A 57,157-nucleotide genomic window follows, 5' to 3' on the forward strand; every position below is an offset into this window, starting at 1 on the left:
GGCCTACCGGGAGACCATCCGCCGCAAGGTGGAGAAGGTCGACTACGTCCACAAGAAGCAGACCGGTGGTTCCGGCCAGTTCGCCAAGGTCATCATCGACATTGAGCCGCTGGGCGAGGGCAACGACGGTTACGAGTTCTCGAACAAGGTCTCCGGTGGCCGCATCCCGAGGGAGTACATCCCCTCGGTCGACGCGGGCGCCCAGGAGGCGGCCGAGTTCGGTGTTCTCGCCGGATACCCCATGGTCGGGGTCAAGGTCACCCTGCAGGACGGTGCCTACCACGAGGTGGACTCGTCCGAAATGGCCTTCAAGATCGCTGGCTCGATGGCCTTCAAGGAGGCCGCGCGCAAGGCGGACGCCGTAATCCTGGAGCCGATGATGGCCGTTGAGGTCACCACGCCCGAGGACTACATGGGTGATGTCATCGGTGACCTCAACGGTCGCCGCGGGCAGATCCAGGCGATGGACGAGCGCTCCGGCGCCCGGATCATCAAGGCGCTCGTGCCGCTCTCTGAGATGTTCGGCTACGTGGGAGACCTCCGTAGCAAGACGCAGGGGCGTGCGAGCTACAGCATGCAATTCGACTCCTACGCCGAAGTGCCCGCGCACATCGCCAAGGAGATCGTCGCGAAGGTGCGGGGCGAGTAAGTCCAGCACCATTCCGGGTGTGGGAGGCGAGGAGATCGTCACCCCGCTACCGGAGGGGTGCGGGGCGAGTAAGTCCAGCACCATTCCGGGTGTGGGAGGCGAGGAGATCGTCACCCCGCTACCGGAGGGGTGCGGGGCGAGCAGGCCCCAGCACCATTCCGGGTGTGGGAGGCGAGGAGATCGTCACCCCGCTACCGGAGGGGTGCGGGGCGAGCAGGCCCCAGCGCTGTTCCGGGTGTGGGAGGCGAGGAGATCGTCGCCCCGCCACCGGAGGGGTGCGGGGCGAGAGCTTTCTCGCCGGCCGGTTCCGAGAGGGACCGGCCTCCCCAATCCCGAATATGAAGACGCAAGTCACGTCAGAATCTCTAAGGAGAGAGCAGTGGCCAAGGCCAAGTTCGAGCGGACCAAGCCGCACGTAAACATCGGCACCATTGGGCACATCGACCACGGCAAGACCACTCTGACCGCGGCGATCACCAAGGTGCTCCACGAGCGTTTCCCGAACCTCAACGAGGCGACCCCGTTCGACAAGATCGACAAGGCGCCCGAGGAGAAGGCTCGTGGTATCACGATCTCCATCGCGCACGTCGAGTACCAGACCGAGAAGCGCCACTACGCCCACGTGGACTGCCCCGGTCACGCCGACTACGTGAAGAACATGATCACCGGTGCGGCTCAGATGGACGGCGCGATCCTCGTGGTCGCCGCCACCGACGGCCCGATGCCGCAGACGAAGGAGCACGTCCTCCTGGCCCGCCAGGTCGGCGTCCCCTACATCGTCGTCGCCCTCAACAAGTCCGACATGGTGGACGACGAGGAGATCCTGGAGCTCGTCGAGCTCGAGGTCCGCGAGCTTCTCTCGGCCCAGGAGTTCCCCGGCGACGACCTGCCGGTCGTCCGCGTCTCGGCGCTGAAGGCGCTTGAGGGCGACACCAAGTGGGGCGACTCGATCATCGAGCTCATGACCGCCGTGGACGAGAACGTCCCCGAGCCGACCCGTGAGACCGAGAAGCCGTTCCTCATGCCGATCGAGGACGTCTTCTCGATCACCGGTCGCGGTACGGTCGTCACCGGCCGTATCGAGCGCGGTATCGTCAAGGTCAACGAGACCGTCGACATCATCGGCATCAAGGAGACCAAGACCACCACCACGGTCACCGGTGTCGAGATGTTCCGCAAGCTCCTCGACGAGGGTCAGGCGGGTGACAACGTCGGTCTGCTCCTGCGCGGCATCAAGCGCGAGGACGTCGAGCGCGGCCAGTGCATCATCAAGCCGGGCACGACCACCCCGCACACCGAGTTCGAGGCCCAGGTCTACATCCTGAGCAAGGACGAGGGCGGCCGCCACACCCCGTTCTTCAACAACTACCGCCCGCAGTTCTACTTCCGTACGACCGACGTGACCGGCGTGGTGAACCTCCCCGAGGGCACCGAGATGGTCATGCCCGGCGACAACACGGAGATGAACGTCGCGCTGATCCAGCCCATCGCGATGGAGGACGGTCTCAAGTTCGCCATCCGTGAGGGTGGCCGCACCGTCGGTGCGGGTCGAGTGACCAAGATCATCAAGTAGTACGATCGCGGAGTGGCGGTCGGCCCCCGAAACAGGGCCGACCGCCTCACCACGAGGGGGCCGTGCCGCAGGGCGCGAACCCCGGCAGGACCCCACGAACCGTGATCTCGCAGTTGGTTCGGCCGAAGGATGACCGAACTCACTGCCAGATCACGGAAGAAAGCGCGGACTCACAGCGTCTGCTACGTGGGGCATGTGCGGAGACGCCGCCCCAGGGCGAGACGTGCTCCGGCACGACGTGGCGGGACCGTCCAGATGGGCCGGCCACGACATAGCGGCAACAGGCCGCACGTAACTTTTTCAGACGACAGTGAAGGACACCGAGGCCATTATGGCGGGACAGAAGATCCGCATTCGGCTCAAGGCCTATGACCACGAGGTCATCGACGTCTCGGCCAAGAAGATCGTCGAGACGGTGACAAGGACTGGCGCCAAGGTCGCGGGCCCGGTGCCGCTGCCGACCGAGAAGAACGTGTACTGCGTCATCCGCTCGCCGCACAAGTACAAGGACAGCCGCGAGCACTTTGAGATGCGCACGCACAAGCGGCTGATTGACATCATCGACCCGACGCCGAAGACGGTCGACTCGCTCATGCGACTCGACCTTCCCGCCGGCGTTGACATCTCGATCAAGCTCTGAGGGAACGCACTGACATGGCTAACAAGATCAAGGGCGTCCTGGGCAAGAAGCTCGGCATGACCCAGGTCTTCGACGCGGACAACCGGATGGTCCCGGTGACCGTCGTCGAGGCTGGCCCGTGCGTCGTGACCCGCGTCCGCACCGCCGAGAAGGACGGCTACACCGCCGTTCAGCTGGGCTTCGGCCAGGTCGACCCGCGGAAGGTCAACAAGCCGCTCGGCGACTACCTGCGCAAGCACGACATCACCCCGCGCCGTTACTTCGCGGAGATCCGCACCGACGACGCGAGCGACTACACCCTGGGCCAGGAGCTCCTCGCCGACACCTTCGAGGCCGGCCAGTTCGTCGACGTGACGGGCAAGAGCAAGGGCAAGGGCTTCGCGGGTGTCATGAAGCGCCACGGCTTCAAGGGTCTGGGCGCCTCGCACGGTACGCAGCGCAAGCACCGCTCGCCCGGTTCCATCGGTGGCTGCGCCACCCCCGGCCGCGTCTTCAAGGGCGTGCGCATGGCGGGCCGGATGGGCAACGTCCGCACGACCGTCCAGAGCCTCAAGGTTCACGCCGTGGACGCCGAGAAGGGCCTCATCCTGATCAAGGGTGCGATCCCCGGCGCCAACGGCAGCCTGGTCCTGGTCCGCACCGCCGCCAAGAAGGGGGCTGCCAAGTGAGCACCATTGACGTCCTCGACGTACGCGGTGAGAAGGCCGGCACCGTCGACCTGCCGGAGGACATCTTCGGCACGAAGGTCAACATCCCGCTGATCCACCAGGTCGTCGTGGCCCAGCTCGCCGCTCGCCGGCAGGGCACCCACAAGGCGAAGACCCGCGGTGAGGTCCGAGGCGGCGGCAAGAAGCCGTACCGCCAGAAGGGCACCGGCCGCGCCCGCCAGGGTTCGACCCGCGCCCCGCAGTTCACCGGTGGTGGCACCGTCCACGGCCCGGTTCCGCGGGACTACTCGCAGAAGACTCCCAAGAAGATGAAGGCCGCCGCCCTGCGCGCGGCCCTGTCCGACCGGGCGACCGGCGGCCGCGTTCACGTGGTCAGCGGTCTGGTCGAGGGGGAGACCCCGAAGACCAAGGCGGCTCTTGAGTCGCTTCGCAGGCTCACCAAGGCCCGCAGCGTCCTGGTCGTCGTCGACGAGGGTGACGAGCTCAGCTGGCTGAGCCTGCGCAACGCTCCCGAGGTCCACCTCCTGGACGCCGGGCAGCTCAACACCTACGACGTGCTCTGCTACGACGACGTCGTCTTCACTCAGGACGCGTACGACCAGACCGTGGCGCGTCTGAGCAAGAGCGGGAAGGAAGACGCCTGATGGAGAAGATCGCCGACCCGCGCGACATCATCATCAAGCCGGTTGTCTCCGAGAAGAGCTACGGCCTGATCGACGAGCACAACAAGTACACGTTCCTGGTGCGGAAGACGGCCAACAAGACGCAGGTCAAGATCGCCGTTGAGAAGATCTTCGGTGTCAAGGTCGCCAGCGTCAACACCATCAACCGCCAGGGCAAGCGCAAGCGGACCAGGTTCGGCTACGGCCAGCGCCCGGCCACCAAGCGAGCCATCGTCAGCCTGGTCGAGGGTGACCGGATTGACATCTTCGGCCAGATCGGCTGACGCGCTCGCTCAGTAAGTACAGGGAGAAAGCCCCTCGCCGTCTGGCGAGGGGCATTCGACCGGATTAACCGACGAAGGATGAACGAAAAAGATGGGCATCCGTAAACTCAAGCCGACGACCCCGGGTCGCCGCGGCGCCAGCGTCTCGGACTTCGCCGAGATCACGCGCAGCACGCCCGAGAAGTCGCTGCTTGCACCCCTGCACAGCAAGGGTGGCCGTAACGTCCACGGCCGAGTCACCACCCGTCACCAGGGTGGTGGCCACAAGCGCGCCTACCGGATCATCGATTTCCGGCGTCACGACAAGGACGGGATCCCGGCCAAGGTCGCTCACATCGAGTACGACCCGAACCGCACGTCCCGCATCGCGCTGCTGCACTACGCCGACGGGGAGAAGCGCTACATCCTCTGCCCGACCGGCCTCAAGCAGGGCGACCACATCGAGAACGGCCCCACGGCCGACATCAAGCCGGGCAACTGCCTCCCGCTGCGCAACATCCCGACCGGTACCTTCATCCACGCGGTGGAGCTCCGTCCGGGCGGTGGCGCCAAGCTGGGCCGGTCCGCCGGCGCGCAGATCCAGCTCCTCGCCAAGGAGGGCCAGTACGCCACGCTGCGTATGCCCTCCGGTGAGATGCGCCAGGTCGATGTCCGCTGCCGGGCCTCGATCGGCCAGGTCGGCAACGCCGAGCAGGCCAACATCAACTGGGGCAAGGCCGGACGCATGCGGTGGAAGGGCAAGCGCCCCACCGTCCGCGGTGTCGCGATGAACCCGGTCGACCACCCGCACGGTGGTGGTGAGGGTAAGACCTCCGGCGGTCGTCACCCCGTCAACCCCAAGGGCAAGCCCGAGGGACGTACCCGTGCGGCGAACAAGGCCAGCGACCGGCTGATCATCCGCCGTCGTACCAAGCGGAAGAAGCGGTAGGAGCAGCCAAAATGCCACGTAGCCTTAAGAAGGGTCCCTTCGTGGACGACCACCTTCAGAAGAAGGTGGATGTCCAGAACGAGAAGGGCACCAAGAACGTCATCAAGACGTGGTCGCGGCGCTCCATGATCGTGCCCGACATGCTTGGTCACACGATCGCCGTTCACGACGGCCGCAAGCACGTCCCGGTGTTCGTCACCGAGTCGATGATCGGCCACAAGCTGGGTGAGTTCGCTCCCACGCGAACCTTCCGCAGCCACGTCAAGGAAGACCGCCGCAGCCGGCGATAAGCGCCTCAGGAAGAGGACGTCGAGCCGAGAACGATCGGAAGCGATCGTCACGGGTGAGACGGACTCGACCAAAACGAAGGGTAAGAGGAGTAAGCGATGGAAGCCAGGGCTCAGGCGCGGTTCGCGCGCCACACGCCCATGAAGGCCCGCCGTGTGGTGGACCTCATTCGCGGGCTGCCCGCTTCGGAGGCGCAGGCCGTGCTGCAGTTCGCTCCCCAGTCGGCGAGCGAGACCGTGTACAAGGTGCTTTCGAGCGCCATTGCCAACGCGGAGCACAATTTCAAGCTCGACCGTGACACGCTCTTCGTGAGCCGTGCCTGGGTCGACGAGGGCCCGACGCTGAAGCGGTTTCGTCCCCGTGCTCAGGGTCGTGCCTATCGGATCAACAAGCGGACCAGCCACATCACCGTGATCGTGGAGTCCCGCGAGCCGAAGGGGAGGACCCGCTAGTGGGTCAGAAGGTTAACCCGCACGGGTTCCGCCTCGGCATCACGACCGACTTCAAGAGCCGGTGGTATGCCGACAAGCTCTACAAGTCGTACGTTGCCGAGGATGTGGCGATCCGCCGCATGCTCAAGAAGGGCATGGAGCGGGCCGGCATCTCCAAGGTGGAGATCGAGCGGACCACCGACCGGGTACAGGTCGACATTCACACCGCCCGTCCGGGCATCGTCATCGGCCGCCGCGGCGCCGAGGCGGACCGGATCCGCGGTGACCTCGAGAAGCTGACCAAGAAGCAGGTCCAGCTGAACATCCTCGAGGTCAAGAACCCTGAGATCGACGCTCAGCTCGTCGCCCAGGGTGTGGCCGAGCAGCTGTCCAGCCGTGTCTCGTTCCGCCGTGCCATGCGCAAGGCGATGCAGTCGGCGATGAAGAGCGGTGCCAAGGGCATCCGGGTGCAGTGCTCCGGCCGTCTCGGTGGCGCCGAGATGTCCCGTTCGGAGTTCTACCGCGAGGGCCGCGTGCCCCTGCACACCCTCCGCGCGGACATCGACTACGGCCTGTACGAGGCCCGCACCACCTTCGGTCGCATCGGCGTGAAGGTGTGGATCTACAAGGGTGAGGCTCCGACCAGCCGCGCCGAGCGCGAGGCGGCCGCCGCCGGTGCTCGCGCGGGCCAGCGCCGTGACCGCGACGACCGTCGTGGCCCCGGTGCCGGTGGCGGCGACCGTCCCCGTCGTGGCGCCGGTGGCGCCCGTCGTGGTGCCGGTGCCGGCCGCGGTGACCGCGCTTCGGGTGGCTCCGCCGCCCCCAGGACCGAGGCGGCCTCGCAGGCCGCCCCCGAGACCGGCCCGGCTGCGCAGCCGGGTGCTGAAGGGAGCTGACCATGCTGATCCCGCGCAGGGTCAAGCACCGCAAGCAGCACCGGCCCGACCGTCACGGCGCCGCCAAGGGTGGCACCAGGGTCGTGTTCGGCGAGTTCGGCATTCAGGCGATTGAGCACTCCTACGTGACCAACCGTCAGATCGAGTCGGCTCGTATCGCGATGACCCGTCACATCAAGCGTGGCGGAAAGGTCTGGATCAACATCTATCCGGACCGCCCCCTCACCAAGAAGCCCGCCGAGACCCGCATGGGTTCCGGTAAGGGTTCGCCGGAGTGGTGGGTCGCGAACGTCAAGCCCGGTCGCATCATGTTCGAGCTGTCGGGTGTCGCCGAGCCGGTGGCTCGCGAAGCCCTGCGTCGTGCGATGCACAAGCTGCCGATGAAGTGCCGGTTCGTCAAGCGTGAAGTGGGTGAGGCGTGATGGCTAAGGGCCTGACCGCCGGTGAGCTGCGGGTGGAAGACCAGGACACCCTGGTCACGAAGCTGAAGGAAGCCAAGGAGGAGCTGTTCAACCTCCGCTTCCAGGCAGCGACCGGCCAGTTGGAGAGCCACGGGCGGCTGCGCGCCGTCCGCCGCGAGATCGCCCGTATCTACACGGTGATGCGCGAGCGGGAGCTCGGAATCGTCACGGTAGAGAAGGAGTCGATCGATGGCTGAGGCCACGGAAACCACGACCGAGGCGCGGAACTACCGCAAGACCCGTGAGGGTCTGGTCGTCAGTGACAAGATGGACAAGACTGTCGTGGTCGCTGTCGAGGACCGCGTGAAGCACCCCCTGTACGGCAAGGTCATCCGCAGGACGACCAAGTACAAGGCGCACGACGAGGCCAACACCTGCGGTGTCGGCGACCGCGTTCTCCTGATGGAGACCCGGCCGCTGTCCGCCAGCAAGCGCTGGCGCGTCATCGAGATCCTCGAGAAGGCCAAGTAGACAACGCGCCTCGTGGGGGGTGACACCGTCACCCCCCATGATGGCGTCCAAGGGGGCGAAGCGATCTTCGCCCCGCCTGCGACGGCGGTCCGCGAGGGCTGTCGCCGGAGGAAAAAGACCAGCAGGTTCCGCAAGGCTCACCCGAAACCACGGGTGAGAACCGGCGAGACAAACAGGAGTTCAAGTGATCCAGCAGGAGTCGCGGCTCAAGGTCGCCGACAACACCGGTGCGAAGGAAGTCCTTTGCATCCGTGTTCTCGGTGGCTCGGGCCGACGTTACGCGGGAATCGGCGACATCATCGTCGCCACGGTCAAGGACGCCATCCCGGGCGGCACCGTGAAGAAGGGCGATGTGGTCAAGGCCGTCATCGTCCGCACTGTCAAGGAGCGCCGCCGGCCCGACGGCTCCTACATCCGCTTCGACGAGAACGCCGCCGTCATCATCAAGGACAGTGGCGACCCCCGGGGCACCCGCATCTTCGGTCCCGTCGGACGTGAGCTGCGTGACAAGAAGTTCATGCGGATCATCTCGCTCGCGCCGGAGGTGTTGTAATGCCGAAGCTTCATGTGAAGAAGGGTGACCTCGTCCTGGTCATCGCCGGCAAGGACAAGGGTGCCAAGGGTCGTGTGATCGCCGCCCACCCGCGTGACGAGCGCGTGGTGGTCGAGGGCGTCAACATGGTCAAGAAGCACAGCAAGGAGACCAACCAGGGTCCGCGCGGTGCCAAGGCCGGTGGCGTGCAGACCATGGAGGCTCCCATCCACGTGAGCAACGTCAAGAAGCTCAAGGATGAGAAGCCTTCCAAGGACGACAAGCCCGCCAAGAAGGAGTCGGCCAAGGCCGCTTCCGAGGAGACGGGTGAGGACAACTGATGACCGCGAACACCACCGAGACCGAACAGCGGGCCCTCCCGCGCCTCAAGCAGCGCTACCGCGAAGAGATCATCGCGAAGCTGAACGAGCAGTTCGAGTTCGAGAACATCATGCTGGTGCCCACCATCACCAAGATCAAGGTGAACATGGGTGTCGGCGAGGCCGCGCGCGACTCGAAGCTCATCGAAGGCGCCGTCCGCGACCTCACCGTGATCACCGGTCAGAAGCCGGCGGTCGTCCGCGCCCGCAAGTCCATCGCCCAGTTCAAGCTGCGCGAGGGCATGCCGATCGGTGCGCACGTCACGCTGCGCGGTGACCGGATGTGGGAGTTCCTCGACCGGCTGCTCTCGCTGGCGCTGCCCCGTATCCGTGACTTCCGCGGTCTGTCGCCCAAGCAGTTCGACGGCAACGGCAACTACACCTTCGGTCTCACCGAGCAGGTCATGTTCCACGAGATCGACCAGGACAAGGTCGACCGCCAGCGTGGTATGGACATCACCGTCGTGACCACCGCTAAGACCGACGACCAGGGCCGGGCACTGCTGAAGCAGCTCGGCTTCCCCTTCAAGGAGGCCTGATCATGGCGAAGACGTCGCTCAAGGTCAAGGCTGCTCGCAAGGCCAAGTTCGAGGTCCGGGCGTACACTCGGTGCTCGCGCTGTGGTCGTCCCCGCGCCGTCTACAGGAAGTTCGGCCTGTGCCGCATCTGCTTCCGCGAGATGGCGCACCGGGGCGAGCTGCCCGGCATCACCAAGTCGAGCTGGTAGCCCTCCGCGCGGCCCCGTGAGCGATCACGGGCCCGCGCGAGGCACCGGCCGCACATAGAAGTCGTATTCACCGGGCGCCGCCTACAGGCGCCCACGACCGCACCGTAGGTCCCCTGTGGAAACCGCGGTGAGGAAGGCCACCGGCCATGACGATGACCGACCCGATCGCAGACATGCTGACGCGTCTGCGAAACGCGAACTCGGCGTACCACGACAGCGTGGCGATGCCGTACTCGAAGATCAAGGCGCACATCGCCGAGATCCTCCAGCAGGAGGGTTACATCCAGTCCTGGAGCGTCGAAGACGCCAAGGTCGGAAAGAACCTCGTGGTGGAGCTGAAGTTCGGGCCGACCCGTGAGCGTTCCCTCTCGGGTCTGCGCCGGGTCTCCAAGCCCGGCCTGCGGGTCTATGCAAAGAAGGACAACCTGCCCCGAGTCCTGGGTGGACTGGGCGTCGCGATCATCTCGACGTCCGGCGGCCTCATGACGGACAAGCAGGCCGGCAAGCGTGGAGTGGGCGGGGAAGTCCTCGCCTTCGTTTGGTAGAGGGGAGAACGAACAGCATGTCAAGAATCGGACGGCTGCCCATCCCCGTACCGAACGGAGTGGACGTCGCCATCGACGGCCGGGACGTCACGGTCAAGGGCCCCAAGGGCACGCTTTCACACACGGTCGCGGAACCCATCGCGATCGCCAAGGGTGACGACGGCAATCTGTCCGTCACCCGTCCCAACGACGAGAACAAGGTCCGTGCGCTGCACGGCCTGTCTCGCACCCTGGTCGCCAACATGGTGACCGGTGTCACCCAGGGTTACTCGAAGACCCTGGAGATCGTGGGCGTCGGTTACCGCGTGCAGGCCAAGAGCCCGACTCAGCTCGAGTTCGCTCTCGGCTTCAGCCACCCGGTGATCGTCGACGCCCCCGAGGGTGTCACCTTCCGCGTCGAGAAGCCGACGCTGTTCCACGTGGACGGCATCGACAAGCAGAAGGTCGGCGAGATCGCCGCGAACATCCGCAAGTTGCGCAAGCCCGACCCTTACAAGGGCAAGGGCGTGCGCTACCAGGGTGAAGTTATCCGCCGCAAGGTCGGAAAGGCTGGTAAGTAGGCATGGCTGGCAAGACTGCGTTCGGCAAGCACACGGCCGCCCGCGCCGTCTCGCGGGCCCGCCGCCACGGCCGAGTCCGCAAGAAGGTGGCCGGTACGGCCACACGTCCGCGCCTGGTCGTCAACCGGTCCACGAAGCACCTCTTCGTGCAGATCGTCGACGACACCCAGGGCCACACGCTGGTGAGCGCGTCCACCATGGACGCCTCCCTGCGCTCGGCGGAGGGCGCCAAGACCGACAAGGCCAAGCAGGTCGGCGAGCTTCTCGCTCAGCGGGCCAAGGCAGCCGGGATCACCGCGGTCGTGTTCGACCGGGGTGGCAATCGCTACGCGGGCCGCATCGCGGCGCTGGCAGACAGCGCTCGCGAAGGCGGACTGGAGTTCTGATGACTCCGTCCCAGGATCGCAATCCAGGATCGCACCCGATGGCCCGTCTTACGAATGAGAAGAGGAACCACTAATGGCCGGAGCTCCGCGTCGCGGTGGCGCCGCCGGTGGCGAGCGGCGTGACGGTCGTCGTGACGATCGCCGCGGTGGAAACGCTGACAAGGGCGTCTCGTACATCGAGCGCGTTGTGAAGATCAACCGAGTGGCCAAGGTCGTGAAGGGTGGTCGTCGCTTCAGCTTCACCGCCCTCGTCATCGTCGGTGACGGCAACGGCATGGTCGGTGTCGGCTACGGCAAGGCCAAGGAGGTGCCCGCGGCGATCGCCAAGGGTGTCGAAGAGGCCAAGAAGCACTTCTTCAAGGTGCCCCGTATCCAGGGCACCATCCCGCACATCGTGCAGGGTGAGGAGGCGGCGGGCGTCGTCTTCCTCCGCCCGGCCTCGCCCGGTACCGGCGTCATCGCCGGTGGTCCGGTGCGCGCCGTGCTGGAGTGCGCCGGCATTCACGACGTGCTGTCCAAGTCGCTCGGCTCGGACAACCCGATCAACATCGTGCACGCCACCGTGGCGGCCCTGAAGGGCCTCAGCCGCCCCGAGGAGATCGCGGCCCGCCGCGGCCTCCCGATCGAGGACGTCGCCCCCAAGAGGATGCTCAAGGCTCGCGCCGAGGGCCTCGCGGAGGCCGCGGCCGCGAAGGCGGTGAGCTAGTCCATGGCACGCCTGAAGATTACCCAGGTCCGTTCCAAGATCGGTGGCAAGCAGAACCAGCGTGACTCGCTGCGCTCGCTCGGTCTGAAGCGAATCGGCGATGTCGTCGTCAAGGAGGACCGCCCGGAGATCCGCGGCATGGTCACCGTGGTGACGCACCTCGTCACCGTGGAAGAGGTCGACTAGACATGGCAGAGAACACTCCGCTCCGCATCCACCACCTGCGTCCGGCTCCCGGCGCCAACAAGTCGAAGGTCCGCAAGGGCCGCGGCGAGGCGTCCAAGGGCAAGACCGCGGGTCGTGGCACCAAGGGCACGAGGGCCAGGAACACGGTCCCCCTCGGTTTCGAGGGTGGCCAGGTTCCGCTGCAGCGGCGCCTGCCCAAGTTCAAGGGCTTCTCCAACGCCCTGTTCAAGACGACCTACCAGGTCGTCAACCTTGACAAGCTCGGCGAGCTGTTCCCCGAGGGTGGCGACGTCACCGTCGACACGCTCGTCGCGAAGGGCGCGGTTCGCAAGAACCAACTCGTCAAGGTTCTGGGAACCGGTGACATCTCCGTGGCGTTGAACGTGGAGGCGCATGCCTTCTCGGCCAGCGCCAAGGATAAGATCGCCGCGGCCGGGGGCTCCGTCTCCGAGCTGTAGGCGTTATCATCACGCGGCGCGGGGGCTCGTAATGGGCTCCCGCGCCCGTAGTGCGTTAGAGTTCGCTGGACAGTGGGCCTCGACTCATTTCCTTGGGCTCATTGACTGGATATGGCAAAGATGGAACACCCCCGCACCATCGCTGACCGACCTCGCCTTTCAGGCGCGCAGGAGGGACCGTGCTGACCGCATTTACCCGAGCGTTCCGTACGCCGGACCTGCGTAAGAAGCTGCTCTTCACTTTGGGCATCATCGCGCTGTTCCGACTTGGGTCGGTCCTGCCGACTCCGGGTGTGCATACCGAGAACATCAGCCGTTGTCTCACCCAGGCGCAAGCGGGGGACGCGGGCAACATCTACGGAATGGTGCAGCTGTTCAGCGGCGGCGCCCTTCTGAAACTTTCAGTTTTCGCCCTCGGCATCATGCCGTACATCACCGCGAGCATCATTCTTCAGCTGCTCGTCGTGGTCATTCCGCGACTGGAAGCCCTCAAGAAGGAGGGACAGTCCGGGCAGACCAAGATCACGCAGTACACCCGCTACCTCACGGTCGGCCTGGCGGTCCTGCAGTCGACCGCCTTCGTGGCGCTCGCCCGCAGCGGCCAGCTCTTCCCGCAGTGCCGCGAGGAGATCCTTCTCGACAAGGACAACGTCTTCGCCATCGTCACGATGGTGCTGACCATGACCGCCGGCACCGCCGTCGTCATGTGGCTGGGCGAGCTCATCACCGATCGCGGTATCGGCAACGGCATGTCCATCCTGATCTTCACGCAGGTCATCGCGGTCTTCCCGTCCGAGCTGCTGAACATCGCCCGCCAGAAGGGTGGCTTCGTCTTCGGCGTGGTCATCGTGGTCGGTATCGCGATGATCGCCCTGGTCGTGATGGTGGAGCAGGCACAGCGCCGGATCCCGGTGCAGTACGCCAAGCGCATGGTCGGCCGCAGAATGTACGGCGGGACGTCGACCTACATCCCGCTCAAGGTCAACCAGGCCGGCATCATCCCGGTCATCTTCGCCTCCTCGCTGCTCTACCTCCCGCAGCTGATCACCACGCTCTTCTCGAACACCCAGGAAGAGCCGCACCCGATCATCCAGTGGATCTCGCAGGAGTTCGGCGGTGGCGGGACCACCCCGACGTACATGATCACCTTCTTCCTGCTCATCGTCTTCTTCACGTACTTCTACGTGTCGATTACCTTCAACCCCGTTGAAGTCGCCGACAACATGAAGAAGTACGGTGGGTTCATCCCGGGTATCCGCCCGGGTCGCCCGACGGCCGAGTACTTGAACTACGTGCTCACGCGACTCACCGCTCCAGGCGCGCTGTATCTGGGCCTGATCTCCATGGTGCCGATCGTCGCGCTGGCGCTCGTCGGCGCGAGTCAGAACTTCCCGTTCGGAGGAACGAGCATTCTGATCATGGTTGGTGTCGGCCTCGACACCGTGAAGCAGATCGAGAGCCAGTTGCAGCAGCGTAATTATGAAGGCTTCCTGAAGTAGTGCGCCTCGTCCTGGTCGGGCCCCCCGGAGCGGGTAAGGGGACACAGGCCCAGTTCGTCGCATCGAACCTGTCGATCCCGAAGATTTCGACAGGTGACATCTTCCGCGCCAACGTCTCGGGCGGCACGGAGCTCGGCAAGCTTGCCAAGGAATACATGGACCGCGGTGACCTCGTGCCCGACGAGGTCACCATCGCGATGGTCCGCGACCGCCTCGCCGAGAACGACGCGCAGGACGGCTTCCTGCTCGACGGCTTCCCCAGGAACGTGCCCCAGGCCGAGATCCTGAAGAAGATGCTCGCCGAGTTCCAGGTCGGTCTGGACATCGTCCTGGAGCTCGTGGTCGACGACGAGGAGGTCGTCCGCAGGCTCGCGGGCCGCCGGACCTGCAGCCAGTGCGGCCGCATCTGGCACGTCGACTTCGATGACAAGAAGGACGACATCTGCGACGCCTGTGAGGGCCGGCTGTACCAGCGGGACGACGACAAGGAGGAGACCGTCAGGCACCGCCTGGAGGTCTACCAGGAGCAGACGGCGCCCCTGGTCTCCTTCTACGCCGACGAGGGCATCCTGGTCGGGGTCGACGCCACGGGGCCGGTGGAAGAGGTCACCCAGCGCGCGATGGAGGCCCTGAGGCCCTTCATCGGCTAGCGACCCCTTCGCTGGCCGGCCGAACGACGGCACGGTGCACACCACCCATGGGTTTCCCATGGGTGGTGTGCTGTCATTTAGGGCAGAATCGGGGGAATTGGGATCCCGGACCGCCCGTTGAACCACCCCAGGGGGTGCGCAGGTGTTCAAGAAGAACAAGCACGGAATCCAGCTGAAGACGCCCGAGCAGGTGGACAAGATGCGGGCGGCAGGCCTCGTGGTCGGCCGTACCCTGCAGTTGCTCAGGGAGAGCGTCCGACCGGGTATGACACCCCTGGACCTCGACGCGATCGCGGAGAAGGCGATCAGGGACGAGGGGGCGATTCCCTCCTTCAAGGGCTACCAGGGGTTTCCCGCGACGATCTGCGCCTCGGTCAACCACGAGGTCGTCCACGGCATCCCGAGTGACCGCCGTCCGCTGCGGGAGGGCGACATCATCTCGATCGACTGCGGAGCCATCCTGGACGGCTGGCACGGCGACTCGGCCGTCACGGTCCCGGTCGGCGAGGTCGATCCCAAGCTGACCGAGCTGATGAGGGTCACCGAGGAGGCCATGTGGCGCGGGATCGCCGCGCTCACCGTGGGCCGTCACCTGTCCGACATCGGGCACGAGGTGGAGAAGTACATCCGCTCCCAGGGGCGCTACGGCATCCCGCAGGAGTACGGCGGTCACGGCATCGGCACCGAGATGCACATGGACCCGTGGGTGGCCAACCACGGCAAGCCGGGCCGGGGACCGAAGTTCGAGCCCGGCATGTGCTTCGCCGTCGAGCCGATGGTGAACCTCGGGACGGACAGGACCAAGGTGCTCGCCGACGACTGGACCGTGGTCACGATCGACGGGAAGGTCTCCGCGCACTTCGAACACAGCGTCGCCGTGACACATAATGGTCCTTGGGTATTGACCGCCCTTGACGGGGGGAAAGAGCGGCTTGCCGACCTGTTGGGAAACGCGGGCTAGTTTCGGCCCGCCGGCGAGCGGATGGGGTTGAGATGGCGGCTGGTCCGGAGATGCGAGCCTCCGACGGAGACCGTGACAAGGTCGCCTCGGTCCTGAGGGAGCACTACGCGCAGGGCCGTCTGACCACGGAGGAGTTCGACGAGCGCCTTGAGCAGCTCTACACGAGCAAGACGTACGGCGAGCTCGCCGTCCTCACCTCCGACCTTCCCGACGTCGACCTGCGTCGGCTCCCCGAGGTCCCCTCACGCGCCCCTGAGCGCTCCAAGGCGGCCGAGGGGAAGAACAAGCAGGGCAAGGGGATGGCGGAGGCATGGGCCGTCTGGGCGACGGCGAGCGGCGTCAACTGGGTGATCTGGCTCATCATCGGGCTGACCGGAGACTTCCCCTACCCGTGGCCCCTGTGGGTGATGGGCCCGTGGGGTGTGGTGTTGCTGGTGGCCACGATCGCCGGCGGCCAGGGGCGGGACAGGAAGCGGTAATAGTGCACTCTGGGCGTTGAGTGTGCATTCCTCCACAGATGATGGCGTTGAATCTTCCTAACGTGAGCGGTGTCCGAACGACAGGACCCCGGTTCGCAGGAGGAAGATCCAATGAGCAAGATCCGTACAGCCCTGGTCGGAGCGGCGCTGGCAGGTTCGCTGGCCGCGGGTGTGGTCGCCGCCCCGTCCGCGACGGCCGCCACGCAGGCCTCCGCGGGGTCCGCCGTCGCGGCCCAGGAGACCCAGGCGTCGAGCAAGCACTTCTTCGGTCCGTACTACTCGGGCTTCGGCGGTGGCGAGAGCTTCGGCAGGCGCTCGTACTTCAAGGGCTACTGGACCAGCAGCGGCGGCCGCTACTGGTTCTACGGCGACCTGTTCGACCGTGACCGTGATCGTGAGCGCAGCTACGTGTGGTTCAAGTGGCACGACAGGTTCGGCTCGCACACCAAGGTGTTCAGCACCTTCGGCCGCTCCGGCTTCACCAAGTTCGGCGGGTTCAAGAAGAGCAGCGGCTTCGACGACTTCAAGATCAGGGTCTGCGAGGGCCGCGACAAGTTCGACGACTGCGGCCGCTGGGGGGACGCCTTCTGAGGCGTCTTCCGACGCCTTCCGCGGAGGTGGCCCTCGGGGGCCTTCCGCGGGGGCGGTCCTCGGGGGCGCCCGGTGAGGGCGGGGGGCCTTTCAGCGGGACGTGATCGAGGAGCGTCGACCGAGAAGCCTTGATCAAGGAGAACCGGTCGGGGAACGTTGATCGACAGGGTCGGCCGAACGGGCCCCCGGCGCGGCGTCGCCGGGGGCCTTCCCGTGTCGCCCGCACGGTCCGGCCGACGGGATACCGACCGGGCTCACCCGGCTCGGCCGCCGGGACGCCGACCGGGCCAACCCGGCTCGGTCGGCGGATGTCGGGCCGCTCGGCTCGGTCCGGTCGCCGGGATGCTGGCCTGACCTGGTCGGACGTGCCACAATGAGGGCGAGAGTGTTCGCGTGCCGAGTCGTGTCGTCCAGCCCGCTCAGGATCTGCGGTATCCTTCGTAGCAGTTGTGTCAAGGCACCGGCCGTGTGTTTCGCATTTCCTCGCCCGGTGCCGTACACTCCTTTTTCGGTTCACTATGACCATTGCGCATCGGCGGTGTCGCAACCGCCGCTCTCATCGAAGCGCTGGGTCGCGGCTGCTTAGTGTTCCGAAGCCTCAGACGACCGATCAGTGAAACGCGAGGGACATGGCCAAGAAAGACGGCGCCATCGAGATCGAGGGCACTGTGGTTGAGTCGCTCCCGAACGCGATGTTCCGGGTGCAGCTCGATAACGGCCATAAGGTCCTGGCCCACATCAGCGGGCGGATGCGGATGCACTACATCCGAATCCTTCCTGACGACAGGGTTGTCGTCGAACTGAGCCCCTACGACCTCAGTCGTGGGCGGATCGTCTACCGATACAAGTAAGCGCGTCTGAGGGACGAATAGGACTATGAAGGTCAAGCCGAGCGTCAAGAAGATCTGTGACAAGTGCAAGGTGATTCGCCGGCACGGTCGCGTCATGGTGATCTGCGACAACCTGCGCCACAAGCAGCGTCAGGGCTAGTCGCTCCAAAAAAGGCCCCGTGAGAGTCCGCTCCAAGAGGCGGACTCGATTCATGTGGGGCTTTCACGTAATCGCGTCTCACACCTGCGCAGGCGGCTCACGCCGTACCCCGCAGGAGACCCCCGGTCGGAGGCCGGGGCCCTCACCCCGGGCATGGGGAGGGGAAGTGAGGCGCAGGACCTCCGCCATAACGAAGGAGAATGCCCGACCATGGCTCGCCTGGTTGGTGTAGACCTCCCCCGCGACAAGCGGCTGGAGATCGCTCTCACCTACATTTTCGGAATCGGACGCACTCGTGCGCTCGAAACCCTCAAGGCCACCGGCGTCAACGGCGACCTGCGGGTTCACCAGCTGACCGACGAAGAGCTGGTGCCGCTGCGCGACTACATCGAGGCCAACTTCAAGATCGAGGGTGACCTCCGTCGCGAAGTTCAGGCCGACATCCGTCGCAAGATCGAGATTCAGTGCTACCAGGGCATTCGGCACCGCCGTGGCCTTCCCGTGCACGGTCAGCGTACGCAGACCAACGCGCGCACCCGTAAGGGCAAGAAGAAGACCGTGGCCGGCAAGAAGAAGCCCGGTAAGAAGTAGTCCGCGTAGCCGCAGGACCGAAGACCTCAGGAGTGAAGGCAAAGAATGCCTCCTAAGAGCCGCCAGGGTGCACCCAAGAAGGTGCGCCGCAAGGAAAAGAAGAACGTCGCTCACGGGCACGCCCACATCAAGAGCACGTTCAACAACACGATCGTTTCGATCACCGACCCGAGTGGGAACGTGATCTCCTGGGCCAGCGCCGGCCACGTCGGGTTCAAGGGCTCCCGTAAGTCCACCCCGTTCGCGGCGCAGATGGCCGCGGAGAACGCCGCCCGCCGCGCCATGGAGCACGGCATGCGCAAGGTCGACGTCTTCGTCAAGGGCCCCGGCTCCGGCCGTGAGACCGCGATCCGCTCGCTTCAGGCGACCGGACTCGAGGTCGGGTCCATCCAGGACGTCACCCCCGTGCCGCACAACGGCTGCCGCCCGCCCAAGCGCCGCCGCGTCTGACGCCCAGGAGAAGATAGAAAATGGCTCGTTACACGGGTGCGGACTGCAAGCTCTGCCGCAGGGAGAAGACCAAGCTCTTCCTCAAGGGCAAGAAGTGCGAGTCCGCGAAGTGCCCCATCGAGATCCGTCCTTACCCGCCGGGTGAGCACGGCCGCGGCCGTCCCAAGGAGTCTGAGTACCAGCTCCAGCTTCGTGAGAAGCAGAAGACCCGCCGCATTTACGGCGTCCTCGAGAAGCAGTTCCACAACTACTACGAGGAAGCCAACCGCAAGACCGGCAAGACCGGCGAGAACCTCCTCCAGATCCTGGAGAGCCGTCTCGACAACGTGGTCTACCGCGCCGGTTTCGCGGAGTCGCGCGACGCCGCCCGCCAGCAGGTCCGTCACGGGCACATCCTGGTGAACGGCAAGAAGGTCGACATCCCGTCGTACCGGGTGCGCGAGCACGACATCGTCGAGGTCCGCGAGAAGTCGCGCAACCTCCTGCCCTACGAGGTGGCCCGCGCCACCGCCGGTGACAAGACGTACCCGGCGTGGCTCGGCGTCATCCCGGACGCGCTGCGCGTCCTGGTCCACCAGCTCCCGGTCCGTCAGCAGATCGACACCCAGGTCCAGGAGCAGTTGATCGTCGAGCTCTACTCCAAGTAGCGCTCCTGCCGGTGCCGTACGGCGATTCGCCGTACGGCACCTATGCTGTTGTTCGAGCGGCGTCAAATAGCGGGCGCCGCCATGCAAGGGAGATTTCACATGCTGATCGCTCAGCGTCCCTCCCTCCTTGAGGAATCCCTTGAGGAGACCCGGTCCAAGTTCATCATCGAGCCGCTGGAGCCGGGTTTCGGCTACACCATCGGAAACTCGCTGCGCCGCACGCTGCTGTCGTCCATCCCGGGCGCGGCCGTGACGAGCATCCGCATCGAGGGCGTGCTGCACGAGTTCACCACCGTGCCGGGCGTCAAGGAGGATGTCACCGACATCATCCTGAACCTCAAGGACCTGGTCGTCTCCTCCGAGCACGACGAGCCCGTGGTGATGTACCTGCGCAAGCAGGGCCCCGGCGACGTCACCGCCGCCGACATCGCGCCTCCGGCCGGTGTCGAGGTGCACAACCCCGAGCTGCGCATCGCCACCCTGAACGGCAAGGCGAAGCTGGAGATGGAGCTGACCGTCGAGCGCGGTCGCGGCTACGTCTCCGCCGCGCAGAACAAGCAGCCGGGCCAGGAGATCGGTCGCATCCCGATCGACTCCATCTACTCCCCGGTGCTCAAGGTCACCTACAAGGTCGAGGCGACCCGAGTCGAGCAGCGCACCGACTTCGACCGTCTGATCCTGGACGTCGAGACCAAGCCGTGCATGAAGCCCCGCGACGCGGTGGCCTCCGCCGGTAAGACCCTCGTCGAGCTGTTCGGTCTCGCCCGCGAGCTGAACGTCGAGGCCGAGGGCATCGACATCGGCCCGTCGCCGACGGACGCGGCCCTCGCCGCCGACCTCGCGCTGCCGATCGAGGAGCTGAACCTCACGGTCCGCTCCTACAACTGCCTCAAGCGCGAGGGCATCCACACCGTGGGTGAGCTCGTGGCCCGCAGCGAGCAGGACCTTCTCGATATAAGGAATTTCGGCGCCAAGTCCATCGAAGAGGTCAAGCAGAAGCTGCACGAGATGACGCTGGCGCTCAAGGACTCCCCGCCCGGGTTCGACCCGAGCGCGGTGGCCGGCGGCGGCTACGACGACGACGACAGCGCCTACGTCGAGACCGAGCAGTACTGAGTCCAGGGGCGCCTCACGGCGCTCCGCGACACCGGGTGGCCTCCCGTCACCTCGGGTGTCACCGCGTTTCACGATGACGAGGGCCTCGCGGCCCTCGGCCCGACCCCGGTACCTCGTACGGCCGGGGCGGGTTTACTCCCAAGGAGAACGTTATGCCTAGGCCCACCAAGGGTGCCCGTCTCGGCGGCAGCCCGGCCCACGAGCGGCTCATCCTGGCGAACCTCGCCACCCAGCTGTTCCAGCACGGCCGGATCAAGACCACCGAGGCCAAGGCGAAGCGTCTGCGTCCGGTGGCGGAGAAGCTGATCACCAAGGCGAAGAAGGGCGACATGCACAACCGTCGCCAGGTGCTGACGATCGTCAGGGACAAGGGTGTCGTCCACCACCTCTTCACCGAGATCGCCCCGACCTTCGCCGAGCGTCCCGGTGGCTACACCCGGATCACCAAGATCGGCCTCCGCAAGGGCGACGCCGCCCCCATGGCCGTGATCGAGCTGGTGTCCGAGCCGCTGAACAAGGTCACGACCAGCCGGACCCCGGCCGCCGCCAAGGCCGCCGAGCCCAAGGCGGAAGAGGCCAAGGTCGAGGAGACCAAGGCCGAGACCACCGAGGAGACGAAGGCCACCGAGGAGACGAAGGCCTCCGAGGAGACGAAGGCCTCCGAGGAGACGACCGAGGCTCCCGCCGAGGAGACCGAGGCCAAGAAGGACAACGCCTGATCTCTCAGGCCCCGTGAAAGGGCCCGGCACTCCCTCCACAGGGAGCGCCGGGCCCTTTTCCGTCCGTCGCGAGCGCCGCCACCGCGAAGGATCGCGGTGGCGGTGAGCGCCGGGCCTTTTCCGTCCGTCGCGGCGGTGGCGAGGGCGGGGACGGAACGCTCGGTGTTCACGGCTCCGCCGCCCGTTTCGGCTACGGGTCCCGCGCCCTGATCGTCCGATGCCGGACAACCGCCGGCCCGCGGCGAGCCGAAGAGCACGTCAACACTTCCCGAGTCCGCCGGATGGCGGCTCGCCAAGTCTCATGGGGAACCATCGTGGTACGGCTGAGGCTGGATCTCGCCTACGAGGGCACCGACTTCTCCGGCTGGGCCAAGCAGCCCGGACGGCGTACGGTCCAGGGGGAGATCGAGGGGGCACTCGGCAGGATCCTGCGGCTTCCCGAGCCTCCGGCGCTGACCGTGGCCGGGCGGACCGACGCCGGTGTGCACGCCCGAGGTCAGGTGGCCCATGTCGACCTGGATCCCGGCGCGTTCGGCGCGCTGGACGGCCGTGGGCGCCGAAGGGGGGCCGCGGGCGAGGACCCCGAGCCGGGATCCGAGGGGGAGCTCGGCGAGAGGCTCTCTGCCATGCGCAGGAGACTCGCCGGAGTCCTGCCCCCCGATGTCCGTGTCCATCACGTCACGGTGGCTCCTGAGGGCTTCGACGCGCGGTTCTCGGCGCTGTCGAGGCGCTACGCCTACCGGGTGTCCGACGCCCCCGGAGGTGTCGACCCGCTCCGCCGCCGCGAGGTCGTCTGGTACAACAGGCCCCTCGACGTGGACAGGTTGAACGCGGCCGCCGCCGCTCTCCTCGGTGAGCACGACTTCGCCGCGTTCTGCAGGAGACGCGAGGGCGCGACCACGATCCGGGAGCTCAAGCGGCTCGACTGGGTTCGTGAGGGCGACCTCGTCGTGGCGACGGTGATGGCCGACGCGTTCTGCCACTCCATGGTCCGGGCGCTCGTCGGATCGCTGCTGCCCGTCGGTGAGGGCCGGCTCCCGGTCGGCTGGCCGGGAGAGGTGCTGTCGCGGGCCGTACGGGACTCGGGGGTGCACGTCGCGCCCGCGCACGGGCTCTGCCTGGAGGAGGTGCGCTACCCCGCGCCGGGCGAGCTCGCCCGGCGGGCCGCGGAGACCCGCCGGGTGCGGACGATCAGTTCGTGACGCGGCGCTCCACGACCTTCGCGGTCTGGTCGCGGAAGGCGCCGCTCACCTTGCCCAGGGACTTCTCCTTGGCGGTCGGCGTGTGGCCGTCGCTGAAGGTGGCGTAGCTGAACACGATGTAGCGGCCCCACACCATCCCGGCCGCGTAGCCGCCCGCGATGTGCACCCGCTCGCCTCCCGTACCGGCGGCGGAGGGAAGGCCGCGGAACCAGAGGTTGCTGTCCAGATCCTTGGCCTTGTCGGCCGCCACCGCGGACTCGCGGGTGGGCAGCACGGCGATCCCCGTGGTCACGGCGTACTTCCGCTTGCTGTCCACGTACGTCGCCCGTAGCACGCGGCGGCAGTCCTGGCTGCGCAGGGTGCCGCCGAACCTGCCGGACGCGGCCTTCTGACACTGCTCGGTGACGTCGGTCTTGACCCGCTTGAACGTCGTCCCGGCCACGGACACCTTCTGGCCGAAGGCGTCGGCCACGGTCATCGTGCCGGGGTCGGTCTTCTCGGAGTTGAGCATCGTGGTGTTGATCGGCTCCGGCTCGCCGGTGATGTCCAGGTCGTCGGTGGGGTCGAGGGTCCCCGACCTGGGAATCGGATCCGTCGCGTTCGCCGACTGCTTGGCGCTGAACGACTGGTAGGCGAAGAAGGCCCCGGTGCCGATGCCGACCACCACGACCGCGACGACGGCGGCGAGCAGGGTCGTACTCGCCCTGCTGCGGGTCGGCTCGGGGGGAGAGGGCGGTGGTTCGGGGGTGAACTCCGAGAGAGGGGTGAACGCCCCACGCATCGTCGCCGGTCCGCTCTCGGGGAGCGCCGCGGTCCCGTCCGCCGGTGAGGAGGTCACCGGCGGGGGCGGGAGAACGGGGAACGAGGGGGCGATGCCGGTCACGACGGGGATGCCGCCCGGTGGGGTGTGGTCCGACAGGGGGAAGGGCTGCGCGGCCTCGGACGGTGTCCGGTCGCGGGTGTCCTGTCCGAAGGGAGGCGCGGGCACCTGTGAGATCGGTTCCGGTTCCTGGCGTGTGAAGGGCTGGGTCATGGACGCGGTGGTGGGCGCGGCCATGGGGGGCGGAGCCCCCGGGGTGGGGCCGGACGGGGCGGAACCTGATGGGGCGGGACCGGACGGAGTGAGACCGGACGGGGCGGAACCTGACGGGGCGGGAGGGCTCTCGTCTCGTGGACCGGCGGCCGGTGAGGGCACGGAGGCCTGATGGGTGGCCTGTCCGGGAGAGGGCTGCGCGAGGGCCTGCTGGGCAGGCTCCTGGCGGGGCGGACTCTGCTGAGGGTTCTGCCGAGTCGGAGGGTTCTGCCGAGTCGGGGGGAGAGGGCCGGAGGCGAGGAGGTCTCCCTCCTCGGGGTGTCCGGGCGCGCCGGCCACGGCGGCGCGGACGTCGGCCGTGGTGTCGTCGCTCTCGTCCGGCTCCTGCGGGGGAGTGGCGTCCGGCGGCCAGACGGCGATGTCGCCGGGCTCTCCCGGGCGAGCGGTGCTCTCCTCGGGGTCGGTCCACACCGGCTCGCCGGTCGCGGCGGGCCAGGGGTTCTCCTGACCTGAGGAGGGCCAGACCTGCATGCCCGCGGCCGCCGCCGTGAAGGCGGGCGGCGGCTGCCAGGGGGGTGCCCCCGGCACGATGGGCGCGGTGGACAGCGGCTGGTCGGCCCGTGGCGAGGAAACCCCGTGCTCGTGGCGCTCGCCCTCGTGCGTCCCACCGGGCCGCGGTGAGACGTTCGGGTTCTCCGGGGTGGGCCAGGCGGGAGGTGAGGGTTCCGGCGGGGTGGGGGAGTTGATCCACGCCGGAGGGGCCGGTTCCGGCCGGGAGAACTCGGACCAGGTGGGGCCCGAGGAGCCGGGGGAGGACTCCGGCCGGGGACCCGAGGAACCCGCGGGATACTCGGGCCGCGGACCCGAGGGATCGCGGGAGAACTCGGGTCGCGGACCCGAGTCCTGGGAGAACTCGGGCCGGGGGGCCTGCGAGGGGCCGGAGGGAGATCCCGGCGGTCCGGAGGGATCGCGGGGAAGGGATTCCGATGCCTGTGGGTGCGACCCGGGCGGCGGGCCCGAGGGGTCGCGGGGGAACTCCGGCCGGGGGTCCTGCGAGGGACCCCGGAGGAACCCGGGCGGCGGGCCGGAGGGGAAGCCGGGTGGGCCGGGGAGATCCGGTCGGGGGTCCCGCGAGGGGCCGGGCGGGAACTCGGGCCTGGTGGAACCCGCGGAGTCGGAGGAGAACTCGGGCCGCGTGGGGCCGGAGGGTTCCGGGTAAGAGAGCGGTCCCGGCTGGGGCGCGGGGTGCGCGGGGCCGGGCCAGGGGGCGGGCGGATCGTCCTCCGGCTGGGCGTACCAGTCGTAGGGGGCGCCGTCGCCGGGGACCGTCCACGGCTGAGCCGCGCCCGGGGCCGTCTCCGGCCACCCGGAAGGGCCGGGGGGTTGCTCGTCGTCTGTGAGATCGGTCCGCAGCACGTGGGGCGAGGGCTGGCCGAAACTCGGCGGCGGCGTCGCCGGTGTCGCCGAACCCTCGGCTTCACGTTGGTGCTCGGACCCGGATTCCTGCCCACGCATACGACGCAGCCTAGCGACAGCCGGAGATCGTCATGCGAGTATGGCCGTATCGTCTGTCGGATTCATGCCTCGAAGTGGGGATATGACCCCATGGTCAGGGGCGTTTTCCGGTCAGTGTCCGTGACTCCAGGGCAGGGGTGACGGTCGCGTCCGCCGCGCCGAAGGCCGCCTGGTTCAGCTTCTTGACCTCGGTTTTCTTTGGCATGTGGCCGTCTTTGTACTGGAACCAGACCATCACCACGTAGTGCCCGTGGCGCCATTCGCCGACGAATGCCTCGCCGGTGCCGAGAAGTTTGGTGACCTTATCCTTACCTGGCAGCGGTTTGATGTATTCCTCGCGCTCCTTGCCGGTGCTCGCCGAGACGACCTTGGACGCTCCCGCCGACGTCTTGAGGTTGGCGACCCCCACGGTGCCGATGATCTTCCCCGAGGCGTCGCGGAAGCTGGCGCGCAGGAGCTGGTTGCACCGCGCCGAGGTGAGGGCCTTCTGGAGCTTCTCCCCGACCACGGCCTTGTCGCACTTCTTGTCGGTCCTGCGGGTGGTCATCAGGTAGGTCTGCCCGCCGATCCGTATCTTCTTGTTCTTGAACACCTCGTTCAGGGTGAGAGGGTGCGGGTCGGTGGCGCGGGAGGAGGTGAAGCCGAACTTGCCCTTCGCGGTGTTCGCGGGCGGGATGAGGGGGGCCGCGGCGGTGGGCTCCGTCGCGCCGGGCACCGGGTCGGGGTCGGAGTTGGCCAGCACGGCGAGGCCGATGCCCGCGGCGACCAGCGCCGCGAACGCCCCGGCCGCGATGTAGATCGGGCGGCGTGAGCGGGGCCCCTCGTCGTACGGGCTCCACATCTCCTTGCGAGGCCGCTCGTTGGGCGCCTCGATGGGCCGTCCCTGCGGCCGGGGGGCCTGTGGGGCCTGGGAGGGGGAGTCGGGGGGGCGGTTGTTCTGCGAGGCGTCGAACCAGTGCTGGCCCTGTGCGGGCGGCGACGCGTCAGGCCGGTTGTAAGGCTGGCGGCGCGGCGGCTCCACGGGAAAACCCATGCGCCGAGCGTAGCCCGGTATCGGGGCCGCTTGGCTCAGGAGTATCCGAAGTCCTGGGTCCACCAGGGGCCGTCGGACCCTCGCACGGCTCCGACGCCGGTGGCCCTGAGCTCGCAGTTGAGGATGTTGCGCCGGTGGCCGCTCGTCCCCATCCAGCTGCGCACCGCGTCGTCTGGGGAGGTGTAGCCGCGCCCGATGTTCTCCGCGCCGCCGTCGCGGTAGCCGGTCGCCTCCATCCGCTCCCAGGGGGAGGTGCCGTCGGCGGAGTTGTGGGAGAGGCGGCCCGTGGCCGCCATTCCGGCCGAGTGCCTCCTGGCCGAGACGGTGAGTCTCCTGTCGATCCGCAGCGGTACGCATCCGGCCCGCCTGCGCTCGATGTTGACGAGCCGGACGACCTCACGCTCCATCGCGCCGAGGGCGGAGGTGGCGCCGCCGTCGTCGCCGTTGAGGAGGAGGCGGGAGGGGCCGTCCTCGCCGGAACCGCCGGAGTCGCCGAGTGACGTGCCGGGGGTCGGGGTGGGGCGCGGGCGCCGGTCCTCGGGGGCGGGGGTGGAGCGGGCGACCCGGGAGAGCGGGGCGCGCTCGACCTGGCCGGCGAGTGCGCCGCTGGGTGTGGGGCGTACGGGCCCGGTGTCGTTCAGGTAGATCTGGTCGGCGGCCTTCTCGTCGCGGCTGCCCCGGCCGATGATGAAGCCGACGAGCAGAACCGCGAGCAGGCACACGAACACCCCCATGCGGCGCAGGCGCGCTCGCTGGGTATGCCCGGGGTGAGGAAGCTGCCACATACCGCTATCAAAGATAGAGATGTTTGCGGTGAGGAAGAAGGGAATGCTGAGAACATGTTGGAACCGTTCTGTGAAGGTTCCGGCGCTATCGTCCTTGACTCGTCGTTCGGCGCCCCCTCTCGGGGAACGTCGCGCCGCCCGGTTTCAGGCCCGCTCCCGGAGGGGTTCCGACGCGGTGACCGGCCCCTTTCCGTGGTCGTCCGGGTCTCGGCGCCCCGCTCGCGGCGACCTTGGATATTCGGCATATAGCGCCGTATATCGGGATAAATCATCATCTCGGCGCCCGGTGTGTGCCGGTTTCCCGGCACCGGCCGGTGGCGGGTAGACTGCCGGGGGAACCGCCGGAGAGTCATGCCGTTTTGCATGCGCTCCTCCGCGCCGGTATCCTGCTAGTTCGTTGTGTGCGAATTGGTCTCCTTTAGCAGACCGATACGCGGCGCGTCCGGCGTCATCTCCTCTTTATCTGGAGACGGAAGGTCCGGGCTGTCGTGTGCCCGCACCTACCGACCATGTTGCTGTCCTCTCCGACAGCGCCGAAGACGCGACCAAAGAAGGCATACGACCGTGCGCACGTACACACCCAAGCCTGCCGAAGTCGAGCGTCAGTGGCACATCATCGACGCCACCGACATCGTGCTTGGCCGGCTGGCCAGCCACGTCGCGATCCTGCTTCGCGGTAAGCACAAGCCGACCTTCGCCAACCACGTCGACACCGGTGACTTCGTCATCGTCATCAACGCCGACAAGGTCGCGCTGACCGGTAACAAGCTTGAGCAGAAGAAGGCCTACCGCCACTCGGGCTACCCGGGCGGTCTGCGCTCCATGACCTACGGCGAGCTCATGGACAAGCGTCCCGACCGCGCCGTCGAGAAGGCCGTGAAGGGCATGCTTCCCAAGAACGCCCTCGGCCGGAAGATGATCAAGAAGCTCAAGGTCTACGCCGGTTCCGAGCACCCGCACCAGGCGCAGCAGCCGGTGTCTTTCGAGCTCACCCAGATCGCCCAGTAGTCACTAGCTGCTTGTCGCCAGCAGCGTTGGCCGACGGCCGACGCCGAGTAGGAAAGTTAAGAGGAGAACCGTGGCTGAGCCCACCGGTGTCGAGACGCCCGTCGAGGGCGCTCAGGAAGCGTACTCCGCGGAGGAGTTCCCCTCCGAGTACACCTCCGAGTCCACTGCCAGCGGCGACGCCGCCGTCCGCAAGCCCATCACCACCGGCAACTCGTACGGCACCGGCCGTCGCAAGGAGTCCGTGGCCCGCGTGCGCATCGTTCCGGGCACCGGCAAGTGGACGATCAACGGCCGTACGCTTGAGAACTACTTCCCGAACAAGGTCCACCAGCAGATCGTGAACGAGCCCTTCGTGGTGCTCGGCGCCGAGGACCAGTTCGACGTCATCGCCCGCATCAACGGTGGTGGCGTCACCGGCCAGGCCGGTGCCCTGCGCATGGGTCTCTCCCGCGCGCTCACCGCCCTGGACGTCGAGGTCAACCGCCCGCCGCTGAAGAAGGCCGGCTTCCTGACCCGTGACGCCCGCGCCACCGAGCGCAAGAAGTACGGCCTCAAGAAGGCCCGTAAGGCTCCGCAGTACAGCAAGCGTTAAGCGTTGGGGCGCCTCTTCGGCACCGACGGGGTACGTGGGGTCGCCGGACGCGACCTCACGGCCGAGCTCGCCATGGACCTGTCCGTGGCCGCGGCTCATGTCCTCGGCGATGCCGGGGCGTTCAACGCCAGCGTCGGGCGGCGAGGCCGTCCCGTCGCCGTCGTGGGCCGGGACCCCCGGGCTTCAGGAGAATTCCTGGAGGCCGCGGTGGTCGCCGGCCTCGCGTCGTCTGGTGTGGACGTTCTCCGGCTCGGCGTGCTGCCCACCCCGGCGGTCGCTTATCTGACGACGGCTCTCAGAGCCGACATGGGCGTGATGATCTCCGCCTCCCACAATCCCGCGCCCGACAACGGGATCAAGTTCCTCACCCGGGGCGGCTACAAGCTGCCCGACACGGTGGAGAACGAGATCGAGCAGCGGCTCGGCGAGAAGTGGGAGCGTCCTGTCGGTGCCTCGGTCGGCCGCGTACGCGAGGCGTACGGTGAGGCCGACCGCTACGTGTCCCACGTGCTGTCCACCGTGGAGGGCCGTCTCGACGGCCTGAACGTGGTCCTCGACTGCGCCCACGGCGCCGCCCACATGGTGGCTCCCGAGGCGTTGCTGCGGGCCGGGGCCACCGTGGAGACGATCGGGGCGCGCCCCGACGGTCTCAACATCAACGCGGGGGTCGGCTCCACCCACCTGGATCGGCTCCAGCAGATCGTGGTCTCCCGGAACGCGGACGTGGGCATCGCCTACGACGGTGACGCGGACCGCTGCCTCGCCGTCTCGCACACCGGTGAGATCGTCGACGGCGACCAGATCATGGCCGTCCTCGCCATGGCGATGCACGCCGAGGGCAAACTGGTCGGTGACACCGTGGTGGCCACGGTGATGTCCAACCTGGGCTTCAAGATCGCGCTCAAGAACGCCGGTGTCGACGTCGTCGAGACCGCCGTGGGCGACCGCTACGTCCTGGAGGCGATGCGGGCCGGGGGCTACAACCTCGGCGGCGAGCAGTCCGGCCACGTCCTGATGCTCGACCACGCCACCACCGGGGACGGTCTGCTCACCTCGCTGCACCTGCTCGCGGTCATGGCGCGGGAGAAGAAGCCGCTCGCCGAGCTGGCCTCGGTGATGACCCGCCTGCCGCAGGTCCTGGTCAACGTGAAGGACGTCGACCGGTCCAAGGCATCGGCTCCCGAGCTGGCCGCCGCGGTCAGCGCCGCGGAGTCGGAGCTGGGCGAGAGCGGGCGCGTGCTGATCCGGCCCAGCGGCACCGAGCCGATGATCCGCGTCATGGTCGAGGCCGCCTCGGCGGAACAGGCGGAGCAGCTGGCCGGGCGCCTCGCCGAGGTCGTCCGTACGGCCTGCGTCTGAGGGGCCCGGTGATCGTCCGGGAGCGCCCCCTCTAGAGACGAATATCGAAAGCGCGGCCCGCACTCCGGTGCGGGCCGCGCTTTTTGTCATGCCTTGTCTGGCTTATCCGGCCGTGTGTGGTTCTGCCCATCGCCACGCCGGACTTCGCATTGATTGACACTCTAGGTGGTTGATCAGACACTTTCAGTGGTTGGGTCGAGGTTTCCGCTTGGAAACGATGCTTATCGAGTCGATGGCCTGATCCTGGTCGCCGACACTCACGCCGTTCTCGCGATGCTCGCATGGCGGCGGGCCGCTGACATCATGATCGATCGGAGGGTGGTGTGTCGCCGTTCACCATTGTCCGGGGCGCCGACCCACTGTCGCGATCCGAGCGAGGGCTCGCCAGGTTTCTCACCCTGACTCTGATCTGGACCTGTGTGGTGCTGACCTCGGTGACCCCCGCGTCGGCGGCGGGCACCGTCGTGTTCAACCAGCCCTTCCACAACAACACGCCGGACGGCGACGGTGCCGTGGTGCTACCCGCGCTGCCGGCCGGAGTGAGTACGCCGAACTTCGCGTGCCTGTCAGCCTCCGGCAACACCAGCACGGGCGTCCTGCGTAGCTGCGCCGGCGCTCTGGACAGTCAGGGCTCCGGCAAGCTGCGGCTGACGGACACCTCGACCTACCGGGCGGGCGGCGTCTTCGGTGCGGTCAGCGTGCCCACCTCGCAGGGGCTCGACGTCACCTTCAACACCTACCAGTACGGCGGGAACAATGCCGACGGCATCGCCTTCGTGCTGGCGGCGGTCGATCCGACGACCCCTCAGTCGCCGCCCAACATCGGTCAGGTGGGTGGGGCGCTGGGCTACACCGGGACCAACAGCCTTTCCGGTCTGGCCTACGGCTACCTAGGTATCGGCCTTGACGTGTTCGGAAACTACAGCACCAGCACCTACCAGGGAACAGGCTGCGCGAATCCGGCCTATATCAGTACGACCGGCGGCAAGGTCGCCGGTCAGGTCGTCGTGCGCGGGCCGGGTAACGGCACAGTCGGCTACTGTGCGATCAACAGCACGGCCACCTCGACAACCTCCGCCGCGCTTCCCCTGCGGGCGGCCACCCGCACGGCCGTCCCGGTACAGGTCGGTATCAATCCCACGAGCTCCACGCAGACGACCGCGAGCGGTCTGACGGTCCCGGCCAACAGCTACCAGGTGGTGGTCACCCTGGTCGGCGGCGCCACCAGGACCCTGTCCGGGACGCTTCCCACCGTCCAGGCCGGCCTGTACCCGTCGAGCTGGCTGAACTCCGCCGGGATCCCCAGGCAGCTGGCGTTCGGATGGGTGGGCTCCACCGGGGCGGTGACCGACTTCCATGAGATCGGTGAGGCCAAGGTGACCACGATCAGCGCCGTCCCCGAGCTGACCGTCGCGCAGACGAGTTACAGCGTCACGAGTCCGCAGCAGGGCGCCCCGGTGACCTACAACGTCGTCGCGGGGGTCGACGTCGGCATCGCAGAGACCGCCCCGATCTCCATGACCCAGACCATGCCCGCGGGGGTGACGCCGGTAGGCGCGTCCGGCACGGGGTGGGTGTGCGCGGTGCCGTCGGGGCAGTCCATCACCTGTACGAACAGCAACGGCCCGTTCCCGGCGGCGGCGACGTTGCCGCCGATCACCGTACACGGCGTCGTCACCGGGAGCAGCGTCACGTCGGCGCTGATCCAGACGGCGACCGTGGTCACCTCGTCGTCCGTCGACGCCAACCCCGCCTACTCGACGACGGCGACCGCCGGCACACTGCCGTCGGCGCCCGGCAATATCGGGCTGAGCCCGAACTCGGGCACGATCGCCGGTGGCGGGACGGTGATCGTGTCCGGCACGAACATCTCCGGCGCCACCGCCATCGAGATCGGCACCACCGCCCAGCAGCAGGCGGGAACCTCGGTGGTCCTGCTGCCGTGCCCCACCGGGGTGACCACCGGATGCTTCGTCAACAACGGCAACGGCACCCTGACCATCCCCTCCATGCCGGCGCGAGCCACGGCCGGAACGGTCAATGTCACGGTCGTCACCCTGGGGCGCTCCGCGTCCGCGACATACACCTACATCTCCGCCCCCTCGGCACCCGCCACGCCCACCGCGGTGGCGGGGAAGACCAGCGCGACGGTGAGCTGGACGGCGCCGGCCGGTAACGGCAGCACCATCACCGGCTATGTCATCACGCCCTCCATCGCCGGAGTGGCCCAGACCCCGCTGTCCTTCGACGCATCCACCACGAACAGGACATTGACCGGGCTGACCGCGGGCGCGTCCTACACCTTCACCGTCGCCGCGGTGAACGCGGTCGGCACCGGCCCGGCCAGCGCCGCCTCCAGCGCGGTCACCCCCTACGACGTCCCAGGCCGGCCCATCATCACCTCGGCCACGGCGGGCACCTTGTCGGCGAACCTCACCTGGACGGCACCGGCCGGTAACGGCAGCACCATCACCAGTTATGTCGTCACTCCCTTCATCGCCGGTGTCGCGCAGTCGACCCAGACGTTCAGCGGCACCGCGACCAGCCAGACCGTTACCAACCTGACGGCGGGGACCTCGTACACCTTCACCGTCGCCGCCGTGAACGCGGCGGGTTCCGGCCAGGCGTCCCTGCCCTCCGGCGCGGTCGTGCCCAACACTTCACCGAGTTTCACCTTCGCCGCGCCGCCCGCCGGTGAGGTGAACGTCCCCTACAGCTTCTCGTTGACGATCACCGGTGGAACCGCGCCGTACACGTGGTCGGTCAGCGACGGCAGCCTGCCTCCCGGCCTGACGCTGAACGCCTCCACCGGCCTGCTGTCCGGCATCCCCACCCTGGGAGGCAGCTACTCCTTCACCGCGCGGGTGACGGACGCCAGCGGTGCGCGTGCCAACCGCGATGTCACCGTGGTCGTCGCGGCGGCGCCGGTCCTGACGTTCGCGGCGCCGCCCAGCGGCGCGGTGAGCATTCCCTACAGCATCCCGCTCACCGTCACCGGCGGTACCGCGCCGTACGTCTGGTCGGTCACCGCGGGCAGCCTGCCGCCGGGTCTGACGCTGAACGCCTCCACCGGCCTGCTGTCCGGCACGCCGACGGCGGGAGGCAGCTACTCCTTCTCCGTCAAGGTGGTCGACGCGCTGGGCCAGAGCAGCACCAGGACGGTGAGCCTGACGGTCGCGGCGCTGCCGACGTTCACCTTCAACCCACCGCCGACCGGCCAGGTCGGGGTCGCCTACAGCGTGCCGCTGACCGTGAGCGGCGGTACCGCGCCGCTCGTCTGGTCGGTCAGCGCGGGCAGCCTGCCGCCGGGGCTGACGCTGAACGCCTCCACCGGAGTACTGTCCGGCACGCCGACGGCGACGGGCAACTACCCGGTCACCTTCCGGGTGGTCGACGTGAACAATCTGGCGGCCACCCAGTCCGCGACCTTCGTCGTGGTGGCCGGGCCACTGGCTATGGTCAAGACGGCGAGCGCCTCCTCGACGGTCCCGGGGGGCACGCTCAACTACACGATCACTGTGACCAACACCGGGACGAGCGCCTTCACCGGGGTCACGCTGACCGACCCGCTGGCGGACGTCCTTGACGACGCTACTTACAACGCCGACGCGACCGCGAGCGCTGGTTCGGTGTCGGTGACCGGGCAGACCCTGAACTGGACCGGCAACGTGGCGGCGGGGGCGACCGTGACCATCGCCTACTCGGTGACGGTGAGCAGTTCCGGTACCGGCAACAAGGTGCTGGCCAACGCGGTGACCTCGTCGACGGTCGGCAGCACCTGCCCGGCGGGCGGCGGCGATCCACGCTGCTCGGCCATCGTGACCGTGTCCGGGCTGGCCATCGTCAAGGTCGCCAGCCTCTCGACGACGACTCCCGGTCAGAGTATCGGCTACACGATCACGGTGACGAACAACGGCCAGACCCCTTACACCGGCGCGACGTTCATCGACTCGATGGCCGGCCTGCTCGACGACGCCGTCTACAGCGCCGACGCGACCGCCTCCAGCGGCAGCGTGTCGTACACCAGCCCCAACCTGACCTGGACAGGGAACCTCGCTCCGGGAGGAAGCGCGAACATCACCTACTCGGCCACGGTGCGAAACCCCGACACCGGGGACAGGAGCGTCTCCAACACGATCTCCTCGTCCACTCCCGGCAGCACCTGCCCGCAGGGAAACCCGGGCCCGCAGTGCACCGCCACCACCTCGGTCCTGGTTCCGGGCCTCGCGATCAGCAGCAGCTCGGACGTGGCCACCACGACGCCCGGCTCGGTCGTGCGCTACACGTTCACCGCCTCCAACACCGGGCAGACCCCCTACGTCGGGACGAGTATCACCGTCTCCCTGGCGGACCTACTGGACGACGCGACGCCCAACGGCGACATCTCCGCGACGACGGGAACCGTCGTCACCAACCCGGACGGCACCGCCACCTGGACCGGCGACCTGGCGGTCGGCGCGACCGTCACCGTCACCGCCTCGGTCACCGTGAACAATCCCGACACCGGCAACAGGGTCCTGAGGACCTTCGCCGTCTCCAACGCGCCGGGCAGCAACTGCCAGGTGGGCAACCAAGCCCCCGGGTGCTTCAGCGTGATCACGGTCCTGATCCCCGGCCTGACGATCGCCAAGGCGGCCGACACGGCGACCACGACCCCCGGCTCGGTCGTGAACTACACGGTGCTGGTCACCAACTCGGGGCAGACCGCCTACACCGGTGCGACGTTCGCCGACGCGCTGGGCGGGGTGCTCGACGACGCGACCTACAACGCGGACGCCGCCGCGACCGGCGGCTCGGTCGGCTTCGCGGGCTCCACGCTGACCTGGACCGGCAACCTCGCGGTCGGGGCGACCGCCACGATCACCTACTCGGTGACCGTCAACAATCCCGACACCGGGAACAAGACACTGACCAACACCCTCACCTCGACCACCGTCGGTAACAACTGCCCCACGGGCAGCGGCGACGCCCGGTGCGCCGGCAGCGTGACGGTTCTCGTCCCGCAGCTGACGGTGACCAGCACGACCCCGTCGAGCACCACGGTTCCGGGCGGCGTCGTGTCGTACACGTTCGCGCTGGCCAACACCGGGCAGACCCCCTACGTGGGCATCAGCGCCACGCTGGGTGTCGAGGGCCTTTTCGGCGACGTGACCTACAACGGCAACCTGCTCGCCAGTTCGGGCAGCCTCGACGTGCTCCCGGACGGCTCGCTCCTGTGGACGGGGGACGTCGCGGTCGGCGCGACGGTCACCATCACCGGTTCGGTCACCGTGAACGACCCCGACACCGGCGACAAGGTCCTTCAAACCTCCTTCACCTCCGCCGCGCCCGGCAGCACCTGCCCGAGTGTCGGTGCGACGGCGCCCAGCTGCTTCACCCTGGTCACCGTCCTGGTCCCGGCGCTGACGATCACGAACACCGCCGACACCCAGACGACCACGCCGGGCGGTAAGGTCACCTACACGACGACGGTCACCAACACCGGACAGACCTCCTACACCGGAGCCCAGGTCGTCAACCAGCTGGCCCAGGTGCTCAACGACGCCGCCTACAACGCCGACGCGACCACGACGGCCGGTACGGTCGCCTTCGCCGGGTCCAACCTGACCTGGACCGGAAACCTGGCGATCGGGGCGAGCGCGACCGTCACCTACTCGTTCACCGTGAACGACCCCGAACTCGGCGACGGGCAGATGACCAACGTCGCGGTGTCGTCCACGCAAGGCAGCACCTGCCCTGCGGGAAGCACCAACGCGGCGTGCACCTCGACGGTGCCGGTCCTGTCTCCGGGACTGACCGTGGTCAAGACCGCGAACGCCGCGACGACGATCCCCGGGGCCACCGTCGGCTACACGGTCACCGTCACCAACTCCGGGCAGACGCCCTACACGGGGGCCACCGTCACCGACGCGCTGGGCGGGGTGCTGGACGACGCGGTCTACAACGCCGACGCGACCGCGACGGTCGGCAGCGTGTCGTACACCAGTCCCAATCTGACCTGGACCGGAAATCTGGCGGTCGGGGCGAGCGTGACGATCACCTACTCGGTCACCGTGAGCAGCCCCGACACGGGTGACGCCCTGCTCGTGAACAGCACCGCCTCCTCAGCGCCGGGAAGCAACTGCCCGGTGGGAGGGACCGACACCCGATGCACCGTCTCGGTGCCGGTTGCGCGGCTGGTCATCTCCCAGAGTTTCGTCGGGAGCAGCACGACCCCCGGCTCGACGATCCGCCTCAACGCCACGTTCACCAACACCGGGAACGTCCCCTACACGGGGATCAGCATCGCCAGTCCCACCGCGGGCGTCGTCGACGACGCCACTCCCAACGGTGACCAGACCGCGAGTTCGGGAACGCTGATCCTCAGCTCCACCGCGATCACCTGGACCGGCAACATCCCCGTCGGGGGCGTCGTCACGGTCACCGGCACCCTGACCGTGAAGAATCCCGACACGGGCAACAAAGTCATCACCGGCACCCTGGTCTCGACCGCGCCCGGCAACAACTGCCCGCCCGGCGGCTCCGACCCCCGCTGCACCTCTTCGATGAACGTGCTCGTCCCCGGCCTGACGATCACCAATGTCGCCGACACCGGTGCCACGGTCCAGGGAGGCACCGTCGGCTACACGGTCACCGTCACCAACTCCGGGCAGACGGCCTACACCGGGGCGACGTTCACCGAGTCGCTGACCGGAATACTGGACGACGCGGTCTACAACGGCGACGCGAGCGCGACGAGAGGCACCGCCGCCGTCGCCGGATCCACCCTGAGCTGGACCGGTGACCTGGCGGTCGGGGCGAGTGCCACGATCACCTACTCGGTCACCGTGCGAAACCCCGACCCCGGTGACAAGAACCTGGCCGGCACGATCTCCTCGCCCACCACCGGCGGCAACTGCGCTCCGGCGAGCGGTAACGCGCAGTGCACCAGCAACGTGATCGTGCTCATCCCGGCGCTGACCATCGTCCAGACCGCCACTCCGACGACGGCGGTTCCGGGAAGCACGGTCACCTACACGGTCGTCGCCACCAACACCGGGCAGCTCCCCTACGCGGGGGCGACGTTCACCGACTCACTGGCGGGTGTGCTGGACGACGCGGCCTACAACACCGACGCGAGCGCGACGAGCGGCACCGTGGACTTCGCGGACCAGGCCGTGACCTGGACCGGGGACCTCGCGCCCGGTGCGAGCGCGACGATCACCTACTCGGTCACCGTCGACAACCCGGATACCGGTGACGCGAGCCTGGTGAACACGATCACCTCCACCACCTCCGGCAACAACTGCCCGTCCGGCGGGACCGACCCCCGCTGTGGCACCACCGTCGCGGTCACCGCGATCACCACCCTGACCTTCGACAAGGCCGCGAACACCCTCTCGGCCGCGCAGGGCGAGACGGTCACCTACACCGTCACGATCAGTAACAGCGGGCTGACACCCTACGTCGGCGCGACGTTCACCGACGACCTGACCGACGTTCTGGACGACGGGACCTACAACAACGACGCCGTGGCAGGCGCGGGCACCGTCGGCTACACCGCACCCAACCTGACCTGGACCGGCACCGTCCCGGCCGGCGGGTCCACCACGGTCGTCTACTCGGTGACGGTGCAGGCCTCACCCGACGGGACCCTCGTCAACACCCTGGTCTCGACCTCGCCGGACGGCAACTGCGCCTCGGGGAGCACCGACCCGCGCTGCACGGCCACGGTGACCGTGGCCAAGCTGACCATCGTGACCACGTCCAACGCGGCGACCTATCTGCCGGGGCAGGTGGTGCACTACACGTCGGTGATGACCAATGCCGGGCAGACGCCGTACAACGGGATCAGCGTCCTGTTCAACGGGATCGAGGGCGTCGACGACAGCGTGCCCAACGGGGACCAGAGCGCCACCTCCGGGTCGCTGACCCTGGGGCTCGACGGGCTGACCTGGACCGGGAGCATTCCGGTGGGCGGCAGCGTCACGGTGACCGGCAGTATCACGATCAACAATCCCGACACCGGCGACAAGCTGATCACCCTCACCTCGGTCTCCTCGGCGCAGGGCAGCGTCTGCCCGGTGGCGACCGCTCCCGGCTGCACCAACTCGATCACCGTGCTGACCCCCGGGCTGACGATCACCAAGACCGCCGACCGGAGCACGGTGGTCCCCGGTGGCACGGTGGCGTACACGATCACGATCGCCAACAGCGGGGACAGCGCGTACACCGGTGCCGTCGTCACCGACACGCTGACCGGGGCGCTGGACGAGGCGACGTACAACGGCGACGCGGCGGCGACGACCGGCACGGTCGTCCTCACGGCCGGGGCGCTGACCTGGACCGGTGATCTGGCGGTCGGCACGACCGCGACCGTCACCTACTCCGTCACCGTCAACAGCCCTTCCACCGGTGACAAGCTTCTGAGCAACAACGTCGCCTCCACCGAGATGGGCAGCACCTGCCTGCCCGGCGGCGGAAGCCCGGCCTGCAATGTGGGCGTCGTCGTCCTCACACCGATCCTGACGATCGAGAAGACGCCCGGCGTCACGTCGACCACTCCGGGAGGTACGGTCACCTACACGGTCACCGCCACCAACACCGGGCAGGTCCCCTTCGCCTCGGCGACGTTCACCGACGCGCTGGCGGGGGTGCTGGACGACGCGGTCTACAACGCCGACGCGAGCGCCACGAGGGGAGCCGTCGCCTTCACCGGCTCCAACCTGACCTGGACCGGAGCCCTCGCCCCCGGGCAGGGGGTCACCCTCACCTACAGCGTCACGGTCGACACCCCGGGCACCGGTGACCTGATACTGACCAATATCGTCACCTCCGCCACCTCGGGCAGCACCTGCCCGACCGGAGGCACCGATTCGCGGTGCTCCAGCGAGGTGCCGGTCTCCAGGATCGCTATCACGAACGTGGCGAACGCCACCACGGCGCTCCCGGCCCAGGTGGTCACCTACACGATCACGGTCACGAACACCGGGAAGACGCCGTACAGCAACGTCGTGGTGAACGACCTGCTGGGCGGGGTGCTGGACGACGCGACCTACAACGGCGACGGGGCGGTTTCGGCGGGTGGTTTCGGCTTCTCCAGCAGCGACGAGGGAACCTGGACGCTTCCCCTGGCGGTCGGTGCCAGCGCCGTCGGGACCTTCTCGGTGACGGTGCTGAACCCGGACCCCGGGAACAAGATCCTCACCACCGTGATCACCTCGGCGACCCCGGGCACCAACTGCCCGGTGGGGAGCGCCGACTCCGCCTGCACCTCGACGGTCGACGTGCTGACTCCCGTCCTCACCGTCTCCAAGAGCGCGGACCGGACGACGGTTACACCCGGCGGGACCGTCACCTACACGATGACGGTCGCCAACACCGGGCAGGCGCCGTACACCGGGGCGACGGTGACCGACGACCTCACCAAGGTGCTCCCCGACTCCGTCTACAACGCGGACGCGAGCGCCACGAGTGGCGCCGTCACCTTCGCCGGCCCCAACCTGACCTGGACCGGCGATCTCGCGGTCGGCGCGACCGCGACGATCACCTACTCGGTCACCGTGCTGAACCCCGATCCCGGTGACAAGCTGATGGTCAACCGTGCCTTCTCCGACACGCTGGGCAGTACCTGCCCGTCCGGCGGATCCGTCCCGGCCTGTACGACGCTCGTCATCGTGCTCGTACCGGCGCTGACCATCGTCAAGACGGCCAACACGGTGACCACGGCCCCTGGGAGCACGGTCGGCTACACGATCACCGCCACCAACAGCGGGCAGACGGACTACACCGGCGTGAGCGTCACCGATCCGCTGGCGGGTGTGCTGGACGACGCCGCCTACAACAACGACGCGAGTGCCACGACCGGAACGGTGGGCCTCGCAGGGCAGACCCTGACCTGGACCGGCGATCTGGCGGTCGGGATGACGGTGACCATCGGCTACTCGGTCACCGTCAACAGTCCCGACACCGGAAACCGGGTGCTCGCCAACGCCGTCTCCTCGTCCGCGCCGGGCAGCACCTGCCCGGTGGGTGGCACCGCCCCGGCCTGCGCCTCGTCGGTGGCCGTCCTCGTCCCCGGACTGGCCGTATCCATCGTCGCCGATCGGGCGACCACGACTCCCGGCGGCGTCACCCGGTTCACCGTCACGATCGCCAACACCGGTCAGACCCCGTACGCCGGCACGAGCGTCGCCAACTCCCTCGCCCGGGTGCTGGACGACGCGACCTACGACAACGACGCGACCGCCACCGTCGGCACGGTGGGCCTCGCCGGTCAGACTCTGACCTGGACCGGTGACCTGCCGGTCGGGGCGACCTCGACCGTCACCTACACGGTGAAGGCGAAAGACCCCGACACCGGTGACACGAGCATGACCAACACCGTCTCCTCGTCCGCGCCGGGCAGCACCTGCCCGGTGGGTGGCACCGACCCGGCCTGCGGCGCGACCGTCACCATCCTGATCCCCGCGCTGAGCATCGCGATGACCGCCGACACGGCGACCACGACACCCGGAAGCACCGTCGGCTACACGATCACGCTCACCAACACCGGGCAGACGGACTACACAGGTGCCTCCGTCGTCGCCGCGCTCAACGGACTGTTCCCCGACACGGTCTACAACAACGACGCGAGCGCCTCCACCGGCGTCTTCGAATACATCGCGCCGAACCTGACCTGGGTCGGATCCCTCGCGACCGGCGCGAGCACCACGATCACCTACTCCGTCACAGTGAAGGACCCCGACCTCGGTGACAAGGCACTGACCAGCGATGTGACCTCCACCGCGCCGGGCAGCACCTGCCCGGTGGGTGGCAGCGCCCCGGCGTGCACGACGTTCGTGCGTGTCCTGATACCGCAGCTCACGATCACGCAGACCGCCCACGCCGGCACCGTCGTCGCAGGGGAGGCCGTCAACTACACGGTGACCCTGGTCAACACCGGCGAGACCGGCTATTCCGGCGCCGCGTTCACCGAGTCGCTGGCCGGGGTGCTCGACGACGCCGTCTACGCCGGTGACGCGACCGCCACCGTCGGCACCGTCACCTACGCCGACGGCACCCTCACCTGGACGGGCGCCCTCCCCATCGGCGACACCGCGACGATCACCTACTCGGTCACCACCGTCTATCCCCCGCCGGGCGACAAGACCCTGACCAGCACCGTCAGCTCCGTCACGGCCGGGTCGACCTGCCCCGAGGGGGGAACCGATCCACGCTGCACCACGACCGTCGCCGTCCTGACTCCCGGCCTCACCATCGTCAAGACCACGAACGACAGCGGTGCCGTGGTGGCGGACGCCACAGTCCAGTACACGATCACGGCCACGAACACCGGTGAGGCTCCGTACGCCGAGGCCGCGTTCACCGACACGCTGGCCGGGGTTCTCGACGACGCCACCTACAACAACGACGCGACGGCCACCGTCGGCACCGTCACCTACACCGACGGTGTCCTCGGCTGGACCGGCGGCCTGCCGGTGGCGGCGAGCGCGGTCGTCACCTTCAGCGTGCTCGTCACACACGAGGGCACAGGCAACGCGATCCTCGACAACCGGGTCACCTCGGCGACGGTCGGCAGCACCTGCCCCGTCGGAGGCACAGACCCCGGCTGTTCCGTCCAGAACGCCGTGACCCCCACCAGCATCACTCTCATCGACCTGACCCCCGACTTCACCTTGGCCGGAAAACCGGATTCGACGGTTCGCCGCAACGAGGCCGTGACCATGACGGTCATCACGAACAGTTTCGACGGCTACACCGTCACCGTTCAGGCGGCGTCTCCCGAGCTCACCTCCGACCAGCCGGGCAACGACGCCACCATCCCGATCGGGAACCTGCGCGTGCGCGAGAGCGGTACGTCGTCGGCCTTCCAGCCCCTTTCGACCACCGACCCGGTACTCGTCCACAGCCAGTCGGGTCCGTCCGCTCCCAACGGAGACGCCATTGGCAATGATTTCGAGGGGGACATCCCCTTCGTGCCGATCGGTGGCTATTCGGGGACGCTCACCTACGTCGCGACGGCCCAATGACACGGTGCCGTCACCGAGGCATCGCACACCACTCACCTCGTACACGAGCAACGTGAAGGAGAAAGCCATGGCATCGATCGTGATGACCTGTCCCTCCACCGGCCCACGGCGCGCCGCGGCCGTCTGCGGGCTCGGCGCGGCCATGGTCGTCGCCCTCGCCGCACCGTCATCGGCTGCGTCCGTACTCAAACCGCATCCCGAGGGCCCCGAGAGCAGGGGCGAGAAGGCGGCGGCCGGAGGCGTACCCAGCCTGAGCATCAGCATCGACAACGGCCGGACCGCCGCCGAGGAGGGGGACCGGCTCACCTATACCGTCAAGGTCCGTAACACCGGCGCGACCCGGGTGCGCGAACTCGACCTCACCCAGACCCTGCCGACCGGCCTCAGGTTCGTCTCGGCGGACGGCCAGGGCTCGGCCTCGAAGGGGCAGGTCCGCTGGAGCGTCGATGTACCGCCTGGCAAGGAGGCCACCTTCCACACCGTCGCGGAGGTGGGGGCCACACCGGCGGATCTCCTGCGCCTGGCCAGCATCGCCTGCGCGAGCATCGAGGGAAACGACAGGCCGATCGTCTGTGCCACCCACTCCGACCAGTTGCCGGCCGGCGCGGCGGCGGCCGAGGCCGAGCACGTGGCCGCCCACCCCGTGTCGAGCCGCCTGGGGTACGTGGGTATGGGCGCTGCTGCCGCGCTGTCGGTCCTGGTACTGGCCGGGCTACTGCTCCTCCGCCGCTCCAGGCGCGGACGCCACCTGCGGGAGCCGTCCTCGTAACGATCAGAGCGACGAAGTACGGGGTCCGTGCTCCGTCGCTCAGGAGTGTGACCGAAGCCGCGCCTCCAGGGTCCGGATGCCGACCTCCCCATCGACGACCCTGGTGCGGCGGAGCTCTCGTTCGGTCAGGACGCAGAGGTGGCCCTGAGCCATCAGGCCGGGACATCCCTCCATCTCCGGGAGTTTTCCGAGGTGGGAGAGTTCCGTGGCAGGGGCGCGAGAGCAGACGACGACATGTCGGTGCTCTTTCGTTCACTCGTCGCCGGTGAGGGAGAAGCTCCGCAGGCGTACTCCCGCCCAGACGACAGCGCCGACGGTGACGATCAACAGGGCCGGTACGGCGAAGCCGAGGGTGATCTCGGTGGAGAAGAACGCGGAGGAGGAGATCTGGTCGGCGATCGTCTGGGCCCACTGCTGGATGGAGAACCTGCGGGCGCCGGGGACGAAGTTGCCGACCACGCCCTCCCAGACGAGCGCGTAGACGATGCCGATCGTGACCGCGTGCCGGGTCAGCACCCCCAGCAGCATGAACACCGCCGCGTACGCGATCCCGCCGACGAGGGAGCCGAGCGCGAAGCCGTACGCGATGCCGGATTCGAGGTTGACCAGGAGATAGGCCGCGACGAAGGTCGGTACGGCGGCGAACAGCGCGAGCATCGAGGCGGCGACCACGAACTTGGTCTGGGCGATCACCGAGCGGGAGATCGGCTTGGACAGCAGGTGGATGATCGTGCCGTCGTCGATCTCGGGGGCGATCACCCCGGTCCCCGCGATCAGGCCGAGCAGCGGCAGCATGGTGCCGATGGCGAAGGTCTGCATGAGCGCGACGGCGGTCCGCTCGTCGGCGGCGCCGATGAACCTCATCAGCGCCGCCATGGCGATCAGCACGACGGGCAGCATGATCAGCAGCCAGATCCGGCGGCGGCCGAGGAGCGCCCGGTAGGAGATTCCGGCGATGACACCGTTCATGGTCAGCTGCTCCTGTTGATCAGGTAGGAGAAGACGCTCTCCAGGTCTTCGTCGGCGGGGGAGACCTGCATGATCCGGACGTTCGCGTCCCTGGCGACCCTGGGCAGCAGCCAGGTGAAGCGCCGGAAGTCGACGGCGTGCACCTCCAGGCCCGTCTCGGTCAGTGAGACGGAGCCCGAGGAGGCGTCGGCGATCAGCGCGGACGCGAGGCGGCGGTCGTCGCTGGAGCGGACCTTGAACAGGTGGGGGCGGTCGGTCATCCGGCGGCGGATCTCGCGGAAGTCCCCTGAGGCGGCGTGGCGTCCGGCGACGAGGACCTCGATGTGCTGGGCGACCCGCTCCACCTCCTCCAGGATGTGCGAGCTGAACAGGATGGTCTTGCCCGCGGTGCCCATGGAGCGGACCAGGTCCATCAGGTGCAGGCGCTGGCGCGGGTCCATGCCGTTGAACGGCTCGTCGAGCAGCAGGACCTGCGGGTCGTGGACGAGGGCCGCGGCCACCTTGACGCGCTGGCGCATGCCCTTGGAGTACGTCTCGATCCTGCGGTCCTTGGCGCTCTCCATCTCGACCAGGGCGAGGGCCTTGCGCGCCGCGTCGTCGGGGTTGGGCAGGCGGTGCAGCCTGGCGCTGGACAGCACGAACTGCCAGCCGGTGAGGAAGCCGTAGACGGCCTCGCGCTCGGGGACCAGGCCGATGGAGCGGTAGATCTGGTGGTTGCGCCAGATGCGGTCGCCGTCGAGGGTGACGGTGCCGTTCGAGGGGGGCAGGAAGCCGGCCATCATGTGCAGCAGGGTGGACTTGCCCGCGCCGTTCGGGCCGAGCAGTCCGGTGACGCCGGGGCCGACGGTCATGGTGATGTCGTTGACGGCGACCACGTTGCCGTACCACCGGGACACCTGGGCCAGTTCGATCTTCATCGGGAGGCCGCCTTACGGTAGCGCGCGATCAGGGCCGTGAGGGACAGGGCGATGAGTGCGATCATGATCGCTCCCGCGACCAGGGTTCCGCCGCTCGCGGGGTAGATGACGCCCGCGCTGGGCTCGGCCCCGAAGATCCCGACGTGGACGGCGGCGTCCACCAGGAAGAAGGGGTTGATCAGCCAGGCCCACGCGGCGGCGCCGTCGTCGCCCATCGACTCCAGCGTCGCGAACAGCACGGTCGACACGGCCGAGGCGAGCAGGTAGAAGGCGATGACGGAGGCCACGCCCAGGCCGCGCCTGGGGGTGAACGAGGCGATGGCCACGCCGAGGCAGGCGAGCAGCAGCGCGTAGCCGACCGCGCCGACCATGGCGGTGAGGTATTCGAAGGTGTGCGTGTCGCCGGGCAGGTCGATGACCACCTCGCCGATGTAGAGCACGGTGAGCGGCACCGCGAGCAGCAGGAACATCGCGCTCGCCATCGCCGCGAGCTTCGCCCCGACGTAGTCCCAGATCGTCACCGGGCGCGACAGGTAAAGCGGCAGCACCCGGAAGCGCAGGTCGGGCGCGACGGTGTACGGCGACTGCGAGGCGAGGAAGATCGCGAGCACGGCCTGCATGACGATGGCGTACTCGCTGTAGCGCATCCCCTCCTGCTTGATCAGCGCCATGGCCGCGATGGAGACGACCGCGGGCAGGAGCATCACGCCCAGGAGCACGAACGGGATGATCTTCGAGCGGGCGGTGCGGCCGAGCCCGAAGATCCCGCGCAGGCTGTGCACGGTGAGTGCGACGGCGGCCTGGCGTCGGCCGAGCCGTGCCCCCTCGTAGTGGCGGTATCCGATGTCGTGGATGACACCCGTGGGTTCGGAGACGGACTCAGACATTGGCGGGCTCCCTGAAGACGTCCTCGATGCGCTGGCGGCCCTGCTCCACGCGTACGAGGGAGAGGTCGAGCTCGCAGACGGCGTCGCGGAGCACGTCGAAGGTCTCCGGCGCGCGGACGTGGACGAGCAGCATCCTGCCGTGCGGGGTGACGGTCTCGCCCAGCTCGGTGAGGCGGGCCGCCAGCGCGTCCTGGCCCTCCTCGACCTCGACGGTCACCGTCTGGGTGCTCTGGGTGAAGTCCCCGATGGAGGAGGAGCGCAGCAGCTTGCCGCCGTCGATCACGATGACGTGGTCGCAGACCCGCTCCAGCTCGCCCAGCAGGTGGGAGGTGACGAGCACGCTGATGCCGAACTCCGAGCCGATCCTGCGGATGAGCGCGAGCATCTCGTCGCGGCCCCGGGGGTCGAGGCCGTTGGTGGGCTCGTCGAGCAGGACGAGGCGCGGGTCGTGCACCAGGGCCTGGGCGAGCTTGACGCGCTGCTTCATGCCGGTGGAGTAGCCGCCCATCGCCCGGTAGCGCTCCTCGTACAGCCCGACGTGGCGCAGGACGTCGGCGGCGCGCTCGCGGGCCGCGGTGCGCGGCAGGCCGGACATCTGGGCCATGTGCACGGTGAACTCGGTGGCGGACAGGTCGGGTGGCAGGCAGTCGTGCTCGGGCATGTAGCCCACGATCCGGCGGATCTCCGCGCCCTTGGTCGTCACGTCCATGCCCAGCACCTGGGCACCGCCCGCGCTGGGTTCGAGGAGGCCGAGGAGGATCTTGATCAGCGTGGACTTGCCCGCGCCGTTGGCGCCGACCAGGCCGGTCACACCGGAGCCGACGGTGACGGTGAGCTGGTCGAGCGCCGTCACCCGGGGGAAACGTCTGGTTAGTCCCTCGGTGGCGAGGATAGTCATGCTCGGACACTATCCGTCGCCGCAGGTGCGCACCTCCGTCATGCGAAGGAGTCTCCCCTCGTCCAAAAGGTCAATTCTCAGCCGCTATCTCCCACCCGGGCGCGCCGGCAGCCGCATGCCGAACCGGGACCAGTAGGCCCTCTGGACGAGCAGCGTCACCACACCGGAGATCACCATGCCCGCGACGTTCACCCCGAGCTGGACGGCCGAGGCGGCCATGTCGCCCCAGCGGGCGAGCGCGGCGGCGACCGCGAAGTATCCGGCGGCGGGGACCGTGGTGACCGAGATGAAGACGCCGACCAGGGCCGAGGACTTGCCCGCGGTGACCGAGAGCACCCCGGCGGCCCCCGCGAGCAGCGCGACGATGAACGACCACCTGTCGGGCTTCACGATGAACTCGATCTCCTCGTGCCCGGTCGCGAGCGTGCCCACGCCGATCCAGCCGAGCCCCCGCGCGGCCAGCGCGCAGACGAAGGTGATCGTGAGGGCGGCGGCGAAGCCCAGGACGAGTGTCCTGGCCGCGCGGCCGATGAGGTTCCCGTCGGTGCGGAGCAGGCCGAAGCAGATGGCCGCGATCGCGCCGAACTCCGGCCCCAGCACCATCGCGCCGATGATGAGGATCGGTGAGTTGACGATCACGCCGATCGCCGCGAGCAGCGTGGCGATCGTGAGGAACGCGAGGAAGGCCCAGGTGAGCCGGGTGTCCTCGTCGACCCGCTGGGCGAACTCCGCCCAGACCACGGCGTCCTCGCTGTCGCCGGGTGCCTCCTCCTGGGCGCGCTCGGCCGCCTGTGAGATCGACAGGTCGATCTGCTCGGCCGCGATCGACCCCTCCGTGTGGAGGCCGAGCTCCTGGAGTCGCTCGATCACCTGGTTGGCGGCCTCACGGGCGATGTCGAACTGGACGAGGTCCCCGGCCGGGGAGCGCGCGACACCGGGGAACAGGACGATGTTGAGGACGCCGACGCACTCGTCGAGCACCTTCAGCACCTTGTCCGTCAGCTCCGCCGGAGTGATCACACGTAGATGCAGCACGGGCCAACCCTAGGACCTGGCTCCCGGCCGGCTGAAGCCCGGGAGCCGTACGGTCGTCGTCCGCCCCTTTCCTGCGTCCCGACTGCCCGGGCCGGTGCGGGAGCGGAGCCCGTCAGGGAACCTTGAGGGCGGGGTCGGCGCTCAGGCGCCGGAGCAGGTCGGCTGTGCGGGAGGCCCGCTCGGCGTCCTGGCCGGTCCGGTGGTCCGACTCGATGGCGTCCGCGAGGGCGCCCAGCTCCCGCGGCGGCAGGAAGGCGTGCGCCGCGCGCAGCCGCAGCAGGATTTTGCGGCCGCCCGGCTCCTGGGCGTACAGGTACAGGTAGGGGAGCCGGTGGCCGGTCAGGTCACGGGCTCTTGAGCACTCGGGGAAGGAGTCCAGCCAGACGTGGGCCCGCGCGAGATCCACCCTGCGCGTCGTGAACGCGCCGTGGACCTCCACGACGCTTCCCTCCATCTCCGCGCGGAAGCGGAGGACGCCGAGGAGGACGATGAGGAAGACCACCATGACCAGGGCGAGGGGCAGCGTCAGGATCAGCGAGGAGTCGTCGAGGGAGAGCTCGACGGCCCGCCCGATCTCCGAGATCGCGAACAGCGGGAAACCGACGAAGGGGACGGCGAGGAGTATGGCAGCGATCTTCATGCCGGTGCTCGCGCCGACGCTCAGCTTCAGCGGACCATGAGATGAGATGCTCACATATAAGACACTAATCCACTCTTCTGGAGAGGGCTTGGTGCTGTTACGCCATACATAACCGCAGGCGGGGAAGTTTTTTACCTCCGATGGGTGAGCGGCCGAAACAGGGTCCGGAAAGGTGACGGGGTGTGACGCCGGAGGTCCACTACGTCATGATCATGGCCTTGACGTGCGGATTCGTAGTCGTACGGTTACCGATCGCATCTCGGTTCACGTTTCCGGGGAAGGTGTGGGTGTGTGTTCCCGCCGTGCCCGAGCGGGAACGGACGACCTATTCACGGGATACCTCCGCAGCGTTTATTCAACCAATTCTGTCAATAAAACACCGATATTCCCCATTGTTCACTCAATAACCATCGAGAATGACTCGCAGGTATAGGCTTCCGCTGTTCCTGGTGTGGTGTCGGCCTTTTTCGTCGTCGCCGCCTGCCGGTGGGCCCACGGTCCGGTCGCCCGCCCGGCGAAGGTGGCGGGCGGCGCCCTCTCCCGGCAGGGCGCGGGCGGCACCACCCGCGCGTGCACCCGAGGTCACGGACGGCATGGGGGTGGGATGGCGACGGCCGGCGAATCGGATCGGACCGCTTCCGGCGGCGCGGCGCGCCGGTACCGCCGTGACCCGCTGGGGTTCGTCGAGTGGGCGGCCCGCGAGCACGGCCCGGTGTTCCGGCTGCCCGACGACGGGTCACTGTGCGTGGCCGACCCGGTCGAGGCCCTGCGGGTGCTGCACAACGAGGAGGGGCACTACGACGAGGTGTCCGACTTCTTCCATGTCCGCGGCGGGCGGCTGGGGCCGCGGGAGACACAGGTCGCCATCGGGCGTGCGGCGCGGGCGACGGTGCGCGCCCACCTGGCCGCCCACCGCGAGCGGCTGCCCGCCGTCGTGGCGGGGCTGGGGGAGGTCAGCGAGTGGCCGTCGGCCGGGCGCGCCGCCGCGCACCGGTTCCTGGCCGAGGCGCTGCTGCGCCCGGACAGCCCGCCGGCGCTGCGGGAGCTGATGACGCGGGTGGTGGAGCGTGACGTCCTGATCCGTTCCGGCGGCCGGCCGGCACGCGTGGCGCGGGCGGCGCTGTGGGCGCGCGTGGTGCGGGCGGTCGCCGGCGAGGTGCGCGCCCGCCGGGCCGGCCGGGCCGGTGTGACCGGTCCGGCCGGTCAGGAACCCGGTCGCCCCGGAGACCTGCTGGACGCCGTGCTCGGGTCCACCCCGCCCGACACGCCCGCCGCGCAGGTCGCCCAGGTGTATCTCCTGCTGTTCCGTACCTCGGTGGCGCCGGTCGGCCACGTGGTCGGCTGGGCGCTGCTGGCGGCCGCCGCCCACGGCGTCGACCTGGCGGACGTGCCCGCGGAATCGGCCGTACGGGAGTCGCTGCGGCTGTGGCCGGTGGCGTGGCTGCTGGGCCGCCCGGTACACCGCGCCCACCGGATCGGCGGCGTGCGGCTGGAGCCGGGGGAGAGCGTGTCGGTCTGCGTCTACCTGCTGCACCGCGACGAGCGGTACTGGTCGCAGGCCGCCCGGTTCCGGCCAGGACGGTGGGACGACGGCCCCGGCCCTCGCGGGGCCTACCTGCCCTTCGGCGGCGGCCCGTTCACCTGTGCCGGGGCCGCTGTCGCGCAGACCCTGGCCACCGGCCTGCTCGCCGCCGTGAGCGACGGCGCCCGCCTGGAGGTGCGCGGCGGCCACGGGCGCCCCCACGTCGCGGGCATCATCACCCCGCCCTCGTTCCAACTGCGCCGGACCCCCATCAGACCCTGACCGCCAGCGGCCACCAGGAAGGGAGGTGAACTCCATGAGGAAGTTGCTGCGCCGTGTTACCGGCCGCCGGGTCAACCGGCAGGCATGGTTCGTCTGGTAAGACTCTCTCCCCCTCCGGCCGCGCCTGGCCTCCGACGGCCCGGCGCGGCCCCGACGGGTCCGCGCTCAGGGAGGCGCTCATGACGCATGTGGACGAGACGCTGGCGGCGTACGAGAGCGTCGCGGCACGGTACGACGAGCTGAACGCGCGGATGGACACCGCCGCCCTGGTGGACCGCTACGTGGAGATGGCGGGCCTGTACGGTACGGGCGGGCGGCGGCTGCTGGACGCCGGGTGCGGGACCGGCCGCAGCAGCGTGGCCTTCCGCGAGCGGGGGTTCGAGGTGACCGGCTACGACCTGTCGCCGGCGATGGTGGCGATGGCCGGGAGCAGACCCGGAGCCGAGGACGTCCGGTTCCTGGTGGGACGGCTGCAGGAGCCCCCGCCGGGGCTGACCGGCTTCGACGTGGTCGCCTGCGTGGACCTGCCGATGGCGTACCTGACCGGCACGGACGAGCTGCGGTGGGCGCTGGCGTCGGCGCGCGACCAGCTCGCGGACGGCGGGGTGCTGATCTTCGACCTGAGCACCATCGGCTACTACCGGCGTACGTTCGGCGTCCCAACGGTCGCCGACCGCGGGGACCGGTACGTGGCGTGGTTCGCGGCGTCGCCGCGGATCGAGGCCGACGCGGTCGTGGTCACCCAGTTCGACCTGTTCGAGCGGGCCGGCGCGGGCTGGGAGCGGGTGTCGATGCGGCACGTGCAGCGGCACCGCTCCGACCGGACGGTGCGCCGGGTGGCCGAGCGGGCCGGGCTGCGCGTCGTGGCCACCCGCGGGCTGGTGGGGACGTCGGCGCGGGAGCCGGCCGACGAGGACGACCACGACCGGATCCTGTATGTCGCCCGCCGGGCCGACTGAGTCTCCCCCGGACCCCGAACCGGCGCCGCGTCCGAGCCGCTCGGTCGTCGTTTCCTACGTTTCCGATCAGATGCGGCGGAGGCGGACGCGCTGGATGGAGTGGTTGGCGTCCTTGTGGAGGACGAGATCGGCCCGGCCTCTGGTGGGGGCGATGTTCTCGACGAGGTTGCGCTCGTTGATGTCGCGCCAGATATTTCTGGCGAAGTCGGTCGCCTCCTCCTCCGACAGGCCGGCGAGATATTTGAAGTAGGACTTCGGGTCCTCGAAGGCCGTACGCCGGAGCTTGTGGAAACGGTCCACGTACCAGTCGCGGATGTGTTCGACCTTGGCGTCCACGTAGATCGAGAAGTCGAAGTAGTCGTTGATCGCGAGGGCGGTGGGCGGTGCGGGCTGCAGGACGTTGAGGCCCTCGACGATGAGGATGTCGGGTCGGCGCACGGTCTGGGTCGCGCCGGGCACGATGTCGTACTCCAGGTGGCTGTAGACCGGGGCCGTCACCTCCGGAAGGCCCGCCTTGACGTCGGCGACGAACCTGACCAGGGCCCGCCGGTCGTAGCTCTCGGGAAAGCCCTTCCTGTGCATGATGTCCCTCGCGGTGAGGACCTCGTTGGGGAAGAGGAAGCTGTCGGTGGTGATCAGGTCCACCCGAGGGTGCTCGGGCCAGCGGGCCAGCAGGGTGTGCAGCAGCCGGGCCGTGGTCGACTTGCCGACCGCGACGCTCCCCGCGATGCCCAGGACGTACGGGGCCGTCCTGCGCCCGCCGCCGAGGAAGGTGTTGAGCGCCGCGCTGCGCTGCCTGGCCCCGGTGAAGTGGAGGTTGAGCAGCCGGGTGAGCGGCAGGTAGATGTCGGTGACCTCGGCCAGGTCGATCGGGTCGTCGACGCCGCGCAGTTCCTCCAGCTCGTCCTCGGTGAGCGTGAGGGGCGTGTTCTTGCGGAGTTCGCTCCACTGAGCCCGGCTGAGCTGCACGTACGGTGTCGCGGTGTCCAAACCGTTGGCCATGTTCAGAGAGCCTACTGATCCGTCGAGGGCGGGTTCCTGGCGGGTGTTGGTCCGTGGGACGGGGTTCTGGCGGGTGTCGGTGTGCCGGGGGCGGCCTCCCGGTGGGCGTTGGTGTGCCGGGAGCGCTTCCCGACGGGTGCTGGTGTGCCGGCAGCGGTTCCCGACGGGTGCTGGTGCGTCGGGAGCGCTTCCCGACGAGGGATGGTGCGTCGGGAGCGCTTCCCGACGGGTACCGGGCGGGATTCTTGGTCTGTCCGGGGGGTTCTCCATAGACGCACCGGACGACTTCTCAGGGAGGGGGTATGACAATGTGCGGAATAGTGGGATATACGGGACAGCGCCAGGCGATCGAGGTCGCGGTCGAGGGGCTGGGCCGCCTGGAGTACCGGGGATACGACTCGGCGGGGATCGCTCTGGTCGGGGCGGACGGCCTGGTCGTGGAGAAGCGGGCGGGGAAGCTGGCCAACCTGCGCTCGGCGCTGGTCTCACGTCCCACACCGCCGGCCGCGGCGACGACGGGGATCGGGCACACCCGGTGGGCCACCCACGGGGCCCCCACCGACCGCAACGCCCATCCGCACACCGACTGCGAGGGACGGATCGCGGTCATCCACAACGGGATCATCGAGAACTTCGCCGCGCTCAGGGCCGAGCTGGAGAACGCGGGGCACAGGATCGTCTCCGAGACCGACACGGAGGTGGTGGCGCACCTGCTGGAGCGGTTCGCCGCCGGAGGGCTCATGGAGGCGATGCGCCGGGTCTGCCTGCGGCTGGAGGGGGCGTTCACCCTGCTCGCGATCTCGGCCGACGAGCCCGACGTGGTGGTGGGCGCGCGGCGCAACTCACCGCTGGTCATCGGCAGGGGCGAGGGGGAGAACTTCCTCGGCTCGGACGTGGCGGCGTTCATCGCGTACACGCGCGAGGCGGTGGAACTGGGCCAGGACCAGGTGGTCGAACTGCGTCCCTCGAAGATCACGGTCACCGACTTCCAGGGCCTCCCGGCCGTGACGCGCGACTACCACGTCGACTGGGACGCCTCGGCCGCGGAGAAGGACGGCTACGACCACTTCATGCTCAAGGAGATCGCCGAGCAGCCCCGGGCCGTCGCCGACACGCTGCTCGGCAGGGTCGGCGAGGACGGCCGGCTGGTGCTGGACGAGATGCGACTGTCCGACCAGGAGCTACGTGACATCAACAAGATCATTCTGGTCGCCTGTGGGACCTCCTACCACGCCGGGCTCATCGCGAAGTACGCCATCGAGCACTGGGCGAGGCTGCCCTGCGAGGTCGAGGTGGCGAGCGAGTTCCGCTACCGCGACCCGATTCTCACCCGGGACACGCTGGTGATCGTGATCAGCCAGTCGGGCGAGACCATGGACACCCTCATGGCGGTACGGCACGCGCGCGGGCAGCGGTCGCGGGTGCTGGCGGTCTGCAACGTGAACGGTTCCACGATCTCCCGCGAGTCCGACGCCGTCCTCTACACGCACGCGGGCCCGGAGGTCGCGGTGGCCTCCACCAAGGCGTTCCTCACCCAGCTGGTGGCGTGCTACCTGGTGGCGCTCTATCTCGCCCAGGTCAGGGGGACGAAGTACGGCGACGAGATCACCCAGATCGTCGACCGGCTGGCGGAGGCGCCGTCGAAGGTGAGCGAGGTCCTCTCGACCGTCGAGCCGGTCCGCGCGCTGGCCAGGTCGCTCGCCGACGAGCGGTGTGTGCTCTTCCTCGGGCGGCACGTGGGCTTTCCCGTCGCGCTGGAAGGAGCGCTGAAGCTCAAGGAACTGGCGTACATGCACGCGGAGGGCTTCGCGGCGGGCGAGCTGAAGCACGGCCCGATAGCGCTGATCGACAAGGGGCTCCCGGTCGTGGTCGTCGTCCCTTCGCCTTCGGGCCAGCGGATGATCCATGACAAGATCGTGTCCAACATCCAGGAGATCCGGGCGAGGGGCGCGAGGACCCTCGTCGTCGCCGAGGAGGGGGACGTCGCGGTCGGGCGCTACGCCGACACGCTGATCCACATCCCGGTCGTGCCGACCCTGCTCCAGCCGCTGGTCGCCGCGGTGCCGCTCCAGGTCTTCGCCTGCGAGCTGGCCACGGCCAAGGGGCACGACGTCGACCAGCCCCGCAACCTCGCCAAGTCGGTCACGGTGGAGTAAGCCCTCCCCGCGCGTTGTCCACAGCCTGTGGATAAAGTCTATGGATTACCCACAGCCGTAAGTGGGTATAGGGTCTGCCCTTCTTCTTGTCCCATTAAGTGTCGATATATGCCATATAACGGTTTACTGAGGCGCATCAACGTGGCGTGAATCCACCGGATCCAAGGGAGCCGCAAGATGGACCGTCGTCGTTTCCTCGCCCGAGGTGGCGCACTGGCCGCGCTGGGGGTGGCCGGGCCGTTCGCGGGGGTCGCGCGGGCGGGGGCGAACGGGGAGCTTCTCCCGGGGGCCGGGTACGGCCCGCTGAAGCCGGTCAAGGACGAGCGGGACGGCGTGGTGCGCCTCCACCTGCCCGACGGCTTCCACTACCGGTCCTTCAGCTCGGCCGGCGACAAGTACAGCGACGGATCCACCGTCCCCTCCAGGCACGACGGCATGGCCGCGTTCCGCGGGCCGGGCGGCAGCGCGATCCTCATCCGCAACCACGAGGTCAACGGCCCGGTCGGCGCGTTCGGAAACCCGGCCAAGGCCTACGATCCGGCGGCCGGCGGCGGCACCTCGACGCTCAGGGTCACCCGCTACGGCAAGGTGCTCACCTCCGCCCCCAGCCTGACCGGCACCCAGATGAACTGCTCGGGCGGCCCGATGCCCTGGGGTGCCTGGGTGAGTTGCGAGGAGACCGTGAACGGGCCGGACGTGGGCGACGACTTCACCGGCCAGGACAACGGCAAGCTCACGCGCAAGCACGGCTACATCTTCGAGGTCCCGCTCGACGGCCAGGCCGGAGGACCGATCAGGAACGCCGGGCGGTTCGCCCACGAGTCGGTCGCGTTCGACGGGTTCACCGGCGCGCTCTACCTCACCGAGGACAACTTCGGCTTCGCCTCCGGCTTCTACCGCTACCTGCCCCCGAAGAACCCGCTGACGGCCCGCCGCATCCTCGACGGCGGCCGGCTCCAGATGCTGGCCGTGCGTGGCGCGCCCGGCAAGAACCTCTCCCTCGGCCAGCCCAGGGGAGCCTCGTACTCGACGACCTGGGTGGACATCGACGACCCCGACCCCACCTTCATCGGCACCCCCGCCAACAGCCTCGCCCTCCAGGCCGTCGGCAACCAGGGCAGGGCGAAGGGCGCGGCGCTCTTCTCCCGGCTGGAGGGGGCGATCAACCACCACGGCACGATCTACTTCGTCTCCACCCAGGGCGGCGCGACCGCGTCCGGCGACACCCCGCGCGGCGGCTTCGGCAAGGGGCGCGGCCAGGTGTGGGCGTACGAGACGTGGAGCGGGCGGCTCAAACTCGTCTACGAGTCGCCGGGCGCGGTCACCCTCGACCTGCCGGACAACGTCACCGCCAGCCCCAGAGGCACCCTGGTCCTGTGCGAGGACGGCGCGGGTGACAACTACCTGCGCGGCCTCACCCGCCAGGGCGAGATCTTCGACTTCTCCCGCCTCGCCCCCGTCCGCGGCGACTCCGACGCCGAGTTCGCCGGCTCGACCTTCGGCCCCGGCGGTCACACCCTCTACGTCAACGTCCAGTCCACCAAGGGGACGAGCTTCGCCATCTGGGGCCCCTGGCAGCGCGGCGGCTTCTGACCGGCGGGAACGCGGGCCGACGGCGCGACGCCACTAGCCTGGGAGGGTGATCGTTGGTATCGGTGTCGACGTCGTGGACGTGGCGAGGTTCGAGGCGACGCTGGTGCGGACGCCCGCGCTGCGGGGACGCCTGTTCACCGATAGGGAGAGCGGGCTGGCCACGGAGTCCCTCGCCGCCAGGTTCGCGGCGAAGGAGGCCGTCGCGAAGGCCCTCGGCGCCCCTCCCGGGCTGCGTCACCTGGACGCCGAGGTGCTCAGCGGGGAGCACGGGCGGCCCGAGCTGCGGGTGACCGGCCGGGTGGCGGACGTCGCCGAGGCCCTGGGCGTGGCCCGGTGGCACGTCTCCCTCACCCACGACGGGGGCGTCGCGATCGCCTACGTGATCGCCGAGGGATAGATTCGGTGGAATGCGGACCGCGTACACCTCCGACCAGATCAGGGCGGCCGAGGCGGCACTGATGGCGACGCTGCCCGAGGGCGCCCTGATGGAGAGGGCGGCCACCGGGCTCGCGGTGGTCTGCGCCAGGATGCTCGGCGGCGTGTACGGCTCCCGCGTCGTGCTGCTCGTCGGCGGTGGCGACAACGGCGGTGACGCCCTTTACGCCGGGGCCCGTCTCGCGGCCAGGGGGGCGAGGGTCGACGCGCTCCTCGCCGGTACGCGCGTCCACGCGGCGGGTCTGGAGGCCCTGCGCCGCGCGGGCGGCCGCGTCACCCGGCTCAACCCCGATCCCGGCCCCGGCCCCAGCCCCGATCCCGGTTTCGGCTCCGGTCCCGGCCCCGATCCCGGTTCCGGTCCCGGCGCGGGAAACGGGCCCGGTCTCGCGGTGGCCACCGCGGATCCCGCGGGTGCGCGCGTTCGCGGCCTGCTCGACGCGGCGGACCTGATCGTGGACGGGATGCTCGGGATCGGCGGGGCCGGGGCACTCAGGGAGCCGTACGCGACCCTCGCCCGGCTCGCGAACGACGCGCCCGGCGAGGTCGTCGCGGTGGACGTGCCCAGCGGCGTGGACGCGAGCAGCGGCCGGGTGGAGGGTCCCGCGGTCGTCGCGGACGCCACCGTCACGTTCGGGGCGTGGAAGATCGGGTTGCTCGTCGATCCCGGCTCCCGGCACGCGGGCCGGACGGAACTCGTGGACATCGGCCTCGGCCCCCACCTGCCCGAGCCCGAGGCGGTCGCGCCGACGGACGCCGACGTGGCCGCGATGCTGCCCAGACCCGACGCCTCGTCCGACAAGTACCGCCGGGGCGTCGTCGGGGTCGCGGCGGGCAGCGAGCTCTACACCGGCGCCGCGGTGCTGGCGGTGGGCGGGGCACTGCGGGCCGGGGTGGGCATGGTCCGCTACGCGGGGGGCGCGGAGCCGGTGGCCCAGGTGCGGGCCCGCTGGCCGGAGGCCGTGATCACCACGCTCGCCCCCGGGGAGGGGGTCGAGAGGGTGGGCCGCGTGCAGGCGTGGGTGCTCGGCCCCGGCCTCGGCACCGGCGACGAGGCCCGCGCCGTCGCCCGTTCCGTGCTGTCGAGCGAGGTCCCCGTGCTCGTCGACGCCGACGCGCTCACCCTGGTGGCCCAGGACAGGGCGCTGCTCCGCAGGGACTCGCCGGTCCTGATCACCCCGCACGCGGGCGAGCTCTCCCGCCTGATCGGCGTGCCGAGGGAGCGGATCGAGGCGCGGCGCCTGGAGAGCGTACGGCGGGCGGCGGCGGAACTGGGGGTGACCGTGCTGCTCAAGGGCTCGACCACGCTGGTCGCCGAGGAGGACCGGCCGGTCGGGATCAACCTCACCGGCAGCCCCTGGCTCGCGACCGGCGGCACCGGCGACGTGCTGGCGGGTCTGGCGGGCGCGCTGCTGGCCGCGGGACTGAGCGGGT

General features: G+C 68.7%; 57 protein-coding genes (2 of these 57 running past the window's edge). 47 read left to right on the plus strand and 10 right to left on the minus strand.

Annotated elements, in window-relative coordinates:
* The 36 genes from fusA to truA form a co-directional block, all read left to right on the plus strand.
* Positions 1–649 carry the end of an elongation factor G gene (fusA, locus tag ABT352_RS07525; RefSeq protein ID WP_389976605.1) on the plus strand. The gene continues 1,400 nt to the left of window position 1, outside the view, so 649 of the gene's 2,049 nt are visible here — the last part of the coding sequence; its start codon lies off the left edge, out of view; the stop codon is at positions 647–649.
* 379 nt (positions 650–1,028) lie between these two features.
* Positions 1,029–2,222: an elongation factor Tu gene (tuf, locus tag ABT352_RS07530; protein ID WP_350943265.1), complete on the plus strand. Its 1,194-nt coding sequence runs from the start codon at positions 1,029–1,031 to the stop codon at positions 2,220–2,222.
* A gap of 331 nt (positions 2,223–2,553) precedes the next feature.
* Positions 2,554–2,862: a 30S ribosomal protein S10 gene (gene rpsJ, locus ABT352_RS07535; protein WP_030912931.1), complete on the plus strand. Its 309-nt coding sequence runs from the start codon at positions 2,554–2,556 to the stop codon at positions 2,860–2,862.
* Between the two features lie 14 nt (positions 2,863–2,876).
* Positions 2,877–3,530 (plus strand): 50S ribosomal protein L3, encoded by a 654-nt coding sequence (rplC, locus tag ABT352_RS07540; RefSeq protein ID WP_329089937.1) that lies wholly within the window; start codon positions 2,877–2,879, stop codon positions 3,528–3,530.
* Positions 3,527–4,174: a 50S ribosomal protein L4 gene (gene rplD, locus ABT352_RS07545; protein ID WP_350943267.1), complete on the plus strand. Its 648-nt coding sequence runs from the start codon at positions 3,527–3,529 to the stop codon at positions 4,172–4,174. Before rplC ends, rplD begins: the two co-directional genes overlap by 4 nt.
* Positions 4,174–4,476 (plus strand): 50S ribosomal protein L23, encoded by a 303-nt coding sequence (rplW, locus tag ABT352_RS07550; protein ID WP_030912923.1) that lies wholly within the window; start codon positions 4,174–4,176, stop codon positions 4,474–4,476. The genes rplD and rplW overlap by 1 nt, the downstream gene beginning before the upstream one ends.
* 91 nt (positions 4,477–4,567) lie before the next feature.
* Positions 4,568–5,404, plus strand: coding sequence for a 50S ribosomal protein L2 (gene rplB / locus ABT352_RS07555; protein WP_350943268.1), 837 nt, complete (start codon positions 4,568–4,570; stop codon positions 5,402–5,404).
* Positions 5,405–5,415: 11 nt separating this feature from the next.
* Complete coding sequence (gene rpsS / locus ABT352_RS07560) at positions 5,416–5,694, plus strand: 30S ribosomal protein S19 (RefSeq protein WP_012887835.1); 279 nt, start codon at positions 5,416–5,418, stop codon at positions 5,692–5,694.
* Between the two features lie 96 nt (positions 5,695–5,790).
* Positions 5,791–6,144, plus strand: a complete 354-nt coding sequence (gene rplV / locus ABT352_RS07565) for a 50S ribosomal protein L22 (protein WP_030912916.1) — start codon at positions 5,791–5,793, stop codon at positions 6,142–6,144.
* Positions 6,144–7,019, plus strand: a complete 876-nt coding sequence (rpsC, locus tag ABT352_RS07570) for a 30S ribosomal protein S3 (RefSeq protein WP_350943269.1) — start codon at positions 6,144–6,146, stop codon at positions 7,017–7,019. Before rplV ends, rpsC begins: the two co-directional genes overlap by 1 nt.
* Before the next feature lie 2 nt (positions 7,020–7,021).
* Positions 7,022–7,441: a 50S ribosomal protein L16 gene (gene rplP / locus ABT352_RS07575; protein WP_350943270.1), complete on the plus strand. Its 420-nt coding sequence runs from the start codon at positions 7,022–7,024 to the stop codon at positions 7,439–7,441.
* The gene (gene rpmC / locus ABT352_RS07580; RefSeq protein ID WP_030912909.1) at positions 7,441–7,677 is read left to right on the plus strand and encodes a 50S ribosomal protein L29; all 237 of its coding nucleotides are present in this window, start codon (positions 7,441–7,443) and stop codon (positions 7,675–7,677) included. Before rplP ends, rpmC begins: the two co-directional genes overlap by 1 nt.
* Positions 7,670–7,951, plus strand: coding sequence for a 30S ribosomal protein S17 (gene rpsQ, locus ABT352_RS07585; protein WP_350943272.1), 282 nt, complete (start codon positions 7,670–7,672; stop codon positions 7,949–7,951). The genes rpmC and rpsQ overlap by 8 nt, the downstream gene beginning before the upstream one ends.
* Before the next feature lie 184 nt (positions 7,952–8,135).
* Positions 8,136–8,504, plus strand: a complete 369-nt coding sequence (gene rplN, locus ABT352_RS07590; protein ID WP_012887841.1) for a 50S ribosomal protein L14 — start codon at positions 8,136–8,138, stop codon at positions 8,502–8,504.
* Positions 8,504–8,824 carry a 50S ribosomal protein L24 gene (gene rplX / locus ABT352_RS07595; RefSeq protein ID WP_350943274.1) on the plus strand — a complete coding sequence of 107 codons (321 nt, stop codon included), beginning with the start codon at positions 8,504–8,506 and terminating at the stop codon, positions 8,822–8,824. Before rplN ends, rplX begins: the two co-directional genes overlap by 1 nt.
* Complete coding sequence (rplE, locus tag ABT352_RS07600) at positions 8,824–9,402, plus strand: 50S ribosomal protein L5 (RefSeq protein WP_350943275.1); 579 nt, start codon at positions 8,824–8,826, stop codon at positions 9,400–9,402. Before rplX ends, rplE begins: the two co-directional genes overlap by 1 nt.
* Before the next feature lie 2 nt (positions 9,403–9,404).
* Positions 9,405–9,590 (plus strand): type Z 30S ribosomal protein S14, encoded by a 186-nt coding sequence (locus ABT352_RS07605; RefSeq protein ID WP_012887844.1) that lies wholly within the window; start codon positions 9,405–9,407, stop codon positions 9,588–9,590.
* 146 nt (positions 9,591–9,736) lie between these two features.
* Positions 9,737–10,135, plus strand: a complete 399-nt coding sequence (gene rpsH / locus ABT352_RS07610) for a 30S ribosomal protein S8 (protein WP_350943276.1) — start codon at positions 9,737–9,739, stop codon at positions 10,133–10,135.
* A gap of 17 nt (positions 10,136–10,152) precedes the next feature.
* The gene (rplF, locus tag ABT352_RS07615; RefSeq protein WP_350943277.1) at positions 10,153–10,695 is read left to right on the plus strand and encodes a 50S ribosomal protein L6; all 543 of its coding nucleotides are present in this window, start codon (positions 10,153–10,155) and stop codon (positions 10,693–10,695) included.
* Positions 10,696–10,697: 2 nt separating this feature from the next.
* Positions 10,698–11,081, plus strand: coding sequence for a 50S ribosomal protein L18 (rplR, locus tag ABT352_RS07620; protein ID WP_344913778.1), 384 nt, complete (start codon positions 10,698–10,700; stop codon positions 11,079–11,081).
* A gap of 73 nt (positions 11,082–11,154) precedes the next feature.
* On the plus strand, positions 11,155–11,787 hold the full coding sequence (gene rpsE / locus ABT352_RS07625; protein WP_329089955.1) for a 30S ribosomal protein S5: 633 nt from the start codon (positions 11,155–11,157) through the stop codon (positions 11,785–11,787).
* Positions 11,788–11,790: 3 nt separating this feature from the next.
* Positions 11,791–11,973 carry a 50S ribosomal protein L30 gene (rpmD, locus tag ABT352_RS07630; protein WP_012887849.1) on the plus strand — a complete coding sequence of 61 codons (183 nt, stop codon included), beginning with the start codon at positions 11,791–11,793 and terminating at the stop codon, positions 11,971–11,973.
* Between the two features lie 2 nt (positions 11,974–11,975).
* A complete protein-coding gene (gene rplO / locus ABT352_RS07635; protein WP_350943278.1) occupies positions 11,976–12,431 on the plus strand; it encodes a 50S ribosomal protein L15 in 456 nt (151 codons plus the stop codon).
* 179 nt (positions 12,432–12,610) lie between these two features.
* On the plus strand, positions 12,611–13,930 hold the full coding sequence (gene secY, locus ABT352_RS07640; RefSeq protein WP_350943279.1) for a preprotein translocase subunit SecY: 1,320 nt from the start codon (positions 12,611–12,613) through the stop codon (positions 13,928–13,930).
* A complete protein-coding gene (locus ABT352_RS07645; RefSeq protein ID WP_350943280.1) occupies positions 13,930–14,580 on the plus strand; it encodes an adenylate kinase in 651 nt (216 codons plus the stop codon). The genes secY and ABT352_RS07645 overlap by 1 nt, the downstream gene beginning before the upstream one ends.
* 142 nt (positions 14,581–14,722) lie before the next feature.
* Positions 14,723–15,541, plus strand: coding sequence for a type I methionyl aminopeptidase (map, locus tag ABT352_RS07650; RefSeq protein WP_350943281.1), 819 nt, complete (start codon positions 14,723–14,725; stop codon positions 15,539–15,541).
* 32 nt (positions 15,542–15,573) lie between these two features.
* A complete protein-coding gene (locus ABT352_RS07655; protein ID WP_350943282.1) occupies positions 15,574–16,020 on the plus strand; it encodes a DUF1707 SHOCT-like domain-containing protein in 447 nt (148 codons plus the stop codon).
* A 111-nt stretch (positions 16,021–16,131) separates the two neighbouring features.
* On the plus strand, positions 16,132–16,611 hold the full coding sequence (locus ABT352_RS07660; protein ID WP_350943283.1) for a hypothetical protein: 480 nt from the start codon (positions 16,132–16,134) through the stop codon (positions 16,609–16,611).
* A 629-nt stretch (positions 16,612–17,240) separates the two neighbouring features.
* Entirely contained in the window at positions 17,241–17,462 is a 222-nt protein-coding gene (gene infA / locus ABT352_RS07665) for a translation initiation factor IF-1 (RefSeq protein ID WP_012887858.1), read from the plus strand.
* Between the two features lie 25 nt (positions 17,463–17,487).
* Positions 17,488–17,601, plus strand: a complete 114-nt coding sequence (rpmJ, locus tag ABT352_RS07670) for a 50S ribosomal protein L36 (RefSeq protein WP_003956441.1) — start codon at positions 17,488–17,490, stop codon at positions 17,599–17,601.
* Between the two features lie 210 nt (positions 17,602–17,811).
* On the plus strand, positions 17,812–18,192 hold the full coding sequence (gene rpsM / locus ABT352_RS07675; RefSeq protein WP_306859572.1) for a 30S ribosomal protein S13: 381 nt from the start codon (positions 17,812–17,814) through the stop codon (positions 18,190–18,192).
* A 45-nt stretch (positions 18,193–18,237) separates the two neighbouring features.
* On the plus strand, positions 18,238–18,642 hold the full coding sequence (rpsK, locus tag ABT352_RS07680) for a 30S ribosomal protein S11 (RefSeq protein ID WP_012887860.1): 405 nt from the start codon (positions 18,238–18,240) through the stop codon (positions 18,640–18,642).
* A gap of 20 nt (positions 18,643–18,662) precedes the next feature.
* Complete coding sequence (gene rpsD, locus ABT352_RS07685) at positions 18,663–19,289, plus strand: 30S ribosomal protein S4 (protein WP_350943285.1); 627 nt, start codon at positions 18,663–18,665, stop codon at positions 19,287–19,289.
* A 99-nt stretch (positions 19,290–19,388) separates the two neighbouring features.
* Complete coding sequence (locus tag ABT352_RS07690; protein WP_089210160.1) at positions 19,389–20,405, plus strand: DNA-directed RNA polymerase subunit alpha; 1,017 nt, start codon at positions 19,389–19,391, stop codon at positions 20,403–20,405.
* 152 nt (positions 20,406–20,557) lie between these two features.
* Complete coding sequence (gene rplQ / locus ABT352_RS07695; protein ID WP_350943287.1) at positions 20,558–21,124, plus strand: 50S ribosomal protein L17; 567 nt, start codon at positions 20,558–20,560, stop codon at positions 21,122–21,124.
* 281 nt (positions 21,125–21,405) lie between these two features.
* The gene (truA, locus tag ABT352_RS07700) at positions 21,406–22,326 is read left to right on the plus strand and encodes a tRNA pseudouridine(38-40) synthase TruA (protein WP_350943289.1); all 921 of its coding nucleotides are present in this window, start codon (positions 21,406–21,408) and stop codon (positions 22,324–22,326) included.
* Here the strand turns inward: truA and ABT352_RS07705 are convergent.
* The 3 genes from ABT352_RS07705 to ABT352_RS07715 form a co-directional block, all read right to left on the minus strand.
* Positions 22,316–24,874, minus strand: a complete 2,559-nt coding sequence (locus ABT352_RS07705) for a hypothetical protein (protein WP_350943291.1) — start codon at positions 24,872–24,874, stop codon at positions 22,316–22,318. The genes truA and ABT352_RS07705 overlap by 11 nt on opposite strands.
* A 94-nt stretch (positions 24,875–24,968) precedes the next feature.
* Positions 24,969–25,907, minus strand: a complete 939-nt coding sequence (locus ABT352_RS07710; RefSeq protein ID WP_350943292.1) for a hypothetical protein — start codon at positions 25,905–25,907, stop codon at positions 24,969–24,971.
* A 35-nt stretch (positions 25,908–25,942) separates the two neighbouring features.
* Positions 25,943–26,692 (minus strand): CAP domain-containing protein, encoded by a 750-nt coding sequence (locus ABT352_RS07715; protein WP_350943294.1) that lies wholly within the window; start codon positions 26,690–26,692, stop codon positions 25,943–25,945.
* Between the two features lie 564 nt (positions 26,693–27,256).
* Between ABT352_RS07715 and rplM the strand changes: the two genes are divergently transcribed.
* The 5 genes from rplM to ABT352_RS07740 all read left to right on the plus strand — a co-directional run bounded on the left by rplM (position 27,257) and on the right by ABT352_RS07740 (position 42,431).
* Positions 27,257–27,700, plus strand: coding sequence for a 50S ribosomal protein L13 (rplM, locus tag ABT352_RS07720; RefSeq protein WP_344746717.1), 444 nt, complete (start codon positions 27,257–27,259; stop codon positions 27,698–27,700).
* Between the two features lie 70 nt (positions 27,701–27,770).
* Positions 27,771–28,292, plus strand: coding sequence for a 30S ribosomal protein S9 (gene rpsI / locus ABT352_RS07725; protein WP_350943295.1), 522 nt, complete (start codon positions 27,771–27,773; stop codon positions 28,290–28,292).
* A 3-nt stretch (positions 28,293–28,295) separates the two neighbouring features.
* Positions 28,296–29,651 carry a phosphoglucosamine mutase gene (glmM, locus tag ABT352_RS07730; RefSeq protein ID WP_350943296.1) on the plus strand — a complete coding sequence of 452 codons (1,356 nt, stop codon included), beginning with the start codon at positions 28,296–28,298 and terminating at the stop codon, positions 29,649–29,651.
* A gap of 323 nt (positions 29,652–29,974) precedes the next feature.
* Positions 29,975–41,662, plus strand: coding sequence for a DUF7927 domain-containing protein (locus ABT352_RS07735; protein ID WP_350943297.1), 11,688 nt, complete (start codon positions 29,975–29,977; stop codon positions 41,660–41,662).
* Positions 41,663–41,729: 67 nt separating this feature from the next.
* Complete coding sequence (locus ABT352_RS07740; protein WP_350943299.1) at positions 41,730–42,431, plus strand: hypothetical protein; 702 nt, start codon at positions 41,730–41,732, stop codon at positions 42,429–42,431.
* A gap of 252 nt (positions 42,432–42,683) precedes the next feature.
* Here the strand turns inward: ABT352_RS07740 and ABT352_RS07745 are convergent, their stop codons facing one another.
* From ABT352_RS07745 to ABT352_RS07770, 6 genes are all read right to left on the minus strand, one after another.
* Positions 42,684–43,400, minus strand: a complete 717-nt coding sequence (locus ABT352_RS07745; RefSeq protein ID WP_350943300.1) for an ABC transporter permease — start codon at positions 43,398–43,400, stop codon at positions 42,684–42,686.
* A gap of 2 nt (positions 43,401–43,402) precedes the next feature.
* The gene (locus tag ABT352_RS07750) at positions 43,403–44,317 is read right to left on the minus strand and encodes an ABC transporter ATP-binding protein (protein ID WP_350943301.1); all 915 of its coding nucleotides are present in this window, start codon (positions 44,315–44,317) and stop codon (positions 43,403–43,405) included.
* Positions 44,314–45,204 carry an ABC transporter permease gene (locus ABT352_RS07755; RefSeq protein ID WP_350943303.1) on the minus strand — a complete coding sequence of 297 codons (891 nt, stop codon included), beginning with the start codon at positions 45,202–45,204 and terminating at the stop codon, positions 44,314–44,316. The genes ABT352_RS07750 and ABT352_RS07755 overlap by 4 nt, the downstream gene beginning before the upstream one ends.
* Positions 45,197–46,102, minus strand: a complete 906-nt coding sequence (locus tag ABT352_RS07760) for an ABC transporter ATP-binding protein (RefSeq protein ID WP_350943304.1) — start codon at positions 46,100–46,102, stop codon at positions 45,197–45,199. The genes ABT352_RS07755 and ABT352_RS07760 overlap by 8 nt, the downstream gene beginning before the upstream one ends.
* Before the next feature lie 84 nt (positions 46,103–46,186).
* Positions 46,187–47,137, minus strand: a complete 951-nt coding sequence (locus tag ABT352_RS07765; protein WP_350943306.1) for a DUF389 domain-containing protein — start codon at positions 47,135–47,137, stop codon at positions 46,187–46,189.
* 112 nt (positions 47,138–47,249) lie between these two features.
* A complete protein-coding gene (locus ABT352_RS07770) occupies positions 47,250–47,831 on the minus strand; it encodes a hypothetical protein (protein ID WP_350943308.1) in 582 nt (193 codons plus the stop codon).
* A gap of 400 nt (positions 47,832–48,231) precedes the next feature.
* Between ABT352_RS07770 and ABT352_RS07775 the strand changes: the two genes are divergently transcribed.
* Both ABT352_RS07775 and ABT352_RS07780 read left to right on the plus strand, forming a co-directional pair.
* Positions 48,232–49,581: a cytochrome P450 gene (locus ABT352_RS07775; protein WP_350943310.1), complete on the plus strand. Its 1,350-nt coding sequence runs from the start codon at positions 48,232–48,234 to the stop codon at positions 49,579–49,581.
* Positions 49,582–49,760: 179 nt separating this feature from the next.
* On the plus strand, positions 49,761–50,540 hold the full coding sequence (locus ABT352_RS07780) for a class I SAM-dependent DNA methyltransferase (RefSeq protein ID WP_350943311.1): 780 nt from the start codon (positions 49,761–49,763) through the stop codon (positions 50,538–50,540).
* A 66-nt stretch (positions 50,541–50,606) separates the two neighbouring features.
* On the opposite strand, the gene coaA is transcribed toward ABT352_RS07780, so the two are convergent.
* Positions 50,607–51,542 (minus strand): type I pantothenate kinase, encoded by a 936-nt coding sequence (gene coaA / locus ABT352_RS07785; protein ID WP_350943312.1) that lies wholly within the window; start codon positions 51,540–51,542, stop codon positions 50,607–50,609.
* 302 nt (positions 51,543–51,844) lie between these two features.
* Between coaA and glmS the strand changes: the two genes are divergently transcribed.
* The 4 genes from glmS to ABT352_RS07805 all read left to right on the plus strand — a co-directional run.
* Positions 51,845–53,698 carry a glutamine--fructose-6-phosphate transaminase (isomerizing) gene (gene glmS / locus ABT352_RS07790; RefSeq protein WP_502992824.1) on the plus strand — a complete coding sequence of 618 codons (1,854 nt, stop codon included), beginning with the start codon at positions 51,845–51,847 and terminating at the stop codon, positions 53,696–53,698.
* A gap of 177 nt (positions 53,699–53,875) precedes the next feature.
* The gene (locus ABT352_RS07795) at positions 53,876–55,291 is read left to right on the plus strand and encodes a PhoX family protein (RefSeq protein WP_350943313.1); all 1,416 of its coding nucleotides are present in this window, start codon (positions 53,876–53,878) and stop codon (positions 55,289–55,291) included.
* A 46-nt stretch (positions 55,292–55,337) separates the two neighbouring features.
* Positions 55,338–55,688 (plus strand): holo-ACP synthase, encoded by a 351-nt coding sequence (locus ABT352_RS07800; RefSeq protein WP_350943315.1) that lies wholly within the window; start codon positions 55,338–55,340, stop codon positions 55,686–55,688.
* A gap of 10 nt (positions 55,689–55,698) precedes the next feature.
* Positions 55,699–57,157, plus strand: the 5' portion of a protein-coding gene (locus tag ABT352_RS07805; RefSeq protein WP_350943316.1) for an NAD(P)H-hydrate dehydratase. 155 nt of this gene lie beyond the right edge of the window; 1,459 of the gene's 1,614 nt are visible here — the first part of the coding sequence; its start codon is at positions 55,699–55,701; the stop codon falls past the right edge of the window.

The organism is Streptosporangium sp. NPDC000563, from assembly GCF_040299985.1.
In the GTDB taxonomy this organism is placed as follows: domain Bacteria; phylum Actinomycetota; class Actinomycetes; order Streptosporangiales; family Streptosporangiaceae; genus Streptosporangium.

Excerpts from the sequence above, each read along its gene's own strand:
- ABT352_RS07660 (WP_350943283.1), top strand. The coding sequence starts at position 16,132 with ATGAGCAAGATCCGTACAGCCCTGGTCGGAGCGGCGCTGGCAGGTTCG.
- ABT352_RS07740 (WP_350943299.1), top strand. The coding sequence starts at position 41,730 with ATGGCATCGATCGTGATGACCTGTCCCTCCACCGGCCCACGGCGCGCC.
- rpmC (WP_030912909.1), top strand. The coding sequence starts at position 7,441 with ATGGCTAAGGGCCTGACCGCCGGTGAGCTGCGGGTGGAAGACCAGGAC.
- rpsK (WP_012887860.1), top strand. The coding sequence starts at position 18,238 with ATGCCTCCTAAGAGCCGCCAGGGTGCACCCAAGAAGGTGCGCCGCAAG.
- rplF (WP_350943277.1), top strand. The coding sequence starts at position 10,153 with ATGTCAAGAATCGGACGGCTGCCCATCCCCGTACCGAACGGAGTGGAC.
- rplP (WP_350943270.1), top strand. The coding sequence starts at position 7,022 with ATGCTGATCCCGCGCAGGGTCAAGCACCGCAAGCAGCACCGGCCCGAC.
- rpsD (WP_350943285.1), top strand. The coding sequence starts at position 18,663 with ATGGCTCGTTACACGGGTGCGGACTGCAAGCTCTGCCGCAGGGAGAAG.
- ABT352_RS07710 (WP_350943292.1), bottom strand. The coding sequence starts at position 25,907 with ATGGGTTTTCCCGTGGAGCCGCCGCGCCGCCAGCCTTACAACCGGCCT.
- rpsH (WP_350943276.1), top strand. The coding sequence starts at position 9,737 with ATGACGATGACCGACCCGATCGCAGACATGCTGACGCGTCTGCGAAAC.
- rpsJ (WP_030912931.1), top strand. The coding sequence starts at position 2,554 with ATGGCGGGACAGAAGATCCGCATTCGGCTCAAGGCCTATGACCACGAG.
- rpsS (WP_012887835.1), top strand. The coding sequence starts at position 5,416 with ATGCCACGTAGCCTTAAGAAGGGTCCCTTCGTGGACGACCACCTTCAG.
- rplC (WP_329089937.1), top strand. The coding sequence starts at position 2,877 with ATGGCTAACAAGATCAAGGGCGTCCTGGGCAAGAAGCTCGGCATGACC.
- rplR (WP_344913778.1), top strand. The coding sequence starts at position 10,698 with ATGGCTGGCAAGACTGCGTTCGGCAAGCACACGGCCGCCCGCGCCGTC.
- ABT352_RS07760 (WP_350943304.1), bottom strand. The coding sequence starts at position 46,102 with ATGACTATCCTCGCCACCGAGGGACTAACCAGACGTTTCCCCCGGGTG.
- ABT352_RS07705 (WP_350943291.1), bottom strand. The coding sequence starts at position 24,874 with ATGCGTGGGCAGGAATCCGGGTCCGAGCACCAACGTGAAGCCGAGGGT.
- infA (WP_012887858.1), top strand. The coding sequence starts at position 17,241 with ATGGCCAAGAAAGACGGCGCCATCGAGATCGAGGGCACTGTGGTTGAG.
- ABT352_RS07795 (WP_350943313.1), top strand. The coding sequence starts at position 53,876 with ATGGACCGTCGTCGTTTCCTCGCCCGAGGTGGCGCACTGGCCGCGCTG.
- ABT352_RS07755 (WP_350943303.1), bottom strand. The coding sequence starts at position 45,204 with ATGTCTGAGTCCGTCTCCGAACCCACGGGTGTCATCCACGACATCGGA.
- ABT352_RS07655 (WP_350943282.1), top strand. The coding sequence starts at position 15,574 with ATGGCGGCTGGTCCGGAGATGCGAGCCTCCGACGGAGACCGTGACAAG.
- ABT352_RS07690 (WP_089210160.1), top strand. The coding sequence starts at position 19,389 with ATGCTGATCGCTCAGCGTCCCTCCCTCCTTGAGGAATCCCTTGAGGAG.
- rplX (WP_350943274.1), top strand. The coding sequence starts at position 8,504 with ATGCCGAAGCTTCATGTGAAGAAGGGTGACCTCGTCCTGGTCATCGCC.
- rplV (WP_030912916.1), top strand. The coding sequence starts at position 5,791 with ATGGAAGCCAGGGCTCAGGCGCGGTTCGCGCGCCACACGCCCATGAAG.
- coaA (WP_350943312.1), bottom strand. The coding sequence starts at position 51,542 with ATGGCCAACGGTTTGGACACCGCGACACCGTACGTGCAGCTCAGCCGG.
- ABT352_RS07780 (WP_350943311.1), top strand. The coding sequence starts at position 49,761 with ATGACGCATGTGGACGAGACGCTGGCGGCGTACGAGAGCGTCGCGGCA.
- rplQ (WP_350943287.1), top strand. The coding sequence starts at position 20,558 with ATGCCTAGGCCCACCAAGGGTGCCCGTCTCGGCGGCAGCCCGGCCCAC.
- rpsQ (WP_350943272.1), top strand. The coding sequence starts at position 7,670 with ATGGCTGAGGCCACGGAAACCACGACCGAGGCGCGGAACTACCGCAAG.
- ABT352_RS07745 (WP_350943300.1), bottom strand. The coding sequence starts at position 43,400 with ATGAACGGTGTCATCGCCGGAATCTCCTACCGGGCGCTCCTCGGCCGC.
- rpsE (WP_329089955.1), top strand. The coding sequence starts at position 11,155 with ATGGCCGGAGCTCCGCGTCGCGGTGGCGCCGCCGGTGGCGAGCGGCGT.
- ABT352_RS07605 (WP_012887844.1), top strand. The coding sequence starts at position 9,405 with ATGGCGAAGACGTCGCTCAAGGTCAAGGCTGCTCGCAAGGCCAAGTTC.
- rpmD (WP_012887849.1), top strand. The coding sequence starts at position 11,791 with ATGGCACGCCTGAAGATTACCCAGGTCCGTTCCAAGATCGGTGGCAAG.
- rplW (WP_030912923.1), top strand. The coding sequence starts at position 4,174 with ATGGAGAAGATCGCCGACCCGCGCGACATCATCATCAAGCCGGTTGTC.
- ABT352_RS07715 (WP_350943294.1), bottom strand. The coding sequence starts at position 26,692 with ATGTGGCAGCTTCCTCACCCCGGGCATACCCAGCGAGCGCGCCTGCGC.
- rpsM (WP_306859572.1), top strand. The coding sequence starts at position 17,812 with ATGGCTCGCCTGGTTGGTGTAGACCTCCCCCGCGACAAGCGGCTGGAG.
- glmS (WP_502992824.1), top strand. The coding sequence starts at position 51,845 with ATGACAATGTGCGGAATAGTGGGATATACGGGACAGCGCCAGGCGATC.
- rpmJ (WP_003956441.1), top strand. The coding sequence starts at position 17,488 with ATGAAGGTCAAGCCGAGCGTCAAGAAGATCTGTGACAAGTGCAAGGTG.
- ABT352_RS07750 (WP_350943301.1), bottom strand. The coding sequence starts at position 44,317 with ATGAAGATCGAACTGGCCCAGGTGTCCCGGTGGTACGGCAACGTGGTC.
- rplE (WP_350943275.1), top strand. The coding sequence starts at position 8,824 with ATGACCGCGAACACCACCGAGACCGAACAGCGGGCCCTCCCGCGCCTC.
- truA (WP_350943289.1), top strand. The coding sequence starts at position 21,406 with ATGGCGGCTCGCCAAGTCTCATGGGGAACCATCGTGGTACGGCTGAGG.
- rplB (WP_350943268.1), top strand. The coding sequence starts at position 4,568 with ATGGGCATCCGTAAACTCAAGCCGACGACCCCGGGTCGCCGCGGCGCC.
- rplO (WP_350943278.1), top strand. The coding sequence starts at position 11,976 with ATGGCAGAGAACACTCCGCTCCGCATCCACCACCTGCGTCCGGCTCCC.